Origin of the sequence: Carboxydocella sporoproducens DSM 16521, from assembly GCF_900167165.1 — a bacterium.
Taxonomy (GTDB): Bacteria; Bacillota.
Genome location: NZ_FUXM01000002.1, coordinates 1 through 57502 on the forward strand (window position 1 = coordinate 1; position 57502 = coordinate 57502).

The 57502-nt window shown below is 40.5% G+C and carries 64 protein-coding genes (1 of these 64 cut by a window edge); 62 read left to right on the forward strand and 2 right to left on the reverse strand.

Annotation, left to right across the window (positions count from 1 at the left end; genetic code table 11):
• Positions 1 to 91: 91 nt before the first annotated feature.
• From B5D20_RS00885 to B5D20_RS01090, 42 genes are all read left to right on the forward strand, one after another.
• Positions 92 to 856, forward strand: a complete 765-nt coding sequence (locus B5D20_RS00885) for a hypothetical protein (protein WP_078664341.1) — start codon at positions 92 to 94, stop codon at positions 854 to 856.
• Entirely contained in the window at positions 840 to 2108 is a 1269-nt protein-coding gene (locus tag B5D20_RS00890) for a histidine kinase (protein WP_159071861.1), read from the forward strand. Before B5D20_RS00885 ends, B5D20_RS00890 begins: the two co-directional genes overlap by 17 nt.
• Positions 2074 to 2283 carry a methylenetetrahydrofolate reductase C-terminal domain-containing protein gene (locus tag B5D20_RS14275; protein WP_375804193.1) on the forward strand — a complete coding sequence of 70 codons (210 nt, stop codon included), beginning with the start codon at positions 2074 to 2076 and terminating at the stop codon, positions 2281 to 2283. The genes B5D20_RS00890 and B5D20_RS14275 overlap by 35 nt, the downstream gene beginning before the upstream one ends.
• Positions 2273 to 3124: a methylenetetrahydrofolate reductase gene (locus B5D20_RS00900; protein ID WP_078664344.1), complete on the forward strand. Its 852-nt coding sequence runs from the start codon at positions 2273 to 2275 to the stop codon at positions 3122 to 3124. The genes B5D20_RS14275 and B5D20_RS00900 overlap by 11 nt, the downstream gene beginning before the upstream one ends.
• 19 nt (positions 3125 to 3143) lie before the next feature.
• Positions 3144 to 3881 carry a LytR/AlgR family response regulator transcription factor gene (locus tag B5D20_RS00905; RefSeq protein ID WP_078664345.1) on the forward strand — a complete coding sequence of 246 codons (738 nt, stop codon included), beginning with the start codon at positions 3144 to 3146 and terminating at the stop codon, positions 3879 to 3881.
• 199 nt (positions 3882 to 4080) lie between these two features.
• Positions 4081 to 4905 carry a ribonuclease HII gene (locus B5D20_RS00910; RefSeq protein WP_078664346.1) on the forward strand — a complete coding sequence of 275 codons (825 nt, stop codon included), beginning with the start codon at positions 4081 to 4083 and terminating at the stop codon, positions 4903 to 4905.
• Positions 4862 to 5746 carry a hypothetical protein gene (locus B5D20_RS00915; RefSeq protein ID WP_078664347.1) on the forward strand — a complete coding sequence of 295 codons (885 nt, stop codon included), beginning with the start codon at positions 4862 to 4864 and terminating at the stop codon, positions 5744 to 5746. Before B5D20_RS00910 ends, B5D20_RS00915 begins: the two co-directional genes overlap by 44 nt.
• 8 nt (positions 5747 to 5754) lie before the next feature.
• Positions 5755 to 6021 carry an EscU/YscU/HrcU family type III secretion system export apparatus switch protein gene (locus B5D20_RS00920; protein ID WP_375804192.1) on the forward strand — a complete coding sequence of 89 codons (267 nt, stop codon included), beginning with the start codon at positions 5755 to 5757 and terminating at the stop codon, positions 6019 to 6021.
• Between the two features lie 78 nt (positions 6022 to 6099).
• On the forward strand, positions 6100 to 7215 hold the full coding sequence (locus tag B5D20_RS00925; protein WP_078664349.1) for an HD-GYP domain-containing protein: 1116 nt from the start codon (positions 6100 to 6102) through the stop codon (positions 7213 to 7215).
• Between the two features lie 116 nt (positions 7216 to 7331).
• Positions 7332 to 7688 (forward strand): NADH-quinone oxidoreductase subunit A, encoded by a 357-nt coding sequence (locus B5D20_RS00930; RefSeq protein ID WP_078664350.1) that lies wholly within the window; start codon positions 7332 to 7334, stop codon positions 7686 to 7688.
• Positions 7679 to 8194 (forward strand): NADH-quinone oxidoreductase subunit B, encoded by a 516-nt coding sequence (locus B5D20_RS00935; protein WP_078664351.1) that lies wholly within the window; start codon positions 7679 to 7681, stop codon positions 8192 to 8194. Before B5D20_RS00930 ends, B5D20_RS00935 begins: the two co-directional genes overlap by 10 nt.
• The gene (locus tag B5D20_RS00940) at positions 8184 to 8624 is read left to right on the forward strand and encodes an NADH-quinone oxidoreductase subunit C (protein WP_078664352.1); all 441 of its coding nucleotides are present in this window, start codon (positions 8184 to 8186) and stop codon (positions 8622 to 8624) included. The genes B5D20_RS00935 and B5D20_RS00940 overlap by 11 nt, the downstream gene beginning before the upstream one ends.
• Positions 8625 to 8633: 9 nt before the next feature.
• On the forward strand, positions 8634 to 9731 hold the full coding sequence (locus B5D20_RS00945; RefSeq protein ID WP_078664353.1) for an NADH-quinone oxidoreductase subunit D: 1098 nt from the start codon (positions 8634 to 8636) through the stop codon (positions 9729 to 9731).
• Between the two features lie 32 nt (positions 9732 to 9763).
• On the forward strand, positions 9764 to 10819 hold the full coding sequence (gene nuoH, locus B5D20_RS00950; protein ID WP_078664354.1) for an NADH-quinone oxidoreductase subunit NuoH: 1056 nt from the start codon (positions 9764 to 9766) through the stop codon (positions 10817 to 10819).
• 4 nt (positions 10820 to 10823) lie between these two features.
• Positions 10824 to 11261, forward strand: coding sequence for a NuoI/complex I 23 kDa subunit family protein (locus B5D20_RS00955; protein WP_078664355.1), 438 nt, complete (start codon positions 10824 to 10826; stop codon positions 11259 to 11261).
• Between the two features lie 9 nt (positions 11262 to 11270).
• Complete coding sequence (locus B5D20_RS00960) at positions 11271 to 11768, forward strand: NADH-quinone oxidoreductase subunit J family protein (protein WP_078664356.1); 498 nt, start codon at positions 11271 to 11273, stop codon at positions 11766 to 11768.
• On the forward strand, positions 11765 to 12073 hold the full coding sequence (nuoK, locus tag B5D20_RS00965; protein ID WP_078664357.1) for an NADH-quinone oxidoreductase subunit NuoK: 309 nt from the start codon (positions 11765 to 11767) through the stop codon (positions 12071 to 12073). The genes B5D20_RS00960 and nuoK overlap by 4 nt, the downstream gene beginning before the upstream one ends.
• 21 nt (positions 12074 to 12094) lie before the next feature.
• Positions 12095 to 14017: an NADH-quinone oxidoreductase subunit L gene (gene nuoL, locus B5D20_RS00970; RefSeq protein ID WP_078664358.1), complete on the forward strand. Its 1923-nt coding sequence runs from the start codon at positions 12095 to 12097 to the stop codon at positions 14015 to 14017.
• Positions 14017 to 15552, forward strand: coding sequence for a complex I subunit 4 family protein (locus B5D20_RS00975; protein ID WP_078664359.1), 1536 nt, complete (start codon positions 14017 to 14019; stop codon positions 15550 to 15552). The genes nuoL and B5D20_RS00975 overlap by 1 nt, the downstream gene beginning before the upstream one ends.
• Positions 15553 to 16983, forward strand: coding sequence for an NADH-quinone oxidoreductase subunit N (locus tag B5D20_RS00980; RefSeq protein ID WP_078664360.1), 1431 nt, complete (start codon positions 15553 to 15555; stop codon positions 16981 to 16983). It abuts the gene before it with no gap.
• Between the two features lie 51 nt (positions 16984 to 17034).
• Positions 17035 to 17379 (forward strand): YraN family protein, encoded by a 345-nt coding sequence (locus tag B5D20_RS00985; protein WP_078664361.1) that lies wholly within the window; start codon positions 17035 to 17037, stop codon positions 17377 to 17379.
• Positions 17380 to 17458: 79 nt separating this feature from the next.
• Complete coding sequence (locus B5D20_RS00990; protein ID WP_159071863.1) at positions 17459 to 18292, forward strand: HDOD domain-containing protein; 834 nt, start codon at positions 17459 to 17461, stop codon at positions 18290 to 18292.
• Between the two features lie 90 nt (positions 18293 to 18382).
• Positions 18383 to 19888, forward strand: coding sequence for a YifB family Mg chelatase-like AAA ATPase (locus B5D20_RS00995; protein ID WP_078664363.1), 1506 nt, complete (start codon positions 18383 to 18385; stop codon positions 19886 to 19888).
• 54 nt (positions 19889 to 19942) lie between these two features.
• Complete coding sequence (locus B5D20_RS01000) at positions 19943 to 20104, forward strand: sporulation peptidase YabG (protein ID WP_078664364.1); 162 nt, start codon at positions 19943 to 19945, stop codon at positions 20102 to 20104.
• Between the two features lie 97 nt (positions 20105 to 20201).
• Entirely contained in the window at positions 20202 to 21482 is a 1281-nt protein-coding gene (locus B5D20_RS01005) for a sensor histidine kinase (RefSeq protein WP_159071864.1), read from the forward strand.
• Positions 21451 to 22122: a response regulator gene (locus B5D20_RS01010; protein ID WP_078664366.1), complete on the forward strand. Its 672-nt coding sequence runs from the start codon at positions 21451 to 21453 to the stop codon at positions 22120 to 22122. Before B5D20_RS01005 ends, B5D20_RS01010 begins: the two co-directional genes overlap by 32 nt.
• 193 nt (positions 22123 to 22315) lie before the next feature.
• Positions 22316 to 22513 carry a hypothetical protein gene (locus B5D20_RS01015; protein ID WP_078664367.1) on the forward strand — a complete coding sequence of 66 codons (198 nt, stop codon included), beginning with the start codon at positions 22316 to 22318 and terminating at the stop codon, positions 22511 to 22513.
• A gap of 11 nt (positions 22514 to 22524) precedes the next feature.
• A complete protein-coding gene (locus B5D20_RS01020; protein WP_159071865.1) occupies positions 22525 to 23055 on the forward strand; it encodes a QcrA and Rieske domain-containing protein in 531 nt (176 codons plus the stop codon).
• 8 nt (positions 23056 to 23063) lie between these two features.
• A complete protein-coding gene (locus B5D20_RS01025) occupies positions 23064 to 23714 on the forward strand; it encodes a cytochrome b N-terminal domain-containing protein (RefSeq protein ID WP_078664369.1) in 651 nt (216 codons plus the stop codon).
• Positions 23715 to 23739: 25 nt separating this feature from the next.
• On the forward strand, positions 23740 to 25245 hold the full coding sequence (locus B5D20_RS01030; RefSeq protein ID WP_078664370.1) for a c-type cytochrome: 1506 nt from the start codon (positions 23740 to 23742) through the stop codon (positions 25243 to 25245).
• A gap of 9 nt (positions 25246 to 25254) precedes the next feature.
• On the forward strand, positions 25255 to 26319 hold the full coding sequence (locus tag B5D20_RS01035; RefSeq protein WP_078664371.1) for a hypothetical protein: 1065 nt from the start codon (positions 25255 to 25257) through the stop codon (positions 26317 to 26319).
• A gap of 75 nt (positions 26320 to 26394) precedes the next feature.
• On the forward strand, positions 26395 to 27375 hold the full coding sequence (locus tag B5D20_RS01040) for a cytochrome c3 family protein (RefSeq protein ID WP_078664372.1): 981 nt from the start codon (positions 26395 to 26397) through the stop codon (positions 27373 to 27375).
• Positions 27376 to 27380: 5 nt separating this feature from the next.
• Positions 27381 to 28028 carry a tetratricopeptide repeat protein gene (locus B5D20_RS01045; RefSeq protein WP_079906840.1) on the forward strand — a complete coding sequence of 216 codons (648 nt, stop codon included), beginning with the start codon at positions 27381 to 27383 and terminating at the stop codon, positions 28026 to 28028.
• 11 nt (positions 28029 to 28039) lie between these two features.
• Positions 28040 to 28978, forward strand: coding sequence for an NHL repeat-containing protein (locus B5D20_RS01050; protein WP_078664374.1), 939 nt, complete (start codon positions 28040 to 28042; stop codon positions 28976 to 28978).
• Positions 28979 to 29159: 181 nt separating this feature from the next.
• Positions 29160 to 30941 (forward strand): cytochrome c3 family protein, encoded by a 1782-nt coding sequence (locus B5D20_RS01055; protein WP_159071867.1) that lies wholly within the window; start codon positions 29160 to 29162, stop codon positions 30939 to 30941.
• 56 nt (positions 30942 to 30997) lie between these two features.
• On the forward strand, positions 30998 to 31918 hold the full coding sequence (locus B5D20_RS01060; protein ID WP_143311763.1) for an NHL repeat-containing protein: 921 nt from the start codon (positions 30998 to 31000) through the stop codon (positions 31916 to 31918).
• Positions 31915 to 33378, forward strand: a complete 1464-nt coding sequence (locus tag B5D20_RS01065; RefSeq protein WP_078664377.1) for a cytochrome c3 family protein — start codon at positions 31915 to 31917, stop codon at positions 33376 to 33378. Before B5D20_RS01060 ends, B5D20_RS01065 begins: the two co-directional genes overlap by 4 nt.
• A 15-nt stretch (positions 33379 to 33393) precedes the next feature.
• Positions 33394 to 34302, forward strand: coding sequence for a cytochrome c biogenesis protein ResB (locus B5D20_RS01070; RefSeq protein ID WP_078664378.1), 909 nt, complete (start codon positions 33394 to 33396; stop codon positions 34300 to 34302).
• A 1-nt stretch (position 34303) separates the two neighbouring features.
• Positions 34304 to 35086, forward strand: coding sequence for a cytochrome c biogenesis protein CcsA (gene ccsA, locus B5D20_RS01075; RefSeq protein ID WP_078664379.1), 783 nt, complete (start codon positions 34304 to 34306; stop codon positions 35084 to 35086).
• A 129-nt stretch (positions 35087 to 35215) separates the two neighbouring features.
• Positions 35216 to 35401, forward strand: coding sequence for a hypothetical protein (locus tag B5D20_RS01080; protein ID WP_078664380.1), 186 nt, complete (start codon positions 35216 to 35218; stop codon positions 35399 to 35401).
• A 490-nt stretch (positions 35402 to 35891) separates the two neighbouring features.
• Positions 35892 to 36260, forward strand: a complete 369-nt coding sequence (locus B5D20_RS01085; protein ID WP_200803449.1) for a DUF485 domain-containing protein — start codon at positions 35892 to 35894, stop codon at positions 36258 to 36260.
• Complete coding sequence (locus B5D20_RS01090) at positions 36257 to 37786, forward strand: solute symporter family protein (RefSeq protein ID WP_107753386.1); 1530 nt, start codon at positions 36257 to 36259, stop codon at positions 37784 to 37786. Before B5D20_RS01085 ends, B5D20_RS01090 begins: the two co-directional genes overlap by 4 nt.
• Positions 37787 to 37813: 27 nt before the next feature.
• Here B5D20_RS01090 and B5D20_RS01095 read toward each other — a convergent pair whose 3' ends face one another.
• Positions 37814 to 39187 carry an RsmF rRNA methyltransferase first C-terminal domain-containing protein gene (locus B5D20_RS01095; RefSeq protein ID WP_078664381.1) on the reverse strand — a complete coding sequence of 458 codons (1374 nt, stop codon included), beginning with the start codon at positions 39185 to 39187 and terminating at the stop codon, positions 37814 to 37816.
• Between the two features lie 707 nt (positions 39188 to 39894).
• Between B5D20_RS01095 and B5D20_RS01100 the strand changes: the two genes are divergently transcribed.
• The 5 genes from B5D20_RS01100 to B5D20_RS01120 are packed head-to-tail and all read left to right on the forward strand — an operon-like array spanning position 39895 to position 43834.
• A complete protein-coding gene (locus B5D20_RS01100; protein WP_078664382.1) occupies positions 39895 to 40086 on the forward strand; it encodes a 4Fe-4S dicluster domain-containing protein in 192 nt (63 codons plus the stop codon).
• Between the two features lie 3 nt (positions 40087 to 40089).
• Positions 40090 to 41226, forward strand: coding sequence for a 2-oxoacid:acceptor oxidoreductase subunit alpha (locus B5D20_RS01105; RefSeq protein WP_078664383.1), 1137 nt, complete (start codon positions 40090 to 40092; stop codon positions 41224 to 41226).
• A complete protein-coding gene (locus B5D20_RS01110; protein ID WP_078664384.1) occupies positions 41220 to 42038 on the forward strand; it encodes a 2-oxoacid:ferredoxin oxidoreductase subunit beta in 819 nt (272 codons plus the stop codon). The genes B5D20_RS01105 and B5D20_RS01110 overlap by 7 nt, the downstream gene beginning before the upstream one ends.
• A gap of 1 nt (position 42039) precedes the next feature.
• Positions 42040 to 42618, forward strand: a complete 579-nt coding sequence (locus B5D20_RS01115; protein ID WP_078664385.1) for a 2-oxoacid:acceptor oxidoreductase family protein — start codon at positions 42040 to 42042, stop codon at positions 42616 to 42618.
• Positions 42572 to 43834, forward strand: coding sequence for a HEAT repeat domain-containing protein (locus B5D20_RS01120; protein ID WP_143311767.1), 1263 nt, complete (start codon positions 42572 to 42574; stop codon positions 43832 to 43834). Before B5D20_RS01115 ends, B5D20_RS01120 begins: the two co-directional genes overlap by 47 nt.
• On the opposite strand, the gene B5D20_RS01125 is transcribed toward B5D20_RS01120, so the two are convergent.
• Entirely contained in the window at positions 43831 to 44748 is a 918-nt protein-coding gene (locus tag B5D20_RS01125) for a DUF2225 domain-containing protein (RefSeq protein WP_078664387.1), read from the reverse strand. The genes B5D20_RS01120 and B5D20_RS01125 overlap by 4 nt on opposite strands.
• A 145-nt stretch (positions 44749 to 44893) precedes the next feature.
• On the opposite strand from B5D20_RS01125, the gene queD reads away from it, so the two are divergent.
• The 15 genes from queD to B5D20_RS01200 all read left to right on the forward strand — a co-directional run.
• Positions 44894 to 45304: a 6-carboxytetrahydropterin synthase QueD gene (gene queD, locus B5D20_RS01130; protein ID WP_078664388.1), complete on the forward strand. Its 411-nt coding sequence runs from the start codon at positions 44894 to 44896 to the stop codon at positions 45302 to 45304.
• Positions 45285 to 45842 (forward strand): DUF366 family protein, encoded by a 558-nt coding sequence (locus tag B5D20_RS01135; RefSeq protein ID WP_078664389.1) that lies wholly within the window; start codon positions 45285 to 45287, stop codon positions 45840 to 45842. The genes queD and B5D20_RS01135 overlap by 20 nt, the downstream gene beginning before the upstream one ends.
• Complete coding sequence (locus tag B5D20_RS01140; RefSeq protein WP_078664390.1) at positions 45842 to 46576, forward strand: 7-carboxy-7-deazaguanine synthase QueE; 735 nt, start codon at positions 45842 to 45844, stop codon at positions 46574 to 46576. Before B5D20_RS01135 ends, B5D20_RS01140 begins: the two co-directional genes overlap by 1 nt.
• 13 nt (positions 46577 to 46589) lie before the next feature.
• Positions 46590 to 47150 (forward strand): GTP cyclohydrolase I FolE, encoded by a 561-nt coding sequence (gene folE / locus B5D20_RS01145; RefSeq protein WP_078664391.1) that lies wholly within the window; start codon positions 46590 to 46592, stop codon positions 47148 to 47150.
• A 21-nt stretch (positions 47151 to 47171) separates the two neighbouring features.
• Positions 47172 to 47351: a YpmA family protein gene (locus tag B5D20_RS01150; RefSeq protein WP_078664392.1), complete on the forward strand. Its 180-nt coding sequence runs from the start codon at positions 47172 to 47174 to the stop codon at positions 47349 to 47351.
• 8 nt (positions 47352 to 47359) lie between these two features.
• Positions 47360 to 48643 carry an ArsB/NhaD family transporter gene (locus B5D20_RS01155; protein ID WP_078664393.1) on the forward strand — a complete coding sequence of 428 codons (1284 nt, stop codon included), beginning with the start codon at positions 47360 to 47362 and terminating at the stop codon, positions 48641 to 48643.
• An 11-nt stretch (positions 48644 to 48654) separates the two neighbouring features.
• Positions 48655 to 49422 (forward strand): 5'/3'-nucleotidase SurE, encoded by a 768-nt coding sequence (surE, locus tag B5D20_RS01160; RefSeq protein WP_078664394.1) that lies wholly within the window; start codon positions 48655 to 48657, stop codon positions 49420 to 49422.
• Between the two features lie 111 nt (positions 49423 to 49533).
• Positions 49534 to 49995, forward strand: coding sequence for a hypothetical protein (locus B5D20_RS01165; protein ID WP_078664395.1), 462 nt, complete (start codon positions 49534 to 49536; stop codon positions 49993 to 49995).
• 23 nt (positions 49996 to 50018) lie between these two features.
• A complete protein-coding gene (locus tag B5D20_RS01170; protein WP_159071868.1) occupies positions 50019 to 51500 on the forward strand; it encodes an AAA family ATPase in 1482 nt (493 codons plus the stop codon).
• Between the two features lie 71 nt (positions 51501 to 51571).
• A complete protein-coding gene (locus tag B5D20_RS01175; RefSeq protein ID WP_078664396.1) occupies positions 51572 to 52078 on the forward strand; it encodes a CinA family protein in 507 nt (168 codons plus the stop codon).
• Between the two features lie 3 nt (positions 52079 to 52081).
• Positions 52082 to 53686 (forward strand): DEAD/DEAH box helicase, encoded by a 1605-nt coding sequence (locus tag B5D20_RS01180; RefSeq protein ID WP_078664397.1) that lies wholly within the window; start codon positions 52082 to 52084, stop codon positions 53684 to 53686.
• A gap of 74 nt (positions 53687 to 53760) precedes the next feature.
• The gene (recA, locus tag B5D20_RS01185) at positions 53761 to 54786 is read left to right on the forward strand and encodes a recombinase RecA (RefSeq protein WP_078664398.1); all 1026 of its coding nucleotides are present in this window, start codon (positions 53761 to 53763) and stop codon (positions 54784 to 54786) included.
• A complete protein-coding gene (locus B5D20_RS01190) occupies positions 54779 to 55261 on the forward strand; it encodes a regulatory protein RecX (protein WP_078664399.1) in 483 nt (160 codons plus the stop codon). Before recA ends, B5D20_RS01190 begins: the two co-directional genes overlap by 8 nt.
• A gap of 117 nt (positions 55262 to 55378) precedes the next feature.
• Positions 55379 to 56902 (forward strand): ribonuclease Y, encoded by a 1524-nt coding sequence (gene rny, locus B5D20_RS01195; RefSeq protein ID WP_375804194.1) that lies wholly within the window; start codon positions 55379 to 55381, stop codon positions 56900 to 56902.
• Between the two features lie 104 nt (positions 56903 to 57006).
• Positions 57007 to 57502 carry the 5' portion of a hypothetical protein gene (locus B5D20_RS01200; RefSeq protein WP_143311769.1) on the forward strand. Its footprint extends 20 nt past the window's final position, so 496 of the gene's 516 nt are visible here — the first part of the coding sequence; its start codon is at positions 57007 to 57009; the stop codon falls past the right edge of the window.

Here is a 57502-nt window from a genome sequence, read left to right on the forward strand (position 1 = left end):
ATTTGACGGTGATTTTAATGCATGATTTTTTGTATTGAATTATACTTTTACCAAGAATTATATAGATCAGTTATTGAGGGAGGTAACAAAAATGGTACATGCAACGGTAATGGCAAAAGAATCTGACAATGATCAACTTATAATCGTACATTGGCTTCCCCAGAATGTTGATTATGCTGTTGTTTTAATGGATATGGCCGAAAAAATGGTTTATAAACCATTTGATGCCTGGCTTGGCCGTATTATCAAAAACAAAACAATCAGAGCCTATCATTTAGAACATTGTCTATTACTTATTGACTATCTTGCCTGTGAGGTAGGGGTTCCAATATGGAAGCTAAACTACAAATACTTAAAAAACTTTCTATATGATTATTATCCTAAAAAAGTTATAGCAAGTTATGACCAACAAAAATATTTAATCAAATCAATTATATTGCTAATTCGATTTATGCTGAAAAAGGGTTTTAAGTTGGATGTTTCTTCAAAATTATGGTTTTTATTAGGCGAAAATAATTTTGAAAAATTCATAAGGAGTAGATGCAAAATGGGAAGAAAATTATTGACATTAAAAGAAGATCTGGAATATCTTTATGAAGTTTGGAATTTTAAACCTTCATTAGCTATTGTAGGTGGTAGCGTTGGAGATGCCAGAATAGATGGGCTGGTACAAATGGCGTCTGAAATTGGTATCAATGTTTATATTTTTGACTCTATAGAATGTTTAGAAAAACATAAAAGTGTTTGTGATAACAATTGTCAAAAGTTTATGGTGGTCAGGGAAATTCATGGAGTGAAGGAAATTGACCCAATAGAATTTATTGAGGATGTGCTTAGAGATGCTATCGGCTATTAGTCTTGCAATATTTGGTTTCTTAGCAGGGGTTTGGCTGGGAAAGCTTCAGTGGAAAATAAACAGGGAAGCTACAGCTCCGAGTTATTCTTTATACAAACCTGAAATTTATTTAGCCTATGAAACGTTACACTATTTAAGGCAAGGCCTGACTCCGGAAACAGCTCAAAAGGTTGTTGAAATTATTAAAAGAATTATTCCGGTAGATGCTGTAGCGATTACTGATACCCAGCAAATTATAGGATTTGCCGGAGCAGGCTGCAATCATCATCGTTTAGGGAAAAGTATTATTACTAACGTAACCAAGGAAGCCATTAATGCAGGTAAGGTGATGGTAATAAATAACGGTGAATTTAATTGTTCAATTAAAGATTGTTCCTGTCCCCTTAAAGCAGCGGTAATTGTACCTCTTTTTTGTGACAGCAAGGTTGTTGGTACCCTGAAATTATACCAGGTTAATAGGACTCGCATTGATGATTATCTACTGAACTTAGCCAAAGGTATCGGCCAGATCCTTAGTATTCAGATTGAACTTGCGGAAAAAGAACATCAAAAACAATTGGCGGCCAAAGCCAAGCTAGAAGCCCTGCAGGCTCAGATTAGACCTCATTTTCTGTTTAACGTTATCAACACGATTATCTATTGTAGTAGAAATGACCCGGATAAGGCTCGGGAGTTGCTAATTGAGTTCTCAAAGTTCTTCCGCAAAACATTAAAAAGTGACCAAGATTTTATCACCCTCAGCGAGGAAATTGAATATATCAAAACTTATATAACGTTAGAACAAGCTAGATTTGGTGATAGACTTAAAGTTGCCTTTAATGTGGAGTCGCATCTATTAAATATTTTAATACCTGGACTAATTATTCAGCCCTTGGTTGAAAATGCCATCTTACATGGAGTTTCACCCCTTACCAATGGTGGAGAAGTTACAATAACTTGTAAAGAAAAGAATAAAACTTTATATGTGCTGGTTCGTGACAACGGTAAAGGAATTCCTAGAGACCGGCAAGCTAAAATACTGATTCCTACTCAAGATACTAATAACGGTTTGGCTTTAAGCAATATTGACCAACGATTAATAAGTTTGTATGGACCAAAATACCGGTTGAAAATCAAAAGCCAGGAACATCGTGGAACGATGGTATTAATTAAAATACCTTTAGGTGGTGTCAATGATGCGCGGAGTATGTGTAAAATGTCGAAATTGTATGATTCCGATGGCAGGGACTTGTCCTATCATGCACTGTGCTAAAGGATTAATTAATGGCCCTTGTGGAGGGGCTCAAAATGGCAAATGTGAAATTGATGGAGTTAAAGACTGTGTATGGTGCATGGTTATTCCCAAAGTTCAAAATAGAAGGATATCGATAACGCAGATCCTGAATCAGATTAAAGACTATTCGGTGGTGAGGACTAATGGATTTTAGAAGAAAATTATTATCAGGGCAATTCATAACAACCGTTGAATTATGTCCTCCGAGAGGGATAGATTGTTCAAAATTACTCACAACGGCTAAAAAAATTTGGGGGAAAGTTGATGCAATTAATATCACCGATAATCAAAGGGCAAGTATTAAGATTTCTCCAGTGGCTGTATGTGCCATATTACTAAAGGAAGGCATTACTCCCATATGTCAACTGACCTGTAGAGACAGAAACCGGATGGCCTTACAATCTGAGATTTTGGGAGCAGCGGCTTTAGGGGTAGAATATTTCCTTTTTATGACAGGTGATCATACATTAATCGGTGAAGACCCCAAGTCTAAATCTGTGTTTGACCTGGACTCAGTACAGCTCATGGCTACCGCTGCTCAACTTAACAATGGCTATACTTTAAACGGCAAGGTTTTGACCGGAAAACCTAATTTAATCTATGGTGGTGTAGTAAATCCCTCACTTCAGTGCAGAGAAGCCCAAATGTGGAAATTAGAGAGGAAAGTGGCCGCTGGTATCAGGTTTGTACAAACACAGGCGGTATATTCTGTTCGGGAAGTTGCTGATTTTATTGAAGATGCTAAAAGATTTAACATACGGTTTTTGGTAGGTATTATTCCTTTAAAATCAGCTGCTATGGCCAGGTATATGAACAAAAACATTCCCGGAATTAAGGTTCCGGAGAAATTCATTGATATTCTTGAAAAATCTAAAAATCCTATAAAAGAGGGATTAAGAATTGCACAAGACACCATTAATGAATTAAAAAGTATTTCTGATGGAGTTCATATTATGCCAATGGGTACAGAGGAATATTTAGAAGAATTAGTATGATTTGAAAGGAAGATTTAAAATGAAAAAGTTACGAGTACTAATCGTTGATGATGAGTACCCCGCCCGCAAGGAGTTACGATATCATTTGAGCATGTTTAACAATATTTCCATAGTTGGCGAAGCCAGTAATGCCAATGAGGCTTATCAACTGATTACCGCTCTAAATTATGATGCCGTCTTTTTAGACATAAGAATGCCAGATATGAGTGGCATTGAACTAGTTCATATATTGCAAAACATGGATAGCGCCCCCAAAATTATTTTTGTTACGGCCTATGAAGATCATGCTATCGAAGCTATTAAAGTTAAAGCTTTTGACTATCTTTTAAAACCTATTGAAAAATCCAAAGTTGAGGAGGTTATAAATCGATTATTTACAGAGTTCAGCAAGGAAGGATTTCCTTCTGGGAAATCAAATTATTTCCAAATAGTTACAGGGAAATTAAGAGGAACTATCTATCCTGTTAAGATAGAAGATATAATTTTCTTTTACTCTGAAAAAGAGTTTGTCTATTTAAGAGTTAAACAAGGTGAAGATTTAATAACACGATTTACCATTAAAGAACTTGAGCAAAGATTGAATCCGGCTATGTTTTTTCGCCCTCACCGATGTTATATTGTCAATATTAATTACGTAAAAGAAATCCGTCCTAGTTTCCACGGTTGCTACACGCTGATTATGAAGGACAAAGATAGTACAGAAATCCCTGCAAGTAGAGGCAAATCAAAACTTTTAAAAAAGATTTTTAATATATAAATCTAAAAGCAGGCAAATTATAAAATTAACATTCTTGGAATCCTCAATAACTTATGGTTATTTGGGGTTCCAATAATGTTAATTTTCAAAAAAAAACAAAATATTTTCATTTTCATTTCAGGCCTTTATTTTCTATTTTTATTTTTGCAGGAAAAACATATCAAACGTCGAATTTTAAAAGTTTAAAGGGGCGAAGTATATGAAAACAATTAAAGATATACAGCAATATTTAAAAGAATTACTTAGCCGTAATCAGGAAATACCGCTAGACATGTTAGAACTGCTGAAAGCCGATCACCGACCAGCAGTAAAAAAGCTATTGCTCAGATATATGAAAAACAGAGAAAAAAACTATTTATTACAAAAACGCTGGCATGATTTTAGGGCGTTAGAAAAACGATACCGCCAGCAAGGATTGTTGGTTGCAGGAGTGGACGAAGCCGGGCGAGGTCCGCTGGCCGGTCCAGTAGTAGCCGCTGCTGTTATTTTACCTGAAGATTGTTATTATCCTGTTTTGGATGACTCGAAAAAACTAACTGAATCTAAACGTAATCAGTTATATGAACAAATAAAACAGGATGCGATCGCCTGGGCGGTCGGAATTTCCGATGTGGCTGAAATTGAACAACTTAATATTCTAAATGCCACTAAACTGGCCATGCTAAGGGCAGTAAAAGGACTAAAAGTAGAGCCAAAAGTTTTGCTAATAGATGCTTTAACTTTAGCGGACTGGCCTGGTCATCAAGAAAGGATAATTGATGGTGATGCGTTGCATGCGTGTATTGCTGCTGCTTCGGTTATCGCCAAAGTTACAAGGGATCAAATGATGGCAGAAATAGGGAAATTGTTTCCGGAATATGGTTTCGAGCAACATAAAGGATATGGTACAGCAGCACATATTGCTGCTTTAAAAAAATATGGCCCATGCCCGCAGCATCGCTGGTCCTTTGTAAGAAAATTTTTGCTGGAGAGTGAGCGGATTGAAGCTCGACCGCTTGTTGGAAATACAGACAAAAGCTATTGATAATATCTTAAAAAACTTGAAGTTAAATATTGGAAGGCAAATTTGGGCTAAAGTTATAGATGTCAAAGGCGATGAGCTCAAGATTGCCATTGGTGATATAATTATTTTTGCGCAAAGTGAGCTCAATTTAAAGCCAGGACAAAATGTACTACTTAAGGTCAATGATATTAGAGAAAACAGGGTTTTCTTTCAGACTCTTGTTGAGTTAAACCAGAGCGAAATGTTGATATTAGATTATATTTCCAAACATAATATCCCCCAAACTGAGCGCTGGATCAAATGGTTACAACTGGCGATTAAGTTGCATGGCAGTTCTGCTGAAACATTAAAAGCTGCTGTTTTCGCAGCACGAGAAGGTTTGCCCCTTAAGAAAAAATTGTTGAATTTCCTTGCTCATTGGCTTTTTTCGTCAGCAAACAATTCTGATTTCAAACCTGAATTAGGGGATTTGTTTAATATGCAGAATTGGCAGAAAAAGGATGAACCCGAACCTGGAGTCTCTTATTGGGTGTGGAAACCCTTAGCCGAAAGTAATGACACAGAGTTGCAGGCATTGGTTTGGGAAGGGGAAGCAGAAAAAGCCTTAGCTCAACAGATGAAAATTTGGCGTTTTTTAGTGCGGATTGAGCAGGCTAACAACCCTGCTTTTGTGAGCATTACTGCCACATCAGACAAAGAGATGTGGGTTAATTTTTTCAATATAAAAGGAACTATAACAGAAGAACTAAAAAATAAGCTCAACGCTTTAGGTTGGAATATAAAACGCTGGGCAGTGCTCTCGGCTGTGGATGAAATGATCGAAGAAACCGGTTTTTCTTGTGGGATAGATTTAAAAGGGTAGTGATGGAATTGAATGATAAAAAAAAGAAGATTGCGATAGCATTAGGTTATGATAGCGGTCGGGACGCAGCTCCACGAATCTTGGCTACAGGGCGTGGTCCAATAGCTGAAAAGATAATTGCTCTGGCGGAGGAAGCGGAAATTCCAGTAGTTAGCCAACCTTATCTGGCCAGAATTCTAGTCAATCAGGAGCCTGGGGAAATGATTCCAGCAGAACTATACCAGGCAGTAGCAGAAATACTTGCCTATGTCTACCGCTTGCAAAACCGATTGTGAGAAAATTTAAGAAAATTTCGGCTACTAGCAGGGATTTTACCTTAAGACGGCGAATATATCTTTTGGTGGAGGTACAAGATGAAACGCATACTAATTTACGATGCAAAACCCGGGATGATTTTAGCGCGACCGGTATATAGTCGTGATGGAGTTCTTCTTATAAAAGCAGGAAAAAAACTTACTGAAAAACTTATTAAAAGTTTATTTGATTATGCTATACCAACAGTATATATAGTTCAACCTAAACCCTGGGAAGAGATAAATATCCAGACGGCTTACGAAAAAGTTAAGGAACTTCCTGACGTTATCTCTTTTGAAACTCGTCTGGAGGCAGAGAAGCTGGTTGCAGAGTTCATGAGTGATATTAAGGCGGGACAGTTATTTAATGTGAAGAAAGCCAGAGCGGTTATTAATGAAATGATTGCACAAATTATTTCATATCCTAAAGTACTTACAAAACTCTCGGATATCAGGATATTAGATGATTATACGTTTGCCCATAGTGTGAATGTCTGTACCCTGGCTATTGCTGTAGGACATGTTATGGGATTGGAGAAGAGCGCCTTGTATGAACTTGCGATGGGTGCTCTTCTGCATGATGTGGGAAAATGTTTTATACCTGAATCCATATTGAATAAACCTGGACCTTTGACTAATGAGGAAATGAAAATTGTCAGAACTCATACGGAAAGGGGATTTCAAATTTTACGTATGCATCCCGAGATTAGTACTCTGGCTGCCAATGTAGCACGACAACATCATGAGCGAGTTAATGGCACAGGTTACCCCCAGGGGCTTTCCGAGAAACAGATACATATTTTTGCCAAGATCGTGGCTGTGGTAGATGCCTACGATGCCTTGACTGCTGACAGAGTATATAAAAATATGGTCTTACCTTATGAGGCAATTGAAGTCTTAATCGCATCATCATATCATTCTTATGATGCTGAGATAGTCAAAGCATTTGTACAGAACCTGGCGATTTACCCCATCGGCAGTATTGTCGAATTGCTTGATGGACGGCTGGCAACGGTAATTAACATTAACCGTGGTATACCTTATCGTCCGGTAGTAAAAATTATATCTGATCAGCATGGAAATACAGTATTGCGGGGCGAAATAATTGACTTAATGAAAGAACCGACAGTTTTTGTTAAAAAAGTCTTGCAATTCAAAAATGTGGAATTAATTTAGTGAAAAGAAGAACAGTATCAAGTTTGTCGAATTTTATTGACGCTGGCTTGGGCTCGGTGGCATAATTTATCTGTCTCCGAGCTAATGATAAATGGGCTAAAGAAAGGGGGGAGATTATGAGTTTACAGTTTGCGGGTATAGGTGCTATTTTGCTGGTCGCAATGGCTTTCCCTGTAATTATTTTGTTTGTATCCAGATTGCTTTCGCCAAAAAGATCAGCAAAATACAAGTACACCACTTATGAATGCGGTCTCGAAACCCAGGGAGATACCTGGATTCAGTTTAAGACAAGTTACTTCATGTACGCCTTGCTGTTTGTTGCCTTTGATGTTGAAACAGTTTTTCTATATCCCTGGGCAGTAAAATTCAAAGTGCTAGGAACCTTTGCTTTTGTTGAAATGTTTATCTTTATTGCGATTCTGATTCTGGGATTCTGGTACGCCTGGAAGGAAGGAGCATTGGAATGGATGTAAAAAATGAAATCCAAAACCCTCAGGCACTGGTTGAAAAAGGCGTTATTCTGACAACAGTTGAGGCCGTTTTCAATTGGGCTAGGGCACGCTCTTTATGGCCAATGACTTTCGGTTTGGCCTGCTGCGCTATTGAGATGATGTCAGCAGGTGGGCCTCGTTTTGATCTGGCCCGTTTTGGTTATGAGGTATTTAGGCCATCACCGCGTCAAAGTGATTTAATGATTGTAGCTGGTACGATAACAAAAAAAATGCAACCTTTGATCGAGGTGCTCTACGACCAAATGCCTGAACCCAAATGGGTAATGGCAATGGGAAGTTGTGCCATTAGTGGTGGGCCGTTTGTTGACTCCTATAGTGTTGTAAAAGGCGCAGATACCTTCTTGCCTGTAGATGTTTATGTTCCTGGTTGCCCGCCACGACCGGAGGCATTGATTTATGGGTTTCTCCAGCTCAAAGAAAAGGTGGAGAACCCTAATAGGGTGAGGTTGAAGAAATATGGCAAATAACTTTAGAGATAAAGTCCTGGCTGAACTCAACAAAAAGTTTGGGGATAAAGTCAAGGCTGTTGAAGACATTTCAGGAGACACTATTGAAGTTTCCGCTGGGATCATAGTTGACGTAATGAAGGAGCTCAGGGACAAGTTTGAGTTACCTTTGCTCGTTAATTTAACTGCAACGGAGTATGAATCCAACTTTATAATGGCTTATCAGGTCACATCGGTAAAGTCCCCTGATAAAATCAACGTAAAAGCAGTAATAGATAAGGTGAAACCTGAAATCGCCTCAATAACCAGTGTGTATCCTGCTGCTAACGTGCAGGAAAGAGAGGCCTATGATTTGATTGGGATAATTTTCAAAGGGCATCCTAACCTCAAACGAATACTACTACCCGATGATTGGGAAGGTCATCCTTTGAGGAAGGATTACAAACTGTGAGGTGTGACGATGATTAGGACACAGGAAATCACATTGAATCTGGGTCCCCAGCACCCTAGTACCCACGGCGTTTATCGCTGTGTCTTAACCCTTGATGGTGAGTACATTACTAAAGCTGAAAATCATACCGGTTATCTGCATCGAGGATTGGAAAAACTTGCCGAAAGCAGAACATATACACAGTTTATACCCTATACTGACCGCTTAGACTACCTTTCCGGTATGTTGAATAACTGGGCCTATGTTGCTACTGTGGAAAAACTCATGGGCATAGAAGTTCCAGAACGGGCGGAATATATCAGAGTAATCGTTGGTGAATTGAGCCGTATTGCCAGTCACCTGGTTTTTGTTGGAAGTTATGCTCTTGACCTGGCGGCATTTACCGGCTGGATGTATTGCTTCCGGGACAGAGAAACCGTACTCGACTTACTGGAAATGGTAAGCGGGTCCCGAATGACATTTAGCTATATGCGGATCGGTGGGGTGGCTGAAGACCTTCCAGATGAGTTTTTCCCGGCTGTAAAAAAATTTATTGCTGAATTTCCTAAAGCTATCGAAGAGTATCATAAAGTTATTTCTGGAAACGAGATTTTGATTGCTCGTTCCAAGAACGTAGGGGTGCTTTCCAAAGAGCTGGCACTGGCTTATGGGGTGACAGGCCCTAATTTGAGAGCTAGTGGTGTACCCTATGACCTCAGGAAAGTAGAACCTTATAGTGTATATGATCGATTTGATTTTGAAGTACCTGTTCTGTACAACGGTGATAGTTATGACCGCTATATGATCAGACTACTGGAAATGGAGCAAAGCCTTAAAATTATTGAGCAAGCTTTAGATCAAATCCCAGATGGACCGATAATGGCCAAAGTACCGAAAGTGATTAAACCTCCGGCAGGAGAAGTTTATCATCGCATGGAAATTTCCAAAGGTCAATTAGGCTTTTACATTGTCAGTGATGGCTCACCTAAGCCTTATCGACTCCATATTCATTCACCTTCGTTCGTCAATCTCGGTGTATTCCCTGAAATTGTTAAAGGCTGCAATATTCAGGATGCCATTGTTGTGCTAGCTTCCATCGATATCGTTTTAGGGGAAATTGACCGCTAGGGGAAATCTGGATTGTATAGGGGAGAAGATGCATGGAAAAAAGTTTTTTTGTTGTCTTTGCCGAATGGCTTCGTCAGTGGTTTGCCAGCCTTAATTTTTCTCCCGCAGCTGTTGAAGTTTTAATGGATGTTGTTGGCGGTCTGGGCGTTATCATCTTCTGCTTGTTAAACGCACTGGTCCTGGTGTATTTAGAGCGGAAGATCTCAAGTTTTATCCAACAACGTTACGGCCCGAACCGACTTGGGCCCAAAGGGCTGTTTCAAACCCTGGCTGATACTCTCAAGCTTTTAACAAAAGAGGATATTATTCCTGAAGCTGTTGATAAATGGGTGTTCCGGATCGCTTCTTTGTTGATTTTTGTGCCAGCAACTATGGTTTTTGCAGTAATTCCCTTTGGTGACGAAATGATTATCGCTGACTTGAATATTGGCTTGTTTTACTTTGTTTCAGTAGCTTCTGTCTCAACTATCGCCTTTTTAATGGCGGGTTGGGGCTCCAACAATAAATACTCCCTTTTGGGTGGTATGCGCAGTGTAGCTCAGATGGTTAGTTATGAAATCCCGCTGGTATTTTCACTGGTGGGTGTTGTGATGTTGACTGGCTCCTTAAAAATGTCTGATATTGTTGCTGCGCAAAAGAATATGTGGTTTATTGTGCCGCAATTTATTGGTTTCTTCATCTATTTCATTGCAGGAACTGCTGAATTGAACCGCGCTCCTTTTGACTTGCCTGAAGGTGAGCAGGAACTAGTAGCAGGTCTTTATACGGAATATAGCGGTATGCGCTGGGCCTTGTTTTTCCTGGCGGAATATGCCAACCTGGTTGCGGTGAGCTCCATTGCTACTACCCTTTTCCTGGGCGGTTGGCAAGCTCCCTTTGACTTTTTGAACTTTATCCCGTCCTATGTCTGGTTCATTTTGAAAGTGTACTTTATGATTTTACTCTTTATGTGGACCCGTTGGACCTTACCTCGGATCCGGATAGATCATTTGATGAGCTTTAGCTGGAAAGTCTTGATTCCGCTATCTTTAGCCAATATATTGGTAACCGGTGTTGGTATAAAGCTCTTCCAGTGGATGGGATGGTGATTAGATGTTTGGCAAAGGTATTATGACAGGCATGGGTGTAACACTAAAACACTTTTTAAAACATTTTCGTGGTGGAGCAGTTACCGAACTATATCCTGATGTGATGCCACAGCTGGCACCCCGTTTTCATGGGGATTTTTATCTGGATGTACCCAAATGCATATCCTGTGGTCTCTGTGCCAATGCCTGTCCCAACCATGTAATTTCAGTTAAATCTGAAAAGGACGAAAACAACAAGCGTAAACTGGTGGGCTATACCATGATGGTTGAGCGCTGCCTTTTCTGTGGTTTTTGTGTAGAGGCCTGTCCGACCAATGCTCTGCGCTGGACCCAGAATTTTGAGCTTGCTGCCTACAGCAGGGAAGACGTTAATCGGGACATGTATGCTGAGTATTTCAGTAAGAACGGAGGCAATCCCGAGCAAACGGGAAATAAGGGGTGAAATTGATTAATGCAGGCACTGTTTTTCTATCTACTGTCCTTTATTACATTAGGGGCAGCGCTGGGAGTAGTTTTAAAACGCAACCTGGTACACAGCGCCCTGTTTCTCATCTTAACTTTTGCCGGAGTGGTAGGTATTTACCTCACATTGAATGCTGATTTTATCGCCTTCGTGCAGCTAATGGTCTATGTAGGTGCAGTAGCGATACTCTTTGCTTTTGGTGTTATGCTTACCAGACGGGGTGACATAAATCGTTCCAATTTGTTTAATAATCAAAAGTGGACAGCATTGATTGTTTCACTGGGGGTATTTAGCGTTCTTGCCTGGTTGTTAAATGCTACTAGCTGGGGAAATCAAGCTGCAGAAGGACCTAAAGAAACAGTCGGTCAGCTGGCAGAGCTGATGTTAACCGATTACGTGGTACCTTTTGAAATTGCGGCGGTATTATTGCTTGTTGCCATGTTAGGGGCCATCGTAATCGCGAAAGAGGTGAAAAATCAGAAATGATTACCTTACAGCATTATTTGATGTTGGCAGCCCTGCTATTTTGCATTGGCTTATATGGTGCCCTGGCAAAACGCAATGCTATTGCAGTTTTGATGGGTATAGAGCTGATGTTAAACTCCGTTAACATCAACCTCGTTGCCTTTTCCCGATTCTTAAAGCCTGAATTTCTTGACGGCCAGCTGTTTGCACTTTTTACTATAATCGTAGCTGCTGCGGAGGTTGCGGTTGGTCTGGCCCTGGTAATAGCTATCTATCGTGATCGGCTTTCTGTTGATCTGAATGATATTGACTGGCTGAAATGGTAATAAAGGTGGTGCGAAGAGCGCATGGTGCAGTTTGCAATGGAAAAAGCCTGGCTTATTCCGCTGCTACCAGCATTGGCATTTGCTATTATCGGGTTGTTAACCCTGAGATGGCAAAAGTTGAGTGCGCTGGTAGCGATCGCTGCCATTCTGACATCCTTTGTTTTAGCTGTCAGTGTGGGTATAGGGGTCTTGAATAATCCAGAATTGATTGAAAAACCTTTAGAAATGAATGTTACCTGGTTCAGCATGGAAGGATTGAATATTAATATGGGGGTACGGATTGACCCCATATCAGCGATGATGCTTTTTGTAGTTACTCTGGTTGCTTCTTTAGTTCAAATTTATTCCCTTGGCTATATGCATGGAGATCCAGGTTTTAGTAGATTTTATGCCTATTTGTCTCTGTTTGCAGCTTCAATGCTAGGGTTAGTGATATCCACTAACTTACTGCAAATGTTTGTCTTCTGGGAGCTAGTGGGATTGTGTTCCTACCTATTGATCGGATATTACTATTATAAAATTTCTGCTCGAGAAGCAGCCAAAAAAGCATTTATTACAACAAGAATTGGCGACTTTGGCATGCTTCTGGGGATCTTGTTCCTGCAAATTGTTTTTGGAACCCTGGATTTTTCACAGCTGGCAGAGGCGGTGCCGAACTACCAGCAATATGGAATTTCTCTGGCGTTGCTGAATGTAATAGCAATCCTGCTGTTTATCGGGCCTATTGGTAAATCTGGTCAATTTCCCCTGCATGTATGGTTGCCAGATGCGATGGAAGGTCCTACTCCTGTTTCAGCTCTGATTCACGCAGCTACCATGGTGGTGGCAGGGGTATATCTGGTAGGAAGAATGTTATTCCTGTATCAGACGGCAGAAGTAGCTGGTGAAGTAGTAGCCTGGGTTGGTGGTTTTACAGCCTTCTTTGCCGCAACTATCGCCCTGACTCAAACAGAGCTTAAACGGATCCTGGCATATTCGACTGTATCCCAGCTAGGGTATATGATGATGGCACTCGGAGTAGGTAGTTTGACTGCTTCCTTCTTCCATCTTTTTACTCATGCTTTCTTCAAGGCTCTGATGTTCCTGGGAGCAGGTAGTGTATTACATGCAATGCATGGTAAAGTTCACGTCTGGGATATGGGTGGTTTAAGGAGAAAAATGCCTTACACGGCCTGGACTTTTGTCATTGGCGGTCTGGCTATTGCCGGTATATTCCCATTTGCCGGTTTCTTCAGTAAGGATGAGATTTTGTTAGTGACACTGGAAAGCGGTCATACTGCTCTTTACTGGCTGGCAAGTATAACCGCTGCTATGACTGCATTCTATATGTGGCGAATGATTTTCCTGACCTTTTTTGGTCCCGAAAAGCCGGAAAATCACCCTCATGAATCTCCTTTCAGCATGTTATTGCCCCTGTTTGTTCTGGCATTTCTTTCCGTTGTGGGAGGATGGGTTGGCACTCCCTGGGGACCGGAACATGGCTGGGCTTATTGGGTCCGTTCCGGAGAATATCATCATGCCGAAGCCAATTATGGCATCATGATAGTATCAACTATACTGGCTCTGGCCGGAATCGGCTTAGCTTACTTGATGTACTTGAAGCGAGTAATTTCTTACGAAAAAGTGGCTGAACGGGCTGGTTTGTTGTATAAGCTTTCCTACAACAAATATTTTATTGATGAAATCTACCTCTGGTTTAACCATACTATTGTTGATGGTCTAGGAAAGCTGTTGTACTGGTTCGATATCTATGTAATTGACGGAATTGTAAATGGTCTGGGCTTCTTTACCAGAGAACTGGGTGGCGGATTAAGATATGCTCAAACCGGACGCTTGCAAAATTATGCGCTGGTACTTTTCCTGGCGATCGTCATCATTGCCATCTATCTAGCCATGGGTAGCCCAGCCAAAGAAATGCTGGCTATGTTAGGGGGTGGCAACTGATGGGCTTGCTAACAGCATTGTTTTTAGCTCCTATAATCGGAGCACTGGTTATCGTTTTCTTACCGAAAGATGAACATAAGCTAATCAAATCAGTTGCTGCTGTAGCAACCTTTGTATCTCTGGCCCTTTCCCTTTATGTGTATTTTAGCTATGATAAGCAGGCTGGTGGACTTCAGTTCAGAGAATTTATTCCCTGGATACCTGATTTCGGCGTTAATTATTCACTCGGTGTAGATGGAATTAGTTTGCCAATGGTATTGTTAACAGCATTGATTGGCTTTAGTGCTGTCTATGCTTCTTGGAACTATGAAAAGAGACCAAAAGAATTTTTCATCTTGCTGTTGATCCTTATCGCAGGTGTTATGGGTACCTTTGTAACCCAGGATTTGTTCATATTCTTCCTGTTTTACGAAGTTGTTGTTATCCCAATTTATATCATGGTTATCATCTGGGGTAGCACCAAGCGGGTTACTAAAGAATATGCCGGTATGAAATTGACCATATACCTGCTTATAGGTAGTGCATTTTTACTTGGTGGCTTAATCTATATGCTGGTTGAAGCCCATAATCTGACTGGAGGCAAGTGGGTATTTGAAATCAGCGAGCTGGCCAAACTTAACTTTACTCCTGAATTCCAGAGAGTAGCATTCCTGTTGATGGCATTAGGATTTACTTCTCTGTTATCGATGTGGCCCTTCCATTCCTGGTCACCTGATGGTTACGCAGGTGCACCAACTGCTGTATCCATGATCCATGCAGGCGTATTGAAAAAAATCGGTGGCTACGGTTTGATCCGGATTGGGCTCTTCATAATGCCGGAAGGAGCTAAATACTGGGCGCCGGTGATTATAGCGCTAGCAGTGGTGAACGTGGCTTATGCTGCCCTAATTGCTCTGGCACAAAAGGACTTGAAGTATGTTGTTGGTTATAGCTCTGTCAGTCACATGGGTTATGTGCTTTTAGGTGTAGCCAGCCTGAACATTATTGGTATCAATGGGGCCATTGCCAATATGTTCGCCCACGGTGTTATGTCGGCATTGTTCTTCTCCATGATCGGTTATGTATATGACAAAACCCATGTGCGCACAATGCCAGATCTGGGTGGGTTGGCCCATCAAATTCCCAAGATTGCCACTGGTTTTATGATGGCTGGTATGGCTTCCTTAGGGTTACCCGGTTTAGTCAGCTTTGTTCCTGAGTTTACTATCTTTATTGGTGTCTGGAAAGCAGCTCAGGGAAATAGTACTGTGATGGCAGGTGCTGTTATTGCTATTGCCGGGGTTATAATCACTGCACTCTACAGTCTACGCTTATTGGCCAATACCCTGTTTGGACCGCGGCGCAGTGAATATGACTGGCTACCAGATGCTAAGGGCCCGGAACTGGTTCCCCTGTATGTATTAGGTTCAGTATTGATCATTGGTGGGTTGTTCCCCTTCTTGTTAATGGATATGGTTAATAACGGTGTTGCTCCGCTGGTTGCCCAAATTAGTGATGTCATCGGCGCAGCAACAAAGATGGGGGGGAACTTTTAAATGAATTTGGATCTGTCACTATTTTCGTTAGAATTACAAACAGCTTTAATAGCTTTGGGACTAATGGTTTTAGCTATCCTGGTTCCTAAAGCGCAAACTAAGGGTTTTGGCTATGTAACCGGCATTGGCTTGCTGATAGTATTTGCTAATAGTTTTAGCCTGTATGGAACCAAAACATCTGTCCTGAATGGATTTTACCTTTTTGATGATTACGGTCTGTTTTTTAAACAGCTTGCCTTGCTTACAGGAGCTTTAATTGCTCTTGCAGCTGCCAGATATTCTGAAAAGTTACCTGTCTATCGGGCAGAGTTTTATTCCCTTCTAGTCTTTGCCTGCCTGGGCATGATGACCTTGGTTTCTGCCGGGGAATTAATTGCTCTCTATTTAGGCCTGGAATTGATGACTATCAGTTTTTATGCCTTGGCAGGTATGAAAAGGGGAGACAGTGCCTCTGCCGAAGCTGGTGTAAAGTATGTACTCCTAGGCGGCATGTCATCGGCAATAATTCTTTATGGCTTAAGCATGGTATATGGTGTGACTAGAACTACTAGTTTGCAGGAAATAGTGGCCATTGCTCAAAAGCAAGGATTGGAACCTGCGTTGCTGTTAGGTTTGGTTTTTCTGGTTGCAGGTTTCGGTTTTAAAATCTCTGCTGTACCTTTCCATATGTGGTCACCTGATATCTACCAAGGGGCTCCGAGTCCGGTAACCGCTTATTTGGCCGTCGGGTCCAAGGCTGCTGCCTTTGCAGCTTTTGCCAGGATACTGTACTTTGCTCTCGCACCATATAAGATGAGCTGGATAGGGCTTTTAGCGGGACTGTCTGCTCTCTCTATGGTCATAGGTAACGTTGTGGCTATTCCGCAAACTAACCTAAAAAGAATGCTAGCTTATTCTGGTGTTGCCCAGGCTGGATATATCTTAACCGGTTTGGTTGCAGGCACAACTGCTGGTATTAAAGGCATGGCATTTTATCTGATGATCTATCTTTTTGCAACAGTCGGAGCTTTCACTGTTGCCATGGTAATGAGTATGAATGTTGGCAGCACAGAAATAAAGGATATGTCAGGTTTAAGTCAAAGGAGCCCTCTTCTAGCTGCTGTTTTAACTACCTGCTTGCTTTCTATGGCTGGGATACCTCCTCTAGCTGGTTTTGCAGGTAAACTATACTTGTTTGCTTCAGTTGTAGCTGAAGGGAAGTTGTGGTTGGCGTTAGTGGGCCTGGTAATGTCAATGGTTTCGGTATATTACTATCTGAACGTTACCAAAGCAATGTATCTAGGCGAAGCACAAGATAACACGCCCATCGCTGTGCCAGGCAATATGAAGCTAATTTTGATCGTAAGTATGGTCATAACCCTGCTTCTGGGTGTATATCCAACACCGCTGGCCAATTTAGCTGATCTTGCAGCTAAGGCTTTAATACCATAAGCTTTAAAATTTAGCCGGCCTCAGTTGAGGCCGGCTATTTTAGGTGAGAATATGAAAAAAAAGGAGCTAGGTAACTTAGGCGAAGAAATAGCGGCTCAATATTTAGCACAGCAAGGGTACAAGATAATTGCTAGAAACCTAAAACTAAAAAAGGGAGAGGTCGATATATTATGCAAAGATTCCGAAAACAACTTAGTCCTGGTTGAAGTAAAAACTTGTTCAAAATTTTCGCCTGTACCCGCTATTGAAAATATAACTAGGGTTAAAAAAAATAGATTACGTCGTCTATGGCAAGAATTGACCAGCATTTATAATTGTGATAATGGATATATAATGGCCATTGCAATATACTATGAGGGGCATGAGACTAATATAATGGCGTATATCCTTGATTAAGAAAGGATTTCAGAGAATTATGTCGAATAAAAAAATTAACCGATGATTTGCGAGGAATTACATACAGGAGGAGAAGAAGTTGGCAAAAATCAGTTTAGAGCAGTTAATAAAAGCAGTAGAGGATATACCGCCGTTACCTCTTACCGTTACAAAAGCTCTTCAGGTTATAGATAATCCTAATTCCGGTCCAAGGGACTTAGCAAATATCATTGGCTCAGACCAGGCAATGACAGTAACACTGCTAAAGTATGCCAACTCAGCATTTTATGGTCTATCAAGACGCGTAAGTACTATTAATGAAGCGATAGTAATTATGGGGTTTGCCGCAATTAGATCCCTTTTAATGAGTTTTGCCCTTTCCAAGACATTAAATCGTGAAATAAAAGGCTATGCTATGCCCCAGGGAGAAATATGGAAACATGCATTATACTGTGGCAATATTTCACGGCACATTGCCAAGAAAATTAAATATCCACAACCAGAAGAGGCATTTGTTGCAGGGCTTATACATGATATAGGAAAAGTAGTATTAAATGAATTTATTTTTGAAGATTACCAACAAGTTCTACAAAAAGTAGAAACGGAACAAAAGCCTTTTGTGGAAGTAGAAAAGGAAATATTGGGTTATAGCCACGCAGAAGCTGGGGCGCTTTTAGGCGAAAAGTGGAAACTGCCTCAGAATATTGTTGAGACCATTGCCTATCACCATCAGCCTAAGGATCATACTAATAAATTGGTTCATATAGTTCATTTGGCTGATGCTCTGTGTCTGATGTTAGGGATAGGTTTGGGCATAGATGGACTATATTATTCTATAAATGAGACATCTTTGCAGCTTTTAAATTTGAAGTCTGAGCAAGTCGAACTGCTAATTGCAGAGATTGATGGTAATGCAGAAATTCCTCTCCCGTAGGTTCGAATTTTTTTTTCGAACCTTTTTTGTTTCTCAAGCAGGAAATTTCAAGCTAGTGTAGAACATAAGTTCTTGGGAGGGGAAGAAAAAATGTTCGTTAAAGTTAAAAGTGTCGGTATATATGGTTTGGATATTTATCCGTTATTGGTGGAGGTGGATGTTCAACGGGGATTGCCAAGTTTTGAAATTGTAGGTCTGCCAGATAAAGCAGTAAAAGAAGCCAGGGAGAGAGTGCGAAGTGCCATTAAAAATTGTGGTTGGCAGTTCCCATTGGCAAGAATTACAGTTAACCTATCACCAGCCAGTATAAAAAAAGCTGGGCCCTTTTATGATTTACCCATAGCAATAGGAATTTTACTGGCTTCACAACAGCTTTGCTTGCCAGAAAAAGTTCTAGAGCAGACCTATTTTATGGGGGAATTGTCCCTGAATGGAGAAATAAGACAGGTGAAAGGAATTTATGCTGCCGCTCTCATGTTGTCTGAACTGGAAAATAATTGCTATTTATGCTCAGCTGTGAAGAGTGCTGTTGAAGCCAGTGCTGCGGGAATTATTTTTTATGGTTTAACCACTCTAAAAGATCTAATAGACCTAAGCGAAAATAAATTGAGGCCAAAGAAAATTTTGCCGTCATTTTCAACATCTCTAAATAATCCGGACAACGGTTTATTTGAAGAGATCTATGGTCAGGAGCAGGCAAAATATGCTGTTCAAATTGCTGCTGCGGGAGGCCATCATTTACTTCTACAGGGACCACCAGGAGTTGGTAAAACTATGCTAGCCAGATTATTAGCGCAATTGTTACCACCACTGACTACTCATGAACAAAAGGAAGTTAATCGTATTTATAGTCTTGCCGGTATTGAAAGAACTTTCTTAGATAATTGCCGTCCTTTTCGAGCTCCTCATCATACCGCCAGTAAAGCAATAATTATTGGTAGTCCCAGAAGGCAGATGCCTGGAGAAATTACTTTAGCTCATCGAGGAGTATTATTTTTGGATGAAATTGCTGAATTCTCTAGAGATGTGCTGGAATCTTTACGGCAACCGCTAGAAGAAGGAAAAATTAGCCTTGGTCTGGTTCAGCAGAAACTGGAATTTCCGTCGGTTTTTCAGCTAGTAGCGGCAATGAACCAATGTCCATGTGGAAAAGATAGGACCGAGTGTAAGTGTTCGCCAGCTCAGGTCGAAAGATATCGATATAAATTATCAGGTCCCATTCTAGATAGAATTGATCTAAAGGTTGAGCTTTTTCGTCCAACCTATAAAGAAATAAAATCAACATCAGTTTTTAATAAAGGTAAAGTAAAACAGCAAATTGTCCATGCGAAGGAAATACAAATGAAAAGATATGGTGTTAGACATCTTAATAATGCTAATGTTTCTCTAAGCATTTTTCGTGAAAAAGCGGAGATTTCTGAATCAGCTCTGGAGTTGCTGGATTACGCTTATGAAAAATTTAAGATGACAATGCGCAGTTATTGGCGTGTTTTTCGAGTAGCCCGGACAATTGCAGATTTGGCAGATAGCTTACTAATCAAGGAAGAGCATATGGCAATAGCATTACAGTATAGAATTTTAAACGAAAATAACTGAAGATTATGGCATTTACCTTTATCACCTGCATATAATATCAGGGGGTGAAGGTAAATGCGAACTGGTTTTAAAGTCAAGAGAAAATCCTATGGGATGGATGTGGTTTTTCGGGTTATTCATATTTGCCAATATGAGCGCATTGCTATTCTTGAGGCTGAAGATAGTGACAAAAAGTTTTTCGCTGATGCCCCGTTAGAAGATTTAGTAATCATATAGCTAACTGAACCTGTCGTTGACAGGTTTTAATTTTTTTAAAGGAATTGTAAATCATATGTCGAATAAAAATTTGTATAAAGCTGAGAGGAGGGAAAGGATGCAGGAGTTACGTAAAATGCGGATCTGGTTTGTGTCAGTAACAGCTATATTTGTCGGAGCTTTTGAATATATCCGTCATTACCCTTTACATGAAACATTGGAAGAAATATTTCCCGGGTGGCAGGAAAACTTTTTTTCTGTACTATTCTTAATGATTGGAGTAATGTTATTATCCAACCATATTTTCGTAAAATTAAAAAAGGTAAGTGAAAGTTTGAGCAAAATCGTTCAGACTTCACCTGATGCCATTATTTTTATTGACGGTAACCAGAAAATAGATATGTTAAATCCAGCTGCGTTAAAAATGCTTGGGATTGATGATAATAAGCAGGTGCAGCTAAAAATTCATTGTTCGAATATTTTAAACTGTCAAAATGAGAAAAAAGAGAAGTTGTGTAACTCAGAGGAATGTCCTTTTAACTGTACGAAGAACAGTGAAAATCGCATATGTAGAAAAGAGATATATATTAGCGACTCAAATGGAATAAATATTCCAGTGGAAGTAAGCTGTGCTAAACTGAAAGAAGATAAAGTATTTAATGGTTGTGTTTTTATTATTAGAGACATGAGAGATCGAAAACGCAAAGAGGCCTTAGAAAAACAGCGAATTAGTGAAAAAGCCATTGCTGAAGAGCGCTATCGTCTTGCCCGAGAAATTCATGATGGTTTGGCGCAAGGATTAGGATATTTGAATTTGAAAATGAGAACGTTAATTGAGACTTGTAGAAAACAAGGATATAATTCTATACTGAGTGAGATGGAAGAATTGATTGCTATAATCAGTGATCTATATCAGGAAACCAGGCTCGCAATCAGAAATTTAAATAGCACAAAACTAATAACTAACGGACTTAATTCATATATTGAAAGTTATCTTTCTAATTTTGCCAGACAGCAAAATATTATGGTAGACTATAAGTGGGTTTCCTCAGGAATAATTAATAATGCTGAAACGGAAATGCATATATTAAGAATTGTTCAAGAAGCATTAAACAATATCCGTAAGCATTCCGGTGCAACGGAAGTAAAGGTACTATTAGAAGAATATAATGGCCACTGGCTCTTAGAAATATATGATAATGGTTGTGGTTTTGAGATAGAAAAAGTGGATCGAGATAAGCATTTTGGACTAAATAATATGATAGACAGAGCTAAGATCATTAAGGCTGATTTTCAAATTTATTCAGGAGAGCAGGGAACCACTATAAAGTTGATCATACCTAAACTAAGCCAGGAGGGCGACTTTGATGGAAAAAATTTTGAAAATACTGCTGGTTGATGATCACAACCTTTTCCGCAGAGGAATCAAAAGTATTATTGAATCCCATCCCGCTTTAAAGGTAATTGGAGAGGCAAGTAATGGTAAGGATGCAATTAAAAAAGCCCATGAACTAAAACCGGATCTGATATTGATGGATATTAATATGCCAGAAATGAATGGTCTTGAAGCCACAAAAGTTCTTATTGCTCAAAATGTTGCTGCAAAAATAATAATCCTTACTGTCGAGGAAGAAGATGAAATTCTCTTTGATGCGATAAAACATGGTGCTAGTGGATATTTGCTAAAAAATCTTGAACCTGAACAGTTAATAAATTATTTATTAGAGACAAGCAACGGAATTGTGCCTATATCTCCACACCTGGCAACCAAGATTATACATGAATTTGCGCGCTTATCCCAGTACAGACAGGAGCATAAAGGGGATAATGAATCTACCGAGCCCAAGAAAGAGTTATCTTTAAGGGAAAAAGAGGTTTTAAGAATGGTGGCACAAGGTTATACAAATAAAGAAATAGGTGCTGCTCTATGTATCTCAGAGAATACAGTCCGCAATCATTTGAGAAATATCCTGGAAAAGTTACACCTGGAAAATAGAGTACAAGCTGCAGCCTTTGCTACCAGGGAAGGGTTAATTTAATTTAGTCCAACCAGACCAGCGAGAAGCTGGTCTTTTGGTTTTTTTGGACGAATGTCAATTTTCTGAATAGTATTATTTTGGTCGTAAATTAGTCTATTTCGGCCATGTAGTTTTTCGACCACTATTGTTAAAATTTTTTTAGAGACATAAAAATTCAGAATATTACGTACCATCAAAGGGAAGGAGTGGGTGAATGGAGACATTATTGTTGATATTAATGTTAGCCATATCTATCCTGATTAGCTGGATTTTAGTTGGACGTAAGGAACCTGAAGCCGGATCAATGAAGAAATATTTATTTCTGGCTATTGGCTATGGTGTTGCTAATGGTGCTATCTTTGCTGGAGCAATAGCTCTTATTAATTTATTGCAATACCATACACTGAAATGAGGAGGATTGTAATGGAAGAACAAAAGGAAATTTTTCATGCTGAAGCAAGTGACGAAATGGACGAAATCAGTCGCCGTAAGTTTTTAACAACCATGCTCGGTTTAACAGGGTCAGCAATTGCTTTGAGTCTGGCCACCCCATTAGCTGGATATGCATTAGCTCCGGCGATGAAGAAAGAGAAAGTGGAATTTATCGAGATAGGGAGTATCGCAAATTTCAAGACAGGGGAACCAATTAAAGTGGATTTCGAATTCACAAAGAAGGATGGCTGGGTAGAAACCAAACAAAAACGCTCGGTGTGGGTAGTAAAAAAAGATGAAAATAATATAACTGTATTTTCGCCTAACTGTACCCACCTGGGATGCGGATACAACTGGGACGCAGCCAGCAAACAATTCAAGTGTCCTTGCCATGGGGCAGTATTCAGTATGGATGGTGAAATAGTTGCGGGACCTCCCCCACGCCCATTAGATCGCTATGAAACTAAAATTGCTGATGGTAAATTGCTAATTGGGAAGCTAATCCAGGCTGAGGAGGCTTAAAACAGGTGATGACAGAAAGAATATATAACTGGATAGACGAAAGGCTACAAATCAAAGATCAAATCAAGGAAATACTGGACCATCCTGTTCCTCCACACGTGAACTTTTTATACTGTTTTGGAGGAATAACCTTTGTTTTAATTATGTTGCAGGTGATCACCGGTATTTTCCTGACTATGTATTATGTACCATCTCCTGACCACGCCTATGCTAGTGTTGAGTATATAAGTAAGGAAGTGGCTTTCGGCCGGCTAATTCGAGGAATGCATCGTATTGGTAGTTCTGGAGTTGTCATAATGGTAGTTGTACATCTCTTGCGAGTTTATTTCCACGGGGCTTACAAAAAGCCGCGGGAACTGAACTGGATGGTGGGTGTTGGGTTACTGCTCATCGTCCTAACTTTTGGGTTTACAGGTTACCTGTTGCCCTGGGACCAGAAAGCTTACTGGGCTACTGTGGTTGGAACTAAAATGGCTGGTTCAGTTCCAGTTATTGGCGAATTTGTTCTGAAGGCGCTGAGAGGCGGCAATGACCTGGGAGCGGTAACTCTGACACGCTTTTATTCACTGCATATCTGGTTCTTGCCCGGGGTTCTCTTTGCATTACTGGGGGCTCATTTCTTTATGATTAGAAAACAAGGGATTTCCGGTCCCCTATAAGATTCCAGTTTAAGGAGGCAGAAGAATGGCTGATCTAAAACAACACGGGAAAGGGGAGCCCTTTTTTCCTGGCCATATCCTCAAAGAAGCCGTGGTTATGTTATTAACGATAATTATTGTAATGTTTCTGGCTGTAACCATTGATTTGCCCAATGAATCTGTAGCTGACCCCACAGATACGTCTTACATCCCTCGTCCAGAGTGGTATTTCCTTTTTCTCTTTCAATTTTTGAAGTATTTCCCGGGTAGTATGGAAGTTGTTGCTGCCGTTCTTTTCCCGGCTGCTTTCATTGGTTTGTTATTATTCCTGCCTTTCCTGGACAAGAATCCGGCCCGTCATCCTAAAAAACGGCCACTGGCTACTTCATCGGCAATAGTAACAATGGTAGGAATTATAGTTCTGACTATACTGGGGATGGATGATGGAAGTAAAAATACCCAGCATACCATAACCTTCTTTGAAAAATGGAAATATGGTGTTATTATCGCCATTATCTTTATTAACTACATTGTTACCTGGATGCTGGTAAGCAAAAATTCACCAGTCAAAGATTCGGCAGCTAAAGCTATTACCGCTTCTGTACTGGCAGTATTAAGTATTATAGCAATCTCAACCGTAGTAGTTTTTTCGGCCTTGGAGCCGAACCAGGTTAAGGCTGCTGCCGGAGAAGGCAACCCCGGTAAAGATGTGTTGCTGGCAAAGTGTACATCCTGTCATAAATTTGAGGGACAGGGTGCTGATTTTGCCCCTGATTTAAGTAAAGGTCCCAAGAAATATAAAGGCAGTGAAGAAATAGCTAAGTTCCTTAAAGATCCTGCTTCGGTAGGCTCGGGTATGCCTAAACAACAATTGACTGACGATGAAATTAAGCAATTAGCTGATTTTCTGGCCAGTTTACAGGGAGCTGATGCAGGTAGCAGTTCTGGAGCGGCAGTTGAAACGTCCGGCTCCACTAATAATGGTGGTGGAGGCAATGCTGACAAAGGTAAATCAGCTGTTGAAACCAACTGTATTGGTTGTCATGCTGTCAATGGCAAAGGTGGCACAGCAGGTCCGGATTTGGCCAAGGTAGTAGCTAATTATGACGAAAACAAGCTCAAGGAATTCCTGAATAATCCATCAGCTGTTAAACCTGGTACGCCAATGCCCAAGTTGCCGCTTGCTGAAGAAGATCTCAACAATATCGTTACCTATTTAATGAGTCTGAAAGGAACAAATAAAACTGATACTGCGCAGCCATCAAACAATATCCCAAGTGGCAATGCGCAACCATTGAGTCAGGAAAAAACTTTTGAGTTTGCCATAAAGACCATCGAAGCTAATAGCTGTAAGTCTTGCCACAAAATCAAAGGGGATGGAGGAACTTTTGCACCCGATTTATCCAAAGTCGGCAGCTATCGTGACAAGGATTATATTGTTAAATTCCTCACAAATCCCAAGGCTGTTAATCCCAATACACAGATGCCCACAGTACCCCTCTCTAAAGAAGAGATCAATGCAGTGGCTTCTTATCTTGCCAGTTTGAAGTAGGTGGAGCAGATGCTGTGGAAGGAAATAAAAGCCTGGAGCCATGAGCATTGGAAACATTTTATTCTGATTCTGGTGATTACGCTGGTATTATCCTTCGCTACCACCTATGAATTGCAAAAATTGGTAGCGCCAAAACTCTGCAGCAGCTGCCACGAGGGGTTATCAGTGGCTCAAGCAATGCAGAAGGGTAATCATGCCCGCTTCAAGTGTGAACAGTGCCACCGCGAGACAGGCATTGGTATCAGTTTGATTCCCAAAACAAACATCATACCGGATAGTGTGCAGGGTAAAATTCCAGTTGATAAAGAAATTTGCCTTGAGTGTCACGCAATTGAAAACCGTCAGGTTACACCACGAATACCTATTAAGGTGCCACATAAGGAGCACCTGGCTAAAGGTATTCAGTGTGTGCAATGTCATATTGGAGTTGTTCATGGACAAAGACCATCTCGCGGTGCAGGAGTTGTCACTTTTAAAGGCCCTGCAATGCCAACTTGTATCAAGTGTCACCTCGAAAGAGGAGTACCTACTAACTGCTCATGGTGTCATCTACAGGATTTAAAACCCCAGTCCCATCAAGATAGAAATAAATGGGTCTGGAAAGGGGAGCATGGCTTGATGGCTCAGAAAGACGTGGGGGTCTGCGAGATGTGCCATGCTTATACCAAAGACAGAGCTGTAAATATGGGCAATAATAACAAACCTGCTGAGTTCGCTCGTAGCAATGCTTTCTGTTCAGGATGTCACATAAATAAACCACCCAGCCATACCGAAATTTGGCCAATTGTGCATAAGCAACAGGCAATACCTAACCGGGCAGCCTGTCTGGTTTGTCATAATGAAAATAAACCTGATCCGTCGGAACGAATTACCCAGAGAATTTATTGTTTCAAGTGCCACAAACCAAGGGATGGGATACAGGGGAATATTACCAATCACCCAACCAACTGGCGAAAACTTCATCCAAATGTAGTTAAGTCAATTGGGATCGTGGAAGGTAAATGTTTTAATTGTCATGCAAGTAACCATTGTGCTAAATGTCATAGGGCCTATAACATTCATCAAATTAACTGAAAGATCGGCAGGTAGACGGGAGGGGAATAAATCCCTTCCCCCTCCTCCCTTCCGAAAGGAAAGGACTAGAGGTTAATGGCCGTAAAAGAACTGCTAATAGTTGTTCTGATCGGGCTGATAATTGTGGGAATATTTGTTAATATTTATCAGCTTGACCTGAAAGAATTTTTCCTCGAAAGCTTATTGGGACTGGTGTCACCAAATAAATATGCGGAAGTAGAAAGCAAAAAAAACTTAATTAATCGCATTCCACGAGAGTTTAAGGTGTGCCTGGACTGCCACGATACGCTTGTGCAAAAACTGCAGGAAAAAAACACTCATCTTCCGGCAGTAATGGGTCAATGCGGAGTTTGTCATGTTGTAACTGGCCATCCTGGAGCCAGTGCTCAGTACACTTTACCTTTAAATGAATTATGTTTTACCTGCCATAATCGGATCTGGGATAAACAAAATCAATATCAACACAGACCTTTTGAGCTGGGCAAATGTGCGGATTGTCATGATCCCCATGGTTCTCCAAATCAATATAATCTGCGCCTGGTACCGCAGTTATTGTGCAATACCTGTCATAATATGGGGATTAGATATGGTAAATACAAAGTTCAGCATCCGCCGTTTGCAACTAACCAGTGTCTCGGTTGTCATTATCCTCACAGCTCACCTTATCCCAAAAACCTCAGAGCTCCAGTAAACGAGCTCTGTAACACCTGTCACTTTGCTACATTGCCGGGCCAATACGCACTTGTTAAACATCCTCCTTTTCGGGATGGACGCTGCATTGAGTGTCATCATCCCCATGCTTCGGATAATATGCGAATGTTAAGAAAGCCCATCCCATACCTGTGCTTGAATTGTCACGATAATGAAAGGCAAATCGGCTGGTATAAAAAAATGCATCCTTATGGCGAGAAGTTTCCAGATCGCGCTGAAGGAGGTAGCGTCACTTGTTTAAGTTGCCATCATCCCCATGGTACTGGTAATCCCAGGATGTGGCGACGACCTGGAAATTACCTGTGTTTTGGATGTCATCGCAATAAAATGGAGCCGATGAGGTGAAAAATATGGACTTACAGCCTCAAGAAAACATTATTCCGCTAAACCGCGCAATCATCTATTTGACCATTCTCATAATAACCGGTCTGTTAGTATTCTATTCTATTGGTAAATTTCTGTTCTGGAACAAACCAGAATTCCAGTCCAAAACCGAATATGATCTCGCAGTTGCCATGGAAAATGTAAAAAAATATCCGCAAAACGCGCTATTACGGGTTGAACTGGGCTGGGCCTTTGCACAGGCCGGTAATTATGATCGGGCCCTGGAAGAATACCAGAATGCTTTAAAAATTGATAAGAAGAACGTTGCAGCTAAATATAATATGGCCTTGATTTATCTGCAAAAAAATCAAGATCAAAAAGCGGTTAAATTACTCGAAGAACTTATCAAGGAAAGGCCAGCCTTTACAGAAGCCAGACTTACACTAGGCGAATACTACCTGCAGACTAAAAAGTATGATGATGCTTTAAAGCATTTTCATTTTGTGCTAAAGGCTAACCCTGGCACAGTAGACTATATCTATTTGATAGGTCAAGCGTTAGAGGGTAAAGGCAAAATAAAAGAAGCAATCCAGCAATATGAGCTGGCTTTGCGATATGTGCCTGATTTTCAACCAGCTAAGGAAGCCCTGGAAAAGTTGAAGGCCAAAAAATAGGGGGCACTATTATGGACAAGAAAAAATTTAAGCAATTATCGCTGGCAAGTCTAATAATTTTATTGCTGGTCTTTGCCTATTTTTACTGGCAAAAAACAGACCCCCTGGAAACCATACCTGTAGGCGATATAAGTGAACCTCCCAAATATGTTTTGTCTATGTATGGGGACAAAAAGTATTCTTTAGAACAACCTTTAGGTATTACAGTTTATGACAATGAGGTTTTTGTCTCTGACTCGGACGCAGGTAGAGTGTTGGTCTTTGATCAGAATGGTAAGTTATTGAGGATTATTGGAGAAAAAGACAAAAAGCTTAGAAATCCTTATGGTCTGGCAATTCACGCTGGAAAGCTTTATGTGGCTGACGGAGGACTGGCAAGAATCTCTATCTTTACTGTCCAGGGAGATTTCAAGGGGTACTGGCTTCCCAAGGAGGAGAATCGAATTAATGTGCCTGCGACGATATATGTAGATGACAATAGAATAGTAATCAGCGATTTGGTTCGCAGCGGTATATATGTTTTTGATCATCAAGGTAACCTGAAATTAGCTTTTGGCGGCAAAGGTACAGAAAAAGGCTTCTTAAATAAACCCCACGGCTTTGTAATTAATGAGCGGGGAGAATTTATTGTGGCTGATAGTAACAATAATAGAGTGCAGATTTTTGATAACAAAGGGAAATTTATCAAAATTCTTGGTGAGAATGAAAGCAATAAAGGAGAAATATTGACCCCAAGAGGCATCACCCAGGACGAACAGGGTAATATCTATGTCGTCTCCGGTCTGGAAAACAGAGTTTATGTTTTTGATAAAAATGGAAAATTTAGATTTAATTTTAACGAGACCGCTAATGGTGATACTTTAGGCTTGCCCAGTGGAATCGCCTACTCAGGACGTAAAGTCTATGTAACAGAATATGCCAATAAGCGGGTAAGTGTATTTAAGTATTAAATGAGCCTGTAAGGCAGATGCCTTACAATATAAAAATAAAGGGGTGATGGGTTAAATGTCTATTTTAAAAAAGAGAGGAGGACCTATATTGAAAGGGCGCTGGTTGACCCAAATATCATTAATTGGATCTCTGCTTTTATTCAGCGCTCAAGCAGCTTACGCTTTACCAACAACTCCACCATTGGCCAGTACTACCCTTAGCAGCGCGGCCAGTGCTGGAGGAACTACGATCACTGTTACCAGTACCACTAATATTGATGTTGGCGATGTACTGGTCCTTGACCAAGGCGTAATTGGCAAGGAAGAACGGGTGCGAGTAGCTGGTATAGCTGGAACTACTATAACCATAGCCGGAGCAAGTAATGGTTACAAGTTACAGTACAGTCATAATAGTGGTGCTACTGTAGTAGAAATTGATACTGTTGGTTTGACCAATGCCAATCCCAATACTCCTGCTACTACTTATGAACACGATCCGGGAGATCCTGATAATTTCCAAGGGGTGATGGATCCTAATTTTAATAACAATTTACCGGTCACCAGTGGGCCTCACGGTCGTTATACCACCAATACCAATGGTTGTGGACGCTGCCATCAATTACACCAAGCTAAAAGTATAAGATTAATCAGGTTTGATACAGCTGCAGCTCAAAACCCAATTTATGGAGTTTGTACTTATTGCCATAGTTTTAATGGGCAAAGTACCTATGATGTTAAAGATGGTATGATCTGGGATACCAACAATGGCTATCGCTATGCTACTAATGGTGGTGGTTTTGAACGCATGCTGGTGGTTGAGGGGCCGGCACAAGTAGCTACTGTAGTAAAAGTATCGGCTAAACACCGAGTAAATGAACAAGCAACTATAAATACCGATGGCTCAATTTCTTATGTAAAGTTTAATGCCCCTGGAGGTTACCAGGAAACAAACGGTCACGTGGAATTGCGTTGTTCAAGTTGTCATCAGCCCCACGGAACTTCTAACAGCCGTCTGCTGGTAACCAGAATACAAACAGCAGATACCAGTGGGAACCCCATCTGGCGTGATACATCTACTTCTGGAACTAAAGTAGTAATTAAGGTAAATAACCCTTTTAGTGATGAAAAAACAGAATACAACGAAGAAATTGCTACTTTCTGCGGCGCGTGCCACTATGACTATCTTTCCAGCAATGCTTCACAGAAAAGTGGATATTATATGCCCAATTATTATCGCCACAAGATGAAAATGGGACCCAATTCAGGTTTAAATGACATTAACACAAATGATGGTACTTTTGGTTATAATTCCAGTAAATTGGTTTTACCGCTGGCCAGCATCGGAAATGATGGTACTAGCACCGGAGCTGCCAATACTGTTATATGTTTGACCTGTCATTACGCCCATGGGACCTTTGTGCAGGTAACTGGAATAAAGACTTATGACCAGATCCAGCTTAATAGTAATACTAATCTAAATACAGTTAATGGCTATGAATCTCCCAAAAACCTGCGGATGGATAACAGGGGAGTCTGCCAGAACTGTCACAACAGAACAAAGAGTACAGTAAAACCGGTACTGGTGCAGGTTTTAGATCCTGCTCAAGATGGTTCAAAAGAATATGGTCAGACTGGTTCGTTGCTACCTGGTAAAGCTGTTTCACCCACTGCTAATACCATTCTAATCCGCTTCGACCAGTACATGTGGAGGGATAAAACCGATCCGACTGGTGTTGCTGGTAGTGTTGAAAACACTGGACATTACAAGGTGACAGACATGACAGCTAGCCAGAATATTTCTGTAACATCTGCTACTCTGCAGCCCGATGGACGTACTGTACTGTTAACTCTCGGCTCTAGTCTTACTCCTGGTAACCAGATTAAAGTCGAACTGCAAGCGATTGGTGCTACCAATATTAAAGACCTGAACTTTAATGAGGTAAACCCGGCAGATACGAATAATATTGTAACTTTCACTAAATAATTAGGCGCGGGGAATCTAGCATGATTCCCCGCTCGACCTTCTTCTGGGGTGGGAAAATGGCCAGAAAAATTAGTTGTTTCTTATTTGCTGTTGTTTTTTTTCTAGGAATTGGAGCATATTATTTCTCTCACGGTTATTCATTATCTTATTCTAGTCCTGCAAGAAAAACGATTTATCATTTTTGGCCATCTGGTAATAATAGAATGCTTAATCAACCATTGGATGTAGCTAAGACAGGTAACGATTTATACTGGATTGCTGAAAGTACAAACCAGCGGCTTAGTGCCGTCAATAATAACGGCACAATAGTAAAAGTTATAAACTTAGAGGGAAATTTCGCCCCTGGGAGTATTTGGTGGCAAAACAACCATCTTTATGTTTGTGATTTAAATAGTAATCAAATAATGATATTAGATAAAAATGGAAATTTGATCAATCGTCTATTTTTATCAACAAATGGGGCTATTGTTAAACCTGTTTTTATTACAGGAGACAACCAAGAGCGATTATTTGTGGCTGATGTTTTTTACCATCAGGTAATTGTTTTGGATAACCTGGGTAATATCATTCAGAAAATCGCTAAGCCGGGCCATGAAAAAGGCCAGGTCTATTATCCTTACGGTATCGCTTATGATCAAGGGAACAAACGAATTTATGTCAGCGATTTTGGCAACCAGGAAGTAGATATTTTCGATATAAATGGCAGTTGGCTAGGGGATATCCCCACCTTAAGAGGCAAGCAAATACGCGGTCTGGCATGGGATGAGCGCCGCGAATTGCTTTGGGCCGTCGACATTTTTAATCATTCTGTTTTAATCTTAAATAAGGAATATAAAATTGTTGAACAAATTAATGAGCTGTCAACTGGCCAGTTCTTATATATCCCAAATAGCGTAAGGGTTTTCGGTAACGAAGTACTAATTGCAGACAAAGAAAATAACCGGATAGTACAGAGGATTGAGGTCGATAGAAAATGAAAAAATTTTTTCAGATTATCTTTATGTTTTTTTTCTCATTTTTACCCATAACTCCGGTTATGGCAGCCCCTGACTATCCATTAATTATAAATTACAGGCCCCTGGCAGGAGATCAAGGGGCAGGCATTGATACCGTTAAATCCCCTATTACTATTACCTTTGACCGGCCTATGAATGCTGCTACAATTAATACAAGTACTTTTTATCTCAAGGATAGTAATAATAATTTACTAAATACAACTGTCACTTATGATAGTAATACCAGGGTGGCTACCCTGACATTAAATCCTGCATCAACAAAATTGAATACTAATCAAGTCTATACTGTTTTTGTTATTGGCGGAGTTTCTGGGATTAAAGATAGCAATAATAATCCACTTCCAGGAAATTTTCAATGGTCTTTTGCGACAGGAACTTCGGATTATTTTGTGCCTCATCGCAATTATTCTACCAGTACTGCAAAATGTGGAATATGTCACCAACTGCACCAGGCACCGGAGTATCGACTGGTGCGTAACAGTTCTACTTCAACTCTTTGCTTTACTTGTCATGATGGATCTGCCAGCAATTATAATATTAAATCACTTTTTGCAGCTGGCACCATTTCCTTTCACCCGGTGGCAGGCATATCTTTGGCTGGTAATTCTGATAAACTGAGATGTGTTGATTGCCATAACCCTCATAATGTTAATGATAACCGTCCCCTTGCGCCAGCTGCTTCAGGTGCTTTGTCTTATAGCCGCGGAGTTGCACCACCTGCGCGGCCAGCCTGGAGTCAGGTCGCAGAAGGGGACTGGAATTATAAAATAAGTATTTCGTATCAATACGAACTATGTTATCGCTGTCACTCAACCTGGGATCCAGCCAACCCAACCCATGCTGCTTTAACTTTACGGGATATTGCCAGGGAATTTAATCCTAATAATAAGGCTTTTCATCCAGTAGAAGCAGATAGTCCCAACACAAAGGGAATTTTTGTTTCCGGCTATTCCGCAAGTACCAGGATCTTCTGTACTGATTGTCATGGCTCTCCGGTTTCAGGTGCAGCCAGAGGACCTCATGGCTCTACAAATGTTAAGATTTTAAAAGGACTTTATGATAATAATACAGGAACTGGAAACAGCCAGCATTTATGTTTTCGCTGTCATAATTATAACGCTTATGCCCAAAGAGATCCTTACAGAGATTCAAATCTCACAGGATTTTATAATAGTAATAGAGGCAATCTGCATGCTTATCACACGGACAAATTAAACAGCATTCGCTGCCAGTATTGTCATTCTGCGGTAGTACACGGTCTTAATAGCAATAAACACCTGATTCTGAACACCAGTTTGGAATCCAATCCCTACAAAAGTAGTATTGCCAAAATTACTTACTATCAAGAAAGTAGTGGTAACTATAGTGCAAATAACTGCCGGGTTAATGATACTAATCTTTGCAGTGCACATTCAAATTAATGGAGAGTAATTAGTATGTTAAGAGTATTATCCAGTATCCGATTAGCTAATTTAATCATATTAGTTTATTGTATTTTCTTGATTATCGCTATGCTTAAACCTGAAAAGAAGCTGCTGGATTCTATTTGGTTTTTTATTTTAGGGATATTGTTTTTTTTCAATCTTACAGCCTGTACCCTTAAACAATTGGTTAATTATCGTAAAAACAAAATTGGCTTAGCGCTCTTTCATATTGGACTAGTATTAGTCCTTTTGGGAAATGGTATCAATTTTTTCTGGGGAAAAGAAGGTATTTTACAACTGGGGATTGGACAAACCAGGATTGTTGATAAAAGCAATTTATTAAATTATCGGGAGGGCAAATTTGCTTCCCCGTGGGAAGGGGATTTAGAAATCACGCTCCAAGATATAAAAGTAGAAATGGATCAGGGTAAACCTAAAGTTAAGTATGGAAATTTACTGGTAGTAAACAGGAAAAACAACGCCATAGCTCAGATACCTTTTGATTATGTAAATTCATTTCAGTCAAACGGCCTTTATTTCTGGCCTTTGGAAAGAGGCTATGCTCCTGTATTAGAGTTAACGGATGAACTGATTCACTGGAGTCTACAAACTAAAAAATTAAATAACCAGGAAGTGTACGAAGGAAATTTAAAAACTGGTGATTTAGACCTGAAAGGCCAGCTGAAAGAGCAAAAATTGATTTTAATCTATCAACAAGGAAAAGAAACAAAAGAGAAAGTTTTAAGTCAAGGACAAACAGTATTCATTAATGGACAACAAATTAAATGGCTTGAAACCTCATACTGGCTGGCCTTTTCTGTTAAATACCAGCCAGGCAATAGTATAATCTGGCCAGGAACTCTCTTGCTGATTATTGGTAGCGCCTATCATTATCTACCACTGCTTTGGAAGAAGGGATAACATGTTTAAACTTCAAGTAATAAATTTATGGACAAGCGTTAGTTTCTATGGTGTCGCCTTTGTTTTTTGGGTTGTTCACAGCTACTGGTATAAACCCATTCTGCTTAGGTTTAGTAATTATTCAGGTATAATCGGCTTTGTTTTTCATACTATAGCGTTAATTCTACGCTGGATAGAGGTTAATCATGGCCCCTATCATAATTTTTATGAAGTATTAATTTCTGACATGTGGGTAGCCTTATTGTTTTTCGGTATTTTAAGCTATAAGTTACCTGAACTAAAAAACGGCGCCCTTATCGTATATCCTTTGGCTATGGTAGTTATAGCTTATGCTGTCTTCCAAACCCCCCAGCAAACAGAACTTCCACCTTCATATGCTACTTACTGGCTGACCATACATGTGCTCTTTGCTAAACTGTCCTATGGTTCCTGTTTGCTTTCGGCTGTAGCTGCTGCTCTATATCTGCGTGAAAGAAAAGAGATTTTCGAGAAATGGCAATATCGGCTTGCAGGTATAGGATTCTTTAACCTTGCTGTAATGATTGCTTCAGGAGCAGTTTGGGCATATAAAGCCTGGGGGCGTTTCTGGGGCTGGGATCCCATCGAGACCTGGGCTTTGATCTCCTGGCTTGTGTACGCATTGTACTTACATTTATGGAGAACGCAAAACTGGCGTGGCACAAAATCAGCCTGGTTGGCTATTATCAGTTTCTTATTCGTAATCCTGGCATTTTTCTGCCTTAAATTTCTATATCCTTCTGTTCACGAAAATCTCAGCATATAGAATATTTAGTTCATCTGGAGCAAAAAGATTACCCTCCGGGGTAGTCTTTTTTTGGCACAATCAGAGGATGGTAGAACTGCCAGAATTGTCACTATAATTGAAATAAGAGAAATAAAAGGGGGAAATAGCATGGATTGGTCAACTTTAATGGCCCATATGTATGGAACAGTTATTAGCGGAGTTATGTTTGCTGCAGGTATATATTTTTTCTTTGGATTAAGTGGAAAAACTTCCTTTGGTTATAAAGCTTTTGGAGCGGTTATGAGTAGTCTGGGAGGGTTGCTCTTTTTGCTGACCTTAATTCCTGCATTTTAATGCCAAGGAGGTTACATCAGCAAATGTCCATAGTATGCAAATGCGGATATGAACATTATGATGAATCCAAAATCATTAAACGACGCGATCCAATCACAAATCAGGTACGCCCAGTTTGTAAAATATGCGGGAGAAGAGTTTTTTTTAAATCTGTTAATCCTGCTCAATATAAGAGAATGTTAAGATCTATCCAGACATAGGATAGGTCTTTTTTTACCCTAAATGGTAGAGCGAAAGGCAAAAAGTTTTATATGAATAGCAATTCAGTGCAAAACTAAAATGTAGCTAAATGTTTTAGTTAACAAATATTCATGTTTTTGAGCAGTTTAGTGACTATCTCTGTTTTTTCCCGGGATTTTTCTCGTCGAATTTTAGGGGCTGGCTTATAATATGACTAAACAATTCAGTATTCGGAAAGGAGGTAATTTGAGGCCAGGAGCCCGTAGCAGACAATAACTAACCTCAATTAATTTAAGAAAGGAGTGGCAGTATGAGCATTAATACTGAGGTCGGAATGGGTCAGAACGTAATTGAACATCCAAAACGTTCCCAGGCTGAATGGAAAAAAATCGCTGATAGTCCTGATTTTAAAACTCTTATTAACGCCAAAGGAAAATTTTTGATTCCTACCATCATATTTTCTTTTGTTTATTACTTTGCACTTCCTATTTTAGCTGGTTATGCCCCTGGCTTAATGAAAACAAAGATTGTTGGTGCTATTAATTTTGGCTATTTATTTGCACTTTCCCAGTTTTTCGTAGCCTGGATAATTGCCGGACTTTATAGCTCAGTGTCTAATAATACCTTTGATCCGCTGGCAGAAAAAATTAAGCAACAACAGGGGGGGAAGGGTAGATGAAGATTATTACTTTTGGTCTATTTGCTCTTGTTGTTCTTGCTACCCTGATTATTACTTACTGGGCAGCACGACGTACTAAAACTACTGCCGAATTCTATGCTGCTGGCCGCAGCTTAAGTGGTATTCAGAACGGTTTTGCTATAGCCGGTGACTATATGAGTGCCGCTTCATTTCTGGGGATTGCTGGACTCATTGCTTTAAATGGCTATGATGGTTTTATGTATTCTGTAGGTTGGCTGGTAGCATATATTACTGTTCTACTGGTCGTAGCCGAACCCTTACGAAATAGCGGTAAATATACCATGGCCGATATGCTGGCTTACCGCTTAAAACCCAAGCCGGTGCGGACTGCAGCAGCCCTTTCTACTCTAGTTATCTCCACCTTTTATCTATTAGCCCAAATGGTGGGTGCAGGTAGCTTAATTAAAATGCTAATCGGCTTATCCTATGAAACCTCCATTATTATAATCGGTATAATGATGATCTTATATGTTGCCTTCGGTGGTATGCTGGCAACCACCTGGGTTCAAATCATAAAAGCGGGATTATTAATGGCTTGTGCAATTGTTTTAAGCTTTGCGGTTTTAGTAAAATTTAACTTCAATTTCGTGGACTTTTTTGGCGGTTTAAGCCAGAAGTACGGCCAATCATTCCTGGAGCCAGGGAAATTATATAAGAATCCCATTGAATTAATCTCATTAGGATTAGCGCTAGTTTTAGGTACTGCGGGAATGCCTCATATTCTCATGCGCTTCTATACTGTACCTACTGCAAAAGAGGCCCGGAAATCCGTTGTTTGGGCAATGATTTTAATCGGTTCATTCTACATTATGACAACTTTCCTTGGATTCGGAGCAGCATACTTTGTTGGAGCAGATGCGGTCAAAGCTGCTGAAAAAGGCGGTAATATGGCAGCTCCAATGCTGGCCCAATATCTATTCGGTGGACCTAATACAATTGGTGGTGAAGCTGGTTTAGCTTTCGTTTCTGCGGTTGCTTTCGCTACAATCTTAGCAGTAGTTGCCGGTTTGACTCTGGCTGCATCCAGTGCCTTTGCCTATGATTTTTACACTAATGTAATTAAGGGTGGCAATGTGGATGAAGCTACTCAGGTTAAAGTCGCGAAGAGAACAACTGTAGCTGTTGGTATTGTAGCAATAATTTTGGGGCTTCTAGCTAAAGGCCAAAACGTCGCCCACCTGGTAGCTCTGGCCTTCGCAGTTGCATCCTCTGCCAATGTGCCGGTTATTGTCTTCTCGGTATTCTGGAAGAAGTTCAATACTGGTGGTGCTGTAACCGGTATCCTGGTTGGCCTGGCTTCCTGTATCATTTTCCTCCTGCTAGGCCCCAATGTGATGGATCCAAAGACTGCAATCTTTCCACTGAAGAATCCGGCTATTGTTTCTGTTCCGTTAGGATTCCTGGGTGCCTATCTGGGCAGCTTGTTCTATCGTGAACCGGAAGCCGAAGAGAAATTCGAAGAACTCTACGTACGGGCCAATACCGGTATTGGTGCAGAAGTGTAAAAGAAGCCCCGGCAAAATGCCGGGGCTTCATCTTAATCCCTTTGGATAATGATTTTTAATTAAATGTCCATCATCTTTACCCCAGCCTACTGGAAAACCATTTACTGTTATAGTTAGCCAGCCTTTATTGCCTGAAGCAGGTAGAGGATGGCCAGCAAAGTATTGGAATAATTGTTGATCATCAGGTCCAAATTCAACATTATTAATTGTTTTAATTAACGGCCAGGCTAGAGCGGCACTATGAGCAGGCTCAAACCGATTTTTCTTGAATGCTCCTAAAAGCAGTCCAGGACGCAAAATTTTAAGCCCATTAAAATCAGGGGGCTGTAAGGGGAGCCAGAAAAGATGCTGGTTTCTTTCAAAATAAAATCCTTCTGGGCAGCTATCCAAAAAATCTTTTGCGAATGCTTGCCACGTTTTCAAAGCTGAATTTGTTATATTAACATTAGCTCGTTGGATCTTTGAAGAGATACCCGTTTCTGTTTTTCTCAAAAGAGCAATGAAATGGCCTTCGCCTTCCAGTTTATGAGGCCACAATCTAGTGCATTTTTCCAGCTCGCGATTATTTAAGAGAAGCCATTCGGGATGTCCGCCATCAAAAACAGGTAAGGGATCTGGATGGGAAATTAGACTTAATTCGGGAAAATGAGTCAAAAGCCAGTCAATTACCCCTTCATTTTCAACAGGGTTAAAGGTGCAAGTTGAGTAAACCAGGGTACCTCCTGGTTTGAGCATTGTCACAGCGGCAGAGAGTATTTCTTTCTGGCGTTCAGCACAGAATTCCACCCCGCGCCAGGTCCACTGAGCTCGCAAACTAGGATTTTTGCGGAACATTCCTTCCCCTGAACAGGGAGCATCAACAACAATTTTATCAAAAACCTGAGGTAATTTTTGAGCTAGTTTGGCAGGTAGTTCGTTGCTGATTATACAGTTACCAACTCCCAGTCGTTCTATATTTTCTGCCAGCACTTTTAGTCTGGTTGCAGATGGTTCATTAGACCATAGCAATCCCTGACCGCCCAGGCGGGCAGCTATTTGAGTAGATTTTCCGCCAGGAGCAGCGCATAAATCCAGGATCCATTCACCAGGCCGGGGGTCTAAAGCACTTACAACGGCCATGGCACTTGGCTCCTGCAAATAATACAGGCCTGCCTGGTGATAGGGATGATTCCCGGCTTTCGCTGACCGGGATATATAATAACCTTCCTTACACCAGGGGACCGGTTCTTCTAAAAAGTGGAGCTCTTGCTTCAAAGTATGTGTTTGGATCTTTAATAGGTTTACCCTTAACCCTTTCCGGGCGGTTGTTGAGTAGGAGTTAAGAAAAGCGGTGAACTCATTGCCAAGCCAGGACTGCATTTTGGTTGTATACTCTTCAGGGAGAGGAGGGAATTGGTTCATTCATGTATCGCTCCTTTTTATCAAACAGGACAATTTAAGGCTAGCTGTCTAATTGCACGCTAAACGGTATTATCTACAGTCTAAATGGTTATATATGTTTACTAACGAATGTACTGACATCTGGACAGGTAAAAAAAACTCTTAGCGAAAAAAATAATGAAAATTCCATATTATCTAGCTATATTGTTGGTAAGAAGAGAGCGAAAGGATGAGGTCTATGAGCCAGTGGTGTAGAATTTGTGAAGAACCTCTAGAACGTCCTAAAGACCGTTCGATTTGTGACCGCTGTGAAAGTCAGGTTGATCGACAAGCCCGAAGTAGCTGGTCGCCATTAACTGCTGAAGTAGTTAGACAGAGACTACGTCAAAAAGGTTATCAAAGAGCTAGTAAAAAGTCAAATTCCAGTTAGAAAAAAGGCCGGAGCCTGGGGCTCCGGCTTAGTTTTTGAGGAGGGACAAGAGGGAGCGGTATAAAATGTAGAGGGTGGCGCCAACTCCTGCCAGGAACAGGAGTAGGGCAACAACTTTGGCCATAAACATCACCACTAACTATTGTTGCCCTGGTAATGACAATATATGCGCCATACAAAAAATAGGTGTCAAATATAAAGTATGTAAAAAAGTTTTCAAAAAATACAAAATTATCTTGTTGTTCTGCTAATAAAGACATTATAATTAAGTATAGAAAGAGAACGGGGAGGGGAAAAAGTGGCTAAAATTGATATTAACAGTCGCTGGTGCAAAGGTTGCGGTATTTGTGTAGCTTTTTGCCCACAAAAGGTCTTGGAACTATCTCTTTTGGGAAAGGCAGTGGCTGTAAGTCCTAAAAGATGCATTAACTGTAAAATGTGCAGTGAACATTGCCCTGATTATGCTATTGAAGTGTTCAAGGAGGAATGAGGGGTGAGCGGGAGAAAACTGGTACAAGGCAACGAAGCCTGTGTCTATGGGGCACTGGCTGCGGGAGTTAGATTTTATGCGGGGTACCCGATAACCCCGTCTACCGAGATTGCAGAAATGATGGCAACTGAACTGCCAAAATATCAAGGCACATACATCCAGATGGAAGATGAAATTGCCAGTATGGGGGCGGTATTAGGTGCGAGTATGGCTGGAGTAAAAGCCATGACTGCGACCAGCGGCCCAGGCTTTTCCTTGATGCAAGAAAATATTGGCTATGGTTATATGGCAGAAGTCCCTTGTCTGATAGTAAACGTGCAGCGCATGGGGCCAAGTACAGGCGTCCCGACGGCCCCTGGTCAGGCTGATGTACAACAGGCACGCTGGGGCACTCATGGAGATCATCCAGCCCTTGTACTTACCCCCTGGAGTGTAGAAGAATGTTATACCCTGACTAAAAAGGCGGTAGAGCTCAGCGAACTACTATCTATGCCAGTTATCTTACTTATGGATGAAGTTATTGGACATATGCGGGAAAGCATAAATATAGCCGAAGAATTAAATTTCGCTCAAAAGGCAGAGCGAGCACTTCCTGCTCTTTCACCTCAAGAATATCAGCCCTATCGGGCCGATGAAAAAGGGCGAATTCAGCTGGCACCTTTTGGGCATGGGTATCGTTATCACATAACGGGTTTAGTCCATGATGTTAAAGGTTTTCCTACGAATAACCCCAAACTTATTGAGGAACAGCTCGTAAGAATTCAGCGGAAGGTTGAACTAAACCGACAGGAAATTGAGCTTTATGAAACCTATTATGCTGATGATGCAGATTATCTACTGGTTAGCTATGGTTGTTCTGCCAGATCCGCGTTTGCTACAATGCGCAAGCTAAGAGCTAATGGTTTAAAAGTAGGACTTGTGCGTTTGATTACCCTCTGGCCATTACCGGATAATTCACTTAGGAACATTGTCAAGAATAAAAAAAGAGTTTTTGTTGTCGAGATGAACCAGGGCCAGATTACCAGGGAAATAGGAAGAGTTGTTGCCGGCCTTTGTAAGGTACAGGGCATTCACCGGATTGATGGGGAGCTGATCACACCTAATGAAATTTTGGAAAAGGTGGTGGGATCTTTATGTTAACTGAACTGAAGCCATTTTTGCGGCTGGATCGTTTACCCCATATCTGGTGCCCTGGGTGTGGCAATGGCTTGGTCATGGCAGGCATTATCAGGGCCATTAAAAGGGCTGGCTTGAATCAGGATGAGGTAGTGATTGTTTCCGGCATTGGCTGTTCTGCTCGAGCCAGCGGTTACCTTGACTTTAATACTGTTCATACTACCCATGGCCGGGCCTTAACCTTTGCCACCGGTATTAAACTGGCCAAGCCCCATTTATCAGTCTTTGTTTTAATGGGAGATGGTGATGCATTAGCAATTGGCGGCAATCATTTTATCCATGCCGCCCGACGCAATTTGGATTTGAATGTCATAATATTTAATAACCAGATCTACGGAATGACCGGTGGGCAGGCAAGCCCTATGACACCAGCTACAAGCAAAGCAACCACTGCACCTTATGGACAACTTGAGCAGCCTTTTGACACGGTTGAACTGGCTAAAGGAGCTGGTGCTACCTTTGTCGCGCGTTCAACAGCATATCATACTCAGTTAACCGCAAAGTTTATTGCCGAGGGAATAAAACACAAAGGATTTGCGGTTACAGAAGTGATTACTCAGTGTCCTGTTGCCTTTGGCAGAAGAAATGGAATGGGCAACCCGGCGGATATGCTGAAATGGCAAAAAGAAAGAGCATTGAATATTGATGTAGCCAAAAACCTGGGGGTAAAACCGGAAGGAAAGTTCCTAATCGGTATTTTACATCAGGAGGAGCGGCCTGAACTTGGTGAGCTTATTGCTTCACAAAAGGCCAGATGGCAAAAGGGGGACAACTAGTATGTTAAAAGAATTTCGTTTATCAGGTACTGGTGGACAGGGGATAATTCTGGCAGCTATCTTGCTGGCTGAAGGCGCAACCCGGCAGGGACTAAACGTAGTTCAGACCCAGTCCTATGGACCGGAAGCACGGGGTGGAGCGTCCAAGGCAGAAGTTAAAATAAGTGATGAGCCCATTGATTATCCCAAAGTTGAAATGCCGGAATTATTATTGGCTTTGTCTCAGGAGGCCTATGATAAATATCATAATTCCGTCCAAGAGCGAGGAATCATAATAGTCGATGAGGACCTGGTCCCCCATACAGTTAATACTAATTGCCAGCTGTTCAAGATTCCATTTACCCGTTTGGCTAAAGAAAATATCGGTAAAGAAATTGTAACTAACATTGTAGCCCTAGGCGCGATTGCCGCCTTAACAAAAGAGCTTGATTCCACGTCGATTTTAGAGGCTTTACAGCAAAGAATTCCCAGCCACTTGCTTGATATAAATCTTGATGCCTATAACTTAGGTTATAAACAGGGAGTGCAAGCATATGCGCAATCCCAGACCTTCACCAGACTGGAACAGAATAGCCAATAGTGTACGGGATGTCTGCTTCCATCGCTGGGGGGGACCAAGAAGCCCGTTAGCTGTTGGCTATTTGGAGCAAACCATGCTACCAGATATCCTCTGGTTTTTGCATCGGCTTGAGCCCTGGTGGCATACAGTATTAGCCCAGGAGCTACTAAAGGATAAGTTTGTGATCCAGCATGGTTTCCCCAATGTTCTAGGCCAGGGGATGGCTGAGGAAATATTGGTTGAAATATCACCCTGGCAGACAGAACAGGGCGAAGAAAAGGACCTCTTGTTTCTTTTGTTATCTCCTATTGCGCTTGATCAGCCGATGCATTATTTGACAGAAACTTTTCCTTTGCCAGAGGAAATCTGGGCAAAATTTAAAATGGCCTGGCGGCAACAGTACAATTTCCTCACCAGGTGGCAACCACAAATCCTCGATTTTATTAGATTATGGCAGGACAATAAAGACTTTCAGCTAACCTGGCAATTTAGAACAGAGTTGTGGTTAGTTGGCATCAATTCTGATTGGGACTTTTATCTTAGCCAGCTTATACAACTGGAAAAATGCCGTATAGGTTTGCTAAACAGTCTAGAAGATTCATATGATCTTGACTTGATTCCATCTAATTGGTTAAACCTAAAAGCAGATGGCCAAGTAGAACTGAACAAAACCGGGAGTAAAATAATAACCCCCTGGATTGTAGAAGATATAATAAATACAGTCGAAGACCGTATGTTATTAGGTGGACCAACTCATGGCATCAACTCAGCTATGGGGGTTCTAGCCAGATTATATCCTGAACAAATAAAGTATTTACTAGATTTAATTGTAGATCGTAATCGGCAAGGATGGTTACCTTTGCTGGAAAGCTGGTATGCGAGGGCAGACAAAGAGATAAAAATTTATCTAATTGATGCAATTGGACATTTAGGCAAACAAAAGGCATTACCATTTTTAATCACTGCACTGCAAGCTGATGATGCTTCCATCATTCTGGCAATTTGTGAAACCCTGGCTATGATAGGTGATCGAAGTTGCGGCTTTGCCCTTAGCGCTCTGTTAAAGAACGGCAGTTATATTGTGCAGGAGAAAGTAGTATATACTCTGGCTGAATTGAAATTCACCCCGGCCCTTAAAAGCTTCCAGAAGATGCTTGACGATCCTAACGTTTCTCCAGAGTTAAAAAGAACAATCAAACGTGCAATTCATATTATTAATACACCCTCTTCCAGTTAAAAACTGGAGAGGGTGTTTTTGAATTCATCATAGATGTCCTTGAGATTTTCTGATTTTTGAAGTCTAGTGATCAAGAAACTAAGAAATTCAGATATAGCTTGATGGGGAGGTAAAGGTATTTCTTGCAAAAATGACTTTAGCCAAATGTACTGATTTTCATATAATTTTATGTTTAAATTAATTTCTTTTGGCATAATATTGCCGTTTGCTTGTTGTTGGGCCGAGTTCTTGTTATCTTTTTCCTGTTTTTGTTCTTTAGTAATATACCATTGCTCTCGCGCAAGTCGTTCTACCTCAGGTTCGTTTTTAATTTGGGGATGGGAAACAACTTTACTAAACCAGAAAATGGCTTCATCAAATTTACCCAGTCTGCGTTTTAACTCACCGATTAAATAGAGCTGTCTTACTTCCGACATTTCATTCTGAGTATAACTATTTAAATAGTTTTCTTCATAATGCTTACAGGCTAGTTCCAGAAAAAATATTTCTTTCTCTTGATTTCCCAAAAAACGATAACACCAGGCTGTTCTTAGAAATAGCGGAGCCAATTTATGGGGCGGTTTTTTGCATATTTGCATAGTGCGAATTAATAACTCAAAAGCCATAGCAGCATATGTCCAGTTCGGCTCAAACTTAAATTCAGGGTCCTTAGCTTTTAATATAGGCAGTAAAGTTTTTAGTCTTTCCTTTTCCTCGGAAGGGTGATCGGTTCCAAAAGTTTTGCTGGGAGCAGCATAATGGCATTGGGGACAAACAGCTACTTGATAAAGAAGGGGATTAATACCACTATACTGGGGACAAAAGTCAGAGTCTCTTCCAATAAGGCTATAACTGCTGCTTTTTACCCGATAAACTTCAACTACTGTATGACATATCGGGCAAGTTTTTTTTACGCTGAATATTTGGTTACTCATAGTAAGCCTCCTTTACAAAGAAAAAATTCTACATTAAACGATATTTTCCTCCAAAGTTTTATTTTTTACTTGCAAAAGGAGGGGTAAATGTAGTTATACTATATAGGGGTGGTAAAGTTGGCGCTCAGGACAAGGAGGAAAAAAAGTGTTTGAAGTAGCAATTAAGGAAAGTTTTGCAGCGGCCCATCTCATTAGAAATTATCCCGGGGATTGCGCAAGATTACATGGTCATACCTGGTTTGTAGAAGTAGGTATTTATGGCGAAGAACTGGATGACCTGGGGATGCTAATAGATTTCAGCAAACTGAAACAGATTGTTCGCAGTTATTTGAAAAAACTTGATCATCAATTAATAAATGATTTACCAGAGTTTCGGGAAGGAGAGCTTAATCCTACCGCAGAGAACCTAGCTTTCTATTTGTATCATCAAATAAATCAGGTTATAAAAAAGGAATGGCCCGATAAAAAAATTGCATTAGGATGGGTTAAAGTTTGGGAATCCCCTACAGCATGGGCTATTTATCGGAGGGGTAAAAATGAAAACATATCTGGTTAAACATGAGCTTACATATAATGGAGAACAGCTCTCATCGCTGTTTGCATATCGCAATTTTAGAGTTCAAGGCGATAGTATCGTAGCTTTTATCGGTCCCTGTCGTGTTGAATTATCTGAAATGGTGGATTTAGAAGACGTTTTGGCTCAGGACTGGATATATAGCCCCAGGATGTTACATTTTATTATTGAAATTTTTCATCTAGATCTGGAGAAAATGGTAATTATTCAACGCTTATTCATTGCTATTATTAAAGAACAACTGGAGTATTACGGCGTGAAAGGAATAAAACGTAAAGGAGATGACTTGTATTTAGAAAATAAGAAACTTTCGGTGTCAATAGCTACTCTAAGTCCGGTATCATGCCTGATTCATACTGGATTGAATCTAGAAACAGAAGGAACTCCAGTCGCTACTGTCGGCCTGAGAGAATTAGGGATTGAAAATACTGAAGAATTTGCAGAGCAGGTAATGATCGCTCTGGCAAATGAAGTTGAATCGATTAAGCTGGCCCGCTGTAAAGTAAGGGGAGTTAATTAATGCAAGCAGCTTTTCTGATCGAAATGATGTCATCCTTTCAAGGGGAGGGTACTGTCGTAGGCTTACGCCAGTTATTTCTTCGTTTTGCCGGTTGTAACCTTGCTTGTGCATATTGTGATACCCGTTATTCCTTGCATGCGCAAGAAACCTGGAAAGTTGAATTCCCTCCAGGTACGGGTTGTTGGAACATATTAACAAATCCAGTTACTGTAGAACAGTTGCTAGAACAAATAAAAAAATTTAATCCGGATAAACATCATTCTTTGAGTTTGACGGGTGGTGAACCCCTATTACACTCGGATTTTCTGCAAGAATTTTTACCTAAAATAAAACAAATGGGGTGGAAAATCTATTTAGAAACTAATGGTACACTGGTACATAACCTTAAACAAGTTCTAGATTACATTGACATTATTGCTATGGATATTAAACTGGAATCAGCTACTGGAGCTCCGACCCCCTGGGAAGAGCACCAAAAATTTTTAGAATTAGCGATGAATAAATCCTGTTTTATTAAAGTAGTAGTTAATAGCAGGACGGACAGGCGAGAAATCGGTCAAGTTGCCCAGCTAGGGCCTGAACGTACCATAGCAATTGATATAGTATTACAACCCCAAACTGGTTCAGAATTACCGCCGGCCAATCGATGGATAGAATGGCAAGAAATTTTAAAGCCATTTTATCGGGAGGTAAGAATAATTCCTCAGACTCACAAGATTCTGGGGGTATTATAGAAAGGGTGGAAGTATGGATATCAGAAAAATTGAAACAGCTATGCGAATGATCCTGGAGGCAATAGGGGAGGATCCAGAAAGAGAAGGATTAAGGGATACCCCCAAGAGAGTAGCTCGCATGTACGAAGAGATTTTTCATGGACTGGAAAATGACCCCAGGGAACATTTGCAGGTTTTATTTACTGAAGACCATGATGAAATGGTTTTAGTCAAGGATATACCATTTTATTCCATGTGCGAACATCATTTTTTGCCTTTCTTTGGCAAAGCTCATGTAGCCTATATACCAGCTAAAGGGAAAATAACTGGACTGTCGAAATTAGCCAGGGTTGTCGAAGGGTATGCTAAACGTCCTCAGCTTCAGGAACGTTTGACCAGTCAAATCGCAGATGCTATTATGGAATGCCTTCAGCCCCGGGGCGTCCTGGTAGTTGTGGAAGCAGAGCATATGTGCATGACCATGCGGGGAGTTAAAAAACCTGGCTCATATACAACCACTTCAGCTGTAAGAGGAATTTTTAAAACTAATAATGCTACCCGTGCGGAAGCATTTAGTCTGATTAACAGCAATTAACAAAAGTAAGGAGAAGAGAAAATGAGTGAAATGGAAAAGGATAAACTCATTTTACTGGCAACTAAGACAGTACCTGCTAATCCTGAAATGATCTATATAGTTGATTTTCTTAATAAAAACCTTAAACACAAAAAGGTGATGTTTGGTCTAACATTAAATAAAGAAGAAAAAACTATGACCTTGTCTATCTATGAGGTATAAAGGAGAGAATGGGTATGAATCAGGTTTGGGTAGCCGGGATTGTTTTTCTGTTAACCTATGCTGTGATTATCTCGGAAAAGTTACATAGGACGGTTGTGGCCCTCCTGGGTGCGGCAGTTTTACTTATCATGGGCACACTCTCTCAAGAAACAGCTTTGCATCATATTGATTTCAACACCTTAGGACTGTTGACTGGGATGATGATCATTGTCGGTATAACCCGTCACTCCGGGGTTTTTCAATATTTGGCAATTGTGGCAGCGCGTTGGGCAAAAGGAGAACCTATGGCTATCATGGTGGCATTAGCGACGATCACTGCTGTACTGTCTGCTTTTCTGGATAATGTAACTACGGTATTATTAATCGTGCCAGTCACCTTTTCTATAACTCGAGAACTGAAAATTAATCCAATTCCTTTTTTAATATCCCAGGTGTTGGCGTCTAATATCGGTGGTACAGCTACTTTAATTGGTGACCCTCCTAATATTATGATTGGCAGCCAGGTTAAAGAGCTAACTTTCAATGCCTTTATCTGGAATTTAGCACCAGTAATAATTATTATTTTTATTGTAACAATTTACTTATTAAAATGGATTTACCGTAAAGACTTAAATGTTGCTCCTGAGCTAAAGTCCCGTTTAATGGCTTTTGATCCCTATAAAGAGATTAAAGACCCTTTACTTCTGAAAAAATCCCTGCTGGTTTTGGCTTTAACCATTGCTGGATTTGCTACCCATCAAATCTTCCACCTGGAATCTGCAACAATTGCCATGGCTGGTGCAACCCTCTTGATGTTAATTAGCAAAGTTGATATGGAAAAAATCTTCCATGAGGTAGAATGGCCAACCCTCTTCTTCTTTATTGGACTATTTATCCTGGTAGGGGGGTTGGTAGAAGTAGGAATAATCAAAGCCATGGCTGAAAAATCTCTGGAAATAACTGAAGGTAATCTCACCTTTGCTGCAATGTTAATTTTATGGGTTTCTGCCATTGCTTCCGCCTTTGTAGATAATATTCCCTTTGTTGCTACCATGATTCCGCTCATCAAAACCATGGGCCAGCTGGGGAACATGGGCAATATTGAACCTTTATGGTGGGCTTTGTCTTTAGGAGCATGTCTGGGGGGAAATGGTACCATTATCGGTGCATCAGCCAATGTTATTGTGGCAGGGATGGCTGAACGTCAGGGCTATCCTATGACATTTGTTGGCTTTATGCGAATTGCTTTTCCCCTGATGATAGTCTCGATAATTATCAGCTCAGCATATATTTATCTCAGATATTTGTTATAGGGGGAAAATAAATGCGTATCCTGATCAGCAACGATGATGGGATCTGGGCCCCTGGTCTCAGGGCCCTGGTAGAAGCACTAAAGCCCCTTGGTGAAATTTTTGTTGTCGCCCCTGATCGGGAAAGAAGTGCAACAGGACATGGTATCACTGTTCACTGGCCCCTGAAAGTAGAACAGGTTGATTTTGGCATTACCGGGGTGCAAGCCTGGTCAGTTGAAGGTACACCCGCCGATTGTGTAAAGCTAGGAATTGAGGTTTTGACTGCGGGTAGTCGTCCTGATGTAGTTGTATCCGGGATCAACAAGGGCCCTAATCTGGGCACGGATGTTCTGTATTCTGGCACAGTTTCTGCAGCCATTGAGGCTATTATAAACGAAGTCCCGGGAATTGCTGTCTCATTGGCCAGCTATCAAGACTTCAACTTTGCAGCTACTGGAAAAGTCGCTGCCTACATGGTTGAAAAATTATTGGAACATGGGATTTCAGAAGATACTATTCTCAATGTAAATGTACCGCCACTGCCGCTGGATAAACTGAAAGGAATAAAAGTAACCAGACTGGGTCAAAGAAGATATCAAAATGCTTTTCACGAGCGAAGAGATCCGCGCGGCAGGGTTTATTACTGGATTGGCGGGGAACCGATAGATCTAGATGCCAGTCAAGACACAGATATCTGGGCGATTGAAGCAGGATATGTTGCTGTTACACCAATACACTTTGATTTAACCAATTATAAAATCATCCAGGAAGTAGATGGCTGGGATTTGTCGCTGAAATAAATTGGCATTAACCCCTGAAAAAAACAGGGGTTATTTTTTTTACCTTTATTACCTCTAAAATCATAAAGAAAATAAATAAATCTTTCTTTATAATAATTTTGAGGTGATATTATGAAAAAGGTTATCCTGGTGAATTTGCTCACGGGAGTAATGATTTTTGGACTCTTGTTTTTATATAACCAAAATAATATTGAAAAGCTTTTTAAGGACAATCCTTCTGTAATGCAAGTAAAAGTAAATGACCAGCAAATTAACATTAAGCTTAACTTCTCTTCAACCCTTTCTGAAAACCTGATTAATATTTTAGAAAATACACCGCCTGATTATAAAATTTATTTTATTTCCGAAAGCAATAAGCAAATTGATACTTTTTGGCAAAAACACAAGAATAAAATATTGGAATTATTAATAAACAGGAAATTAACTGCTGCTGAAGAGCTGGTTCAGCATTTATCACAACAGCGCATACAGGGGCAAATTGTTGTTACCGATAAGGGAACCCTGCTAATTTTGAAACAAAATAAAAATTTCCTGGTGGAATTGATACCGGTAAATTTACTATCAAGCAGCTAATTTCTATGGTGAAGGGGGATATCATGAACAGATTGATTCTATATATAAACGGACCAATACTGGCAATAGGACTTTACACCTGGTTATATGACCGGGAATATTTTGGTTTGATTTTACTGTTAGCTATATTTGCGCTGGGTTATCAGTACTTGTTAATGAAGAATTTGATACCCGGGTTACCTTTCAGTAACCAAAAAAAGTATGAGCTGGTACAATTCAGCGATATTGGCGGTCAGGAACGCGCTATTAAAGAACTACAAGAAGCCCTGGATTTTCTTAACCTTTCTCAAGAAGTACAAAGACTGGGTATCCGACCAATCAAAGGTATTTTGTTAACTGGTCCTCCAGGTACCGGAAAAACATTGTTAGCCAAGGCGGCAGCAACTTATACTGATTCGGTTTTTCTTTCTGTTGCAGGATCTGAGTTCGTTGAAATTTTCGCCGGTAATGGTGCCAAAAAGGTACGTCGCCTATTTAATGATGCCCGTAAACTAGCGAGGAAAGAAAAGAAAAAACATGCGGTTATTTTTATTGATGAAATGGAAGTTGTGGGGGGCAAACGAGGCAGAGTTGCCAATCAGGTTGAGTATGACCAAACATTGAATCAGTTATTAGTAGAAATGGATGGCTGCCAACCGGAGGATAGTGTTCACATTCTGGTTATTGGTGCAACCAACCGCCCTGACCTTTTAGACGATGCTCTATTAAGGCCTGGCCGTTTTGATCGCCATGTGGAAGTAAGCTTACCTGACATTAAAGGGCGGGAAGCAATTTTAAAAATACATTTACGCAACAAGCCTGTCAGCCCTGACCTGGATCTATATGCAATTGCTAAACAAACTTATGGTTTTTCTGGAGCGCAATTGGCCAGTGTAGCTAATGAAGCGGCTATCTATGCTTTGCGTTCCGGAAAAGAACATATTGGGCAGGAGGAGTTCTTAAAAGCGATTGACAAAATTCTTTTAGGTGAACACAGAGACACACTATTAAGTGATGCTGAAAAATTCAGAATCGCAGTCCATGAGATAGGTCATGCTTTTATTTCTGAATTTTATTTCCCCAAAAGCATAGCTCAGATTACGATTGTCCCCAGAGGCAAAGCATTAGGCTTTATCAGACAAATACCAGAAAAGGATGAGCCAATCAAAACTGAAAGTGAAATTAGAAAGAAAATCAGGGTGTTATTAGCCGGGGGGTTGGCGGAAGAAACTATTCTCGGTGAAAAGAGTACGGGCAGCAAAGGGGACTATCAACAGGCTCTATTGTACATCAAGGAACTCATTTACTGTGGAATGAGTGGCTTAAAGCTGGTCGATCCTGAAAGGATTCCGGAAGAAATTATAACTGAAAAGATTAATGATATTGCGGAAATGGAATCACAAATAGTTTTGGAGATTTTTAGTAATTATCAAAATGATTTAGTTCAATTAAGCAATATTCTTTTAGAAAAAGAAACTCTAACGGGCGATGAATTTTACAACCTGCTGCCTTCTTTCGGCAAGTAACGCTGAAAGAAGGCTTTTCCATATCTGCGGATTATGATAAAATTATTACATATCAGGCTGGAGGGTAAAAGATGTCGCGTTCTGTAGAGGTTATCAATAAAAAAGTTGCACAAATTTTAAATCAATATAGCATGAGATTAGCGGTTGCTGAATCCTGTACAGGTGGATTATTAGCTGCCAAGATTACCGATCTTCCCGGCAGTTCTGAATATTTCTCGGGCGGTATAGTGGCTTATGCCAATGATGTTAAAGTAAATTTATTAGGCGTTAAAACAGAAACTATCGAAAAGTATGGTGCTGTCAGTTCCCCTTGTGCCCGGGAAATGGCAAAGGGAGTAAAGGAACGACTTGGAGCTGATTGCGGAATTGCTATAACAGGCATAGCAGGACCGGGTGGAGCTACCCCTGATAAACCAGTGGGACTAGTTTATTTTGGTATTGCAATTGCAGAGTTCACCTATGTGGAAAAGCAGTTCTTTAAAGGCGACCGGGCAGAAATACGTAAAAAAGCAGCTGCTCACGGTTTGAAATTGCTTTACCAGATCATAACAAATAGATACCTTAATGAAAGGAGTTAGTAAATGTCACAGGAAAAATACTTTTTTGGAAATTTACAATTAAGCAAAAACGTATATCGCGCTATCAAAGAAATGGGGTTCGAAGAGCCTTCGCCAATTCAGGCCCAGGCAATTCCCCCCTTATTAGCCAATAAAGATGTTATTGGTCAAGCTCAGACTGGAACAGGGAAAACTGCTGCCTTCGGTATTCCGATTGTGGAGAAAATCAATCCTCGCTATAAAGGAGTACAGGCATTGGTTTTAACTCCTACCCGGGAATTGGCCATCCAGGTTGCTGAAGAAATTAGTAAGATTGGCAAGTTTAAAGAAGTAAAAACTTTGCCGATTTATGGTGGACAACCTATTGAGAGACAAATTCATGCCTTGAAAAAAGGGGTACAGATTGTCATTGGAACTCCTGGCAGGATATTAGACCATTTAAATCGTAAGACTCTAATTCTTAACAATGTCAAGATGGTGGTTCTGGATGAAGCTGATGAAATGCTGGATATGGGTTTTATTGATGATATCCAGACCATTTTTGAATTTTTGCCCGAAACAAGACAAACATTATTGTTTTCAGCAACTATGCCCGTACCGATATTGAGTTTGGCTAAAAAATACCTTAATGAACCAGAATGGATTACTGTTAGCAAAGATGAACTCACAGTACCATTAATTGAACAAATCTACTATGAGGTAAGAGAAAACGAACGCCTTGCAGCTTTATGCCGGATCTTAGATGCCTCTCAAATTACACAGGCTATTATTTTTTGTCGGACTAAAAAAGGAGTAGATGACTTAGTAGGTAGTTTACAAGCCCGAGGCTATGCGGTAGACGGATTGCATGGTGATTTAACTCAGAGCCAAAGGGATAAGGTTATGAACTCTTTTCGTCTAGGAAAACTGGAGTTTTTGGTAGCTACTGATGTGGCTGCCCGCGGGATCGATGTGGACAATGTCAGTCATGTTATCAATTATGAAGTACCACAAGATCCTGAATCCTATGTGCATAGAATTGGTCGTACCGGTCGGGCTGGCAGGCAAGGCACTGCTATAACCCTGGTAGTTCCCCGCGAATATAAACAGCTAAGACTGATTGAAAAACTTGCCAATACTTCGATTCGCAAGGAAAAGCTGCCTACTCTGGCTGACATAGCTGAAAGAAGAAAAGAAAATGTAATTGCTCGAATTGAACAAATTGTGTCCAATTTGAAACTCGAAGATTACTATCCGATCATTGAAGAGCTAACAACCAGATATGAGCTAAGGGATATTGCGGCTGCTCTATTATTTGGGTGGATTGAGCCTGCAGAAACTGTAATCAATGAAATCGAGGACAATGATGACGATTCCTTGTTCCAGAACACCGGAGCGGGTCCAGGCATGGTTCGATTCTTTATCAATGTTGGTAAAGAAGATGAAATTACTGTTAAGGATTTAATTTCTTTTATTGTTGAAGAAGCTGGCATTGAAGAAAAACAAATTGGTAACATTCGTTTGCTGGGCCGCTTTAGTTTTGTCGAAATACAGCAGGATATTGCTGAAAAAGTCTATTACTGTTTGCAAAAAACTTATTTAAGAGGACGCCGAATCAATGTCGAACCTGCTCGGAATCGCCAGAAATAAAAAGCTTGACCAGGGAAATGGGAACTGATAAAATAAAAACAAACATCCGTTCAGGGGATGGGAGGAAAAAATAAATGGATAAACAAAAAGCACTGGAAATTGCACTGAGTCAAATTGAGAAGCAATTTGGCAAGGGAGCGGTTATGCGGTTGGGTGAAGCCAGTAATAAAATGAATATTGAAGTAATACCTACTGGTGCCCTCTCCCTTGATATTGCATTAGGGGTAGGCGGAGTTCCCCGCGGTCGGGTGGTAGAAATCTATGGCCCGGAATCATCCGGCAAAACCACTGTTGCTCTGCATATAATTGCAGAAGCACAAAAGAACGGCGGTATTGCAGCTTTTATCGATGCTGAACATGCTTTAGATCCGGTTTATGCGAGAAAGCTAGGGGTTGATGTAGATAACCTGTTAGTATCACAGCCTGATACTGGGGAACAGGCCCTGGAAATCGCTGAATCATTAGTAAGAAGCGGTGCTATTGATGTGCTGGTAGTTGACTCAGTTGCAGCTTTAGTCCCCCGCGCTGAGATTGAAGGGGAAATGGGAGACTCCCATGTAGGTTTACAGGCCCGACTAATGAGTCAGGCTTTAAGGAAATTAACTGGAGCCATCAGTAAATCCAGATGCACTGCTATCTTTATCAACCAAATCCGTGAAAAGGTTGGGGTCATGTTTGGGAACCCGGAAACCACCCCCGGTGGTCGGGCTTTAAAGTTTTATGCTTCCGTCCGCCTGGAAGTTAGAAAAGTTGAGGCCATTAAACAGGGTAATGATGTTGTAGGTAGCAGAACAAGGGTAAAAGTAGTAAAGAACAAAGTTGCTCCTCCCTTTAAACAAGCGGATTTTGATATTATGTATGGTGAAGGTATTAGCAGAGAAGGGAACGTAATTGACCTTGCAACGGAAATAGATATTATCAAAAAGTCCGGGGCCTGGTATTCCTACGAAGGAGAGCGTTTAGGCCAGGGCCGGGAAAATGTTAAAGAATATTTAAAGGAGCATCCCGAGCTGTTACAGGAAATCGAAGAGAAAATTAAACAAAAACTTCTGGCAGGGGCTGATATAACAAGCCCAGCGGAGGTTATCCTAAATGAATAACATAGAAAATAAAAGTTTCAGGGCTGCTTACCAGGCGGCCCTGAAATTATTAGCCTTAAAAGATCGTACGCGCAAGGAAATAACCGAAAAATTAAAAAGAAAGGGTTTTTCTTCCGATTTAGCAAATCAGGTTGTTAGCCAGCTGGAGGAAGAAGGCCTGGTAAATGATTGTAAAGTGAGCCAAACCTATTTCAACGAGCTGTGGAATTATAGTAATGCTGGTCCAACAAAAATATTAAACAAAAGCAAAGAGAAAGGATTGGATCAAGAATTTATTAAAGCAATGATAAATAATCTAACTGAAGAAGAGCTAAAAACAAAAGTTAAAAATATTATAAAAAAACGCATGAAACAAGGAGATAATAAAGCAAAGCTAAGAATATATCGTTATTTATTAAATCAGGGTTTTTCTTACTCACTAATCAACAGAGCCTTTGCTGAGTTAGGGTATAACTTGACAAATCAGCAGGAATAATTTACAATCTTTTAAGAGTGGCATACTCTATCCACAGGAAAAGGCATAACATTGACCGAGAAATGCTCGGTGTTTATTTTTTTATCCATTGGAGGTGACGAAGTGATAGAACTATGGATTGGACTAGCCATTATCAGCGCTATTCTGGCTTTTTGGGGAGGTTATAAATACCGACAGAATGTCGTTGAGAAAAAAATAGGGGAAGCTGAATCGGAAGCCAAACAAATCCTCGAAGAGGCTGAAAAGGCCGCCGAAGCTAAAAAGAGAGAGGCTCTTGTTGAAGCCAAAGAAGAAATCCTGAAAATGAAACAGGAAGTCGAGAGAGAAAACAAGGAACGCCGGGCAGAAATCCAACGGATGGAACGGCGTTTAACCCAAAAAGAAGAAACCCTTGATCGAAAACTGGAGAACATAGAAAAAAAAGAAGAACTACTGAGCAAAAAAGAGGAAGAAATAAACAATTTAAGAAGCGAACTGGAAAATATTCTGTTAACCCAAAAGCAAGAACTGGAAAGAATCTCGGGTTTAACTTCGGAAGAAGCCAAAAACCTGCTTCTCAGCCAAATTGAGGAGGAAGTAAAACATGATGCAGCAGTCTTGATAAAAGAAATTGAAACCAATGCCAAAGAAGAGGCTGAGAAAAGGGCCAGAAACATTATTGCTCAGGCAATTCAACGTTGTGCTGCTGATCATGTAGCAGAAATTACTGTTTCAGTAGTATCTTTGCCTAATGATGAAATGAAAGGGAGAATCATTGGTCGGGAGGGTAGGAATATCCGGACCCTGGAGACCCTTACCGGAATAGATCTTATTATTGATGATACACCAGAAGCAGTAATTCTGTCAGGGTTTGACCCTATCCGCCGTGAAATTGCCAGAATCGCTTTAGAGAAACTAATTTTGGATGGTAGAATACATCCTGCCCGTATAGAAGAAATGGTAGAAAAAGCCAAGAAAGAAGTTGAGGGGCAGATCAGAGAAGCTGGCGAACAGGCGGCGTTTGAAGTCGGAGTTCATAATTTGCACCCAGAATTGATCAAACTGCTTGGTCGCTTGAAATATCGTACAAGTTATGGCCAGAATGTACTAAAGCATTCTATTGAAGTGGCACACCTGGCCGGAATGATGGCCAGTGAGCTAGGTGTGGATGTTACATTAGCGAAACGCTGCGGTTTGCTACATGACATTGGTAAAGCTGTTGACCATGAAACAGAAGGCTCCCATACAGAAATTGGTGCTGATCTCGCCAAAAAATATAAAGAATCCAAAGAAGTTATTAATGCGATTGCATCACATCACGGGGATATTGAGGCAACTACTATCGAATCAGTTCTTGTTGCTGCAGCTGATGCCATTTCAGCTGCTCGTCCTGGCGCCCGCCGCGAGACACTGGAAGCATATATTAAACGTTTGGAAAAATTAGAACAGATAGCCAATGAATTCGATGGAGTAGAAAAATCCTTTGCTATTCAAGCGGGCCGCGAAATAAGAATAATGGTCAAACCAGAAAAAATCGATGATTTAACAGCTGTTCGATTGGCACGTGATATTGTCAAGAAGATCGAATCGGAGCTTGAATATCCGGGTCAAATTAAGGTTGTTGTTATTCGAGAAACGCGAGCAATCGATTATGCCAAGTAACTTTAAAGGAGAAGGTTGTTCCTTCTCCTTTTTGCTTGTGTTGTTCTCCTTGGTTATATATGATAATATGATTTTAGGGTTATTTATTGGGAAGGGTGACACAGTTGAAACAAAATCTAACAATGGAAAACGACAATGCTGGTTTACTGATTTCTTTCTTGATCCGCTATCCCGAGATACTGAAGATTATATATGAGCCAAAACAAATGGTCATAACCTTTGCCTTTGGCATCCGAACACCCTTAGAGGATAAGCAATTTAATAAATTTAAAAATAAAGTATCGGATTATATTAATACCGTACTGTATCTAAATAATCAGACTGCTAAAATCCAGGATCTCTCTATAACGTCTATGCATGGAATCAGCTTGGTGGAATTTAAAAGGGACTTAACTACTTTTGAAAAAAATGAACTCAATGTGTTGATTGAACTTCTAAAAAGAGAGTATGAGGAAAAGTTACTGGTAGAGGATATGGGAAGTGTTGAAGAAGATGTACTCTGGCTACATGAAGAGATTATTAATAATTTTTTACTGAATCTGGGTGGAGCTGCTAGCAATGATGTCCCTTTAGTAGCTTTCCGTGAAAATGGGAGAGTAT

Coding starts and splice junctions, on each gene's coding strand:
- B5D20_RS01080 (WP_078664380.1), top strand. CDS start 35,216: ATGGATTGGTCAACTTTAATGGCCCATATGTATGGAACAGTTATTAGC.
- nuoL (WP_078664358.1), top strand. CDS start 12,095: ATGGTGCAGTTTGCAATGGAAAAAGCCTGGCTTATTCCGCTGCTACCA.
- folE (WP_078664391.1), top strand. CDS start 46,590: ATGGATATCAGAAAAATTGAAACAGCTATGCGAATGATCCTGGAGGCA.
- B5D20_RS01095 (WP_078664381.1), bottom strand. CDS start 39,187: ATGAACCAATTCCCTCCTCTCCCTGAAGAGTATACAACCAAAATGCAG.
- B5D20_RS01165 (WP_078664395.1), top strand. CDS start 49,534: ATGAAAAAGGTTATCCTGGTGAATTTGCTCACGGGAGTAATGATTTTT.
- B5D20_RS01120 (WP_143311767.1), top strand. CDS start 42,572: ATGCGCAATCCCAGACCTTCACCAGACTGGAACAGAATAGCCAATAGT.
- B5D20_RS01140 (WP_078664390.1), top strand. CDS start 45,842: ATGCAAGCAGCTTTTCTGATCGAAATGATGTCATCCTTTCAAGGGGAG.
- B5D20_RS01005 (WP_159071864.1), top strand. CDS start 20,202: ATGCAGGAGTTACGTAAAATGCGGATCTGGTTTGTGTCAGTAACAGCT.
- B5D20_RS01065 (WP_078664377.1), top strand. CDS start 31,915: ATGAAAAAATTTTTTCAGATTATCTTTATGTTTTTTTTCTCATTTTTA.
- B5D20_RS01155 (WP_078664393.1), top strand. CDS start 47,360: ATGGGTATGAATCAGGTTTGGGTAGCCGGGATTGTTTTTCTGTTAACC.
- B5D20_RS00955 (WP_078664355.1), top strand. CDS start 10,824: ATGTTTGGCAAAGGTATTATGACAGGCATGGGTGTAACACTAAAACAC.
- B5D20_RS01045 (WP_079906840.1), top strand. CDS start 27,381: ATGGACTTACAGCCTCAAGAAAACATTATTCCGCTAAACCGCGCAATC.
- B5D20_RS01190 (WP_078664399.1), top strand. CDS start 54,779: ATGAATAACATAGAAAATAAAAGTTTCAGGGCTGCTTACCAGGCGGCC.
- B5D20_RS00900 (WP_078664344.1), top strand. CDS start 2,273: ATGGATTTTAGAAGAAAATTATTATCAGGGCAATTCATAACAACCGTT.
- B5D20_RS01020 (WP_159071865.1), top strand. CDS start 22,525: ATGGAAGAACAAAAGGAAATTTTTCATGCTGAAGCAAGTGACGAAATG.
- B5D20_RS01000 (WP_078664364.1), top strand. CDS start 19,943: ATGCGAACTGGTTTTAAAGTCAAGAGAAAATCCTATGGGATGGATGTG.
- B5D20_RS01135 (WP_078664389.1), top strand. CDS start 45,285: ATGAAAACATATCTGGTTAAACATGAGCTTACATATAATGGAGAACAG.
- B5D20_RS01060 (WP_143311763.1), top strand. CDS start 30,998: ATGGCCAGAAAAATTAGTTGTTTCTTATTTGCTGTTGTTTTTTTTCTA.
- B5D20_RS01040 (WP_078664372.1), top strand. CDS start 26,395: ATGGCCGTAAAAGAACTGCTAATAGTTGTTCTGATCGGGCTGATAATT.
- B5D20_RS14275 (WP_375804193.1), top strand. CDS start 2,074: ATGGCAGGGACTTGTCCTATCATGCACTGTGCTAAAGGATTAATTAAT.
- nuoH (WP_078664354.1), top strand. CDS start 9,764: ATGGAAAAAAGTTTTTTTGTTGTCTTTGCCGAATGGCTTCGTCAGTGG.
- B5D20_RS00935 (WP_078664351.1), top strand. CDS start 7,679: ATGGATGTAAAAAATGAAATCCAAAACCCTCAGGCACTGGTTGAAAAA.
- surE (WP_078664394.1), top strand. CDS start 48,655: ATGCGTATCCTGATCAGCAACGATGATGGGATCTGGGCCCCTGGTCTC.
- B5D20_RS01180 (WP_078664397.1), top strand. CDS start 52,082: ATGTCACAGGAAAAATACTTTTTTGGAAATTTACAATTAAGCAAAAAC.
- B5D20_RS01175 (WP_078664396.1), top strand. CDS start 51,572: ATGTCGCGTTCTGTAGAGGTTATCAATAAAAAAGTTGCACAAATTTTA.
- B5D20_RS00940 (WP_078664352.1), top strand. CDS start 8,184: ATGGCAAATAACTTTAGAGATAAAGTCCTGGCTGAACTCAACAAAAAG.
- B5D20_RS01085 (WP_200803449.1), top strand. CDS start 35,892: ATGAGCATTAATACTGAGGTCGGAATGGGTCAGAACGTAATTGAACAT.
- B5D20_RS01110 (WP_078664384.1), top strand. CDS start 41,220: ATGTTAACTGAACTGAAGCCATTTTTGCGGCTGGATCGTTTACCCCAT.
- B5D20_RS01025 (WP_078664369.1), top strand. CDS start 23,064: ATGACAGAAAGAATATATAACTGGATAGACGAAAGGCTACAAATCAAA.
- B5D20_RS01035 (WP_078664371.1), top strand. CDS start 25,255: ATGCTGTGGAAGGAAATAAAAGCCTGGAGCCATGAGCATTGGAAACAT.
- B5D20_RS01010 (WP_078664366.1), top strand. CDS start 21,451: ATGGAAAAAATTTTGAAAATACTGCTGGTTGATGATCACAACCTTTTC.
- B5D20_RS00945 (WP_078664353.1), top strand. CDS start 8,634: ATGATTAGGACACAGGAAATCACATTGAATCTGGGTCCCCAGCACCCT.
- B5D20_RS01170 (WP_159071868.1), top strand. CDS start 50,019: ATGAACAGATTGATTCTATATATAAACGGACCAATACTGGCAATAGGA.
- B5D20_RS01050 (WP_078664374.1), top strand. CDS start 28,040: ATGGACAAGAAAAAATTTAAGCAATTATCGCTGGCAAGTCTAATAATT.
- B5D20_RS00930 (WP_078664350.1), top strand. CDS start 7,332: ATGAGTTTACAGTTTGCGGGTATAGGTGCTATTTTGCTGGTCGCAATG.
- B5D20_RS01090 (WP_107753386.1), top strand. CDS start 36,257: ATGAAGATTATTACTTTTGGTCTATTTGCTCTTGTTGTTCTTGCTACC.
- B5D20_RS01125 (WP_078664387.1), bottom strand. CDS start 44,748: ATGAGTAACCAAATATTCAGCGTAAAAAAAACTTGCCCGATATGTCAT.
- B5D20_RS00985 (WP_078664361.1), top strand. CDS start 17,035: ATGAAAAAAAAGGAGCTAGGTAACTTAGGCGAAGAAATAGCGGCTCAA.
- B5D20_RS00980 (WP_078664360.1), top strand. CDS start 15,553: ATGAATTTGGATCTGTCACTATTTTCGTTAGAATTACAAACAGCTTTA.
- recA (WP_078664398.1), top strand. CDS start 53,761: ATGGATAAACAAAAAGCACTGGAAATTGCACTGAGTCAAATTGAGAAG.
- nuoK (WP_078664357.1), top strand. CDS start 11,765: ATGATTACCTTACAGCATTATTTGATGTTGGCAGCCCTGCTATTTTGC.
- B5D20_RS00995 (WP_078664363.1), top strand. CDS start 18,383: ATGTTCGTTAAAGTTAAAAGTGTCGGTATATATGGTTTGGATATTTAT.
- B5D20_RS01150 (WP_078664392.1), top strand. CDS start 47,172: ATGAGTGAAATGGAAAAGGATAAACTCATTTTACTGGCAACTAAGACA.
- B5D20_RS01115 (WP_078664385.1), top strand. CDS start 42,040: ATGTTAAAAGAATTTCGTTTATCAGGTACTGGTGGACAGGGGATAATT.
- B5D20_RS00885 (WP_078664341.1), top strand. CDS start 92: ATGGTACATGCAACGGTAATGGCAAAAGAATCTGACAATGATCAACTT.
- B5D20_RS00905 (WP_078664345.1), top strand. CDS start 3,144: ATGAAAAAGTTACGAGTACTAATCGTTGATGATGAGTACCCCGCCCGC.
- B5D20_RS00960 (WP_078664356.1), top strand. CDS start 11,271: ATGCAGGCACTGTTTTTCTATCTACTGTCCTTTATTACATTAGGGGCA.
- ccsA (WP_078664379.1), top strand. CDS start 34,304: ATGTTTAAACTTCAAGTAATAAATTTATGGACAAGCGTTAGTTTCTAT.
- B5D20_RS00910 (WP_078664346.1), top strand. CDS start 4,081: ATGAAAACAATTAAAGATATACAGCAATATTTAAAAGAATTACTTAGC.
- B5D20_RS00925 (WP_078664349.1), top strand. CDS start 6,100: ATGAAACGCATACTAATTTACGATGCAAAACCCGGGATGATTTTAGCG.
- B5D20_RS01070 (WP_078664378.1), top strand. CDS start 33,394: ATGTTAAGAGTATTATCCAGTATCCGATTAGCTAATTTAATCATATTA.
- B5D20_RS01030 (WP_078664370.1), top strand. CDS start 23,740: ATGGCTGATCTAAAACAACACGGGAAAGGGGAGCCCTTTTTTCCTGGC.
- B5D20_RS00975 (WP_078664359.1), top strand. CDS start 14,017: ATGGGCTTGCTAACAGCATTGTTTTTAGCTCCTATAATCGGAGCACTG.
- B5D20_RS00890 (WP_159071861.1), top strand. CDS start 840: ATGCTATCGGCTATTAGTCTTGCAATATTTGGTTTCTTAGCAGGGGTT.
- B5D20_RS01015 (WP_078664367.1), top strand. CDS start 22,316: ATGGAGACATTATTGTTGATATTAATGTTAGCCATATCTATCCTGATT.